Origin of the sequence: Ramlibacter albus, assembly GCF_014297445.1 — a bacterium.
GTDB classification, from domain to species: domain Bacteria; phylum Pseudomonadota; class Gammaproteobacteria; order Burkholderiales; family Burkholderiaceae_C; genus Ramlibacter; species Ramlibacter albus.
In genome coordinates, this window is sequence record NZ_JACORU010000010.1 from 110,071 (window position 1) to 166,694 (window position 56,624).

Sequence of the window (56,624 nt, forward strand, 5' to 3'; positions counted from 1 at the left end):
TGCCTTCGAGCAGCGCCTGCGCGCGCGTGCCGTCGTCGGATTTCGCGGCCGGCTTGGCGGCCTCGGGCTTCGCGGGCTCGGCCTTGGCGACGGGCTTGGGAGCTTCGGGTTTGGGTTCGGGCCTGGCCGGCTCCGCTTTCGCGACGGCCTTGGGCGCTTCGGCTTTGGGCTCGGCCGGTGCCGGCGCAGCTTGCGCGGGTGCCGCGGCAGCCACCGGCATCGAAGCCGATGTGATGGGCCCCGCGGCCGCCGCGGCAGGTGCTTGCGCGGGCGCGGGCGCCGGCACCGCGAGCGGCTTGGCTTTCGCGCGGTCGGGGATCTCGATGGGGATGTCGACGGGGATCGGCCGCGGCTGCGTGTCGAACACCAGCGGGAAGCCGATGATGCCCACCAGCACCAGCACGGCGGCGCCGATCAAGCGATGGCGCGCGCGCCTGCGCAGGGCTTCGATGCTTTCGGCGGGGGGAGCGGCGGCCAGCGGCTCGTCGCCACCCTTGCGGAACTTGAACAACGCCATGTCGTTACGCTGCGAGATGCTTGCTTTGGAGGCGCGGTACGCCGTCCTTCAAGACGCCGCCGACCGTGTAGAACGATCCGAATACCACGATTCTATCAGTGGGGTCGCAGGCGGCCGTCGCCGCGCGCAATGCGTCCTCGGGGCTCGCATGGGTGCTCACCGGCACGGGCTTCTTAGCCTGCCCGCTCGAAGCTTCCCAGCGTGCGCGCAGGTCCTGCGCACTCGCGGCGCGCGCGGTGGGCAGGTCGGTGAAGTACCAGCGGTCCACCAGCGGGCCGATCTTGGCGAACATCGGCGCGAGGTCCTTGTCCGCCATCGCACCGAACACCGCGTGCGTGGTGGGGTAGAACCCCATCGCGTCGAGGTTGGCCGCGAGTGCCGCCACCGAATGCGGGTTGTGCGCGACGTCCAGCACCAGCGTGGGCTGGCCCGGGATGATCTGGAAGCGGCCGGGCAATTCCACCATCGCGAGGCCGTTGCGCACGGCCTGGGCGGTGACCGGCAGCTTGCTGCGCAGCGCCTCGAAAGCCGCGAGCACGCCCGAGGCGTTGATCAACTGGTTCGCGCCGCGCAGCGCGGGATACGCCAGGCCCGAGTAGCGCCGCCCGCGGCCTGCCCAGTTCCACTGCTGCTTGTCGCCGGAGAAGTTGAAATCGCGGCCCATCAGCCACAGGTCGGCGCCGATGTTGGCCGCATGGTCGCCGACGCTGCGCGGAGGGACCGGGTCGCTCACGATGGCGGGCGTGTTCGCTCGCATGATGCCGGCCTTCTCGCGGCCGATGCTCTCGCGGTCGGGCCCGAGGAACTCCATGTGGTCCAGGTCGATGCTGGTGATGATCGCGCAGTCGGTGTCGATGATGTTGACCGCGTCGAGCCGGCCGCCCAGCCCCACTTCGAGGATGGCGACATCGAGTTTCGATTCAGCCATCAGCCCCAGGATCGCCAGCGTGGTGAACTCGAAATACGTGAGCGACACGCCCTCGCGCGCCGCCTCGACGCGCGCGAACTGCGGCACGAGCTGCGCCTCGGTCACGATCTCGCCGCCGACGCGGCAGCGCTCCTCGAAGTGCACGAGGTGCGGCGACGTGTACACGCCCGGCCGCCAGCCGGCCTGCAGCGCGATCGCCTCCAGCATGGCGCAGGTCGAGCCCTTCCCGTTCGTGCCCGCGACGGTGATCACCGGGCAATCGAAGCGCAGGCCCATGCGCCCTGCAACCGCGCGCACGCGGTCCAGGCCCAGCTCGATGGTCTTGGGGTGCAGGCGTTCGCAGTGCGCCAGCCAGTCTTGCAGCGAATCCATGGCCCGCATTGTCCCACCCGTATGATTCACGGATGTCCATCACGCTCTTTGGCATCACGAACTGCGACACCGTGAAGAAGGCGCGCGCCTGGCTCGCGCAGGAAGGTGTCGACTACACCTTCCACGACTTCAAGAAGCAGGGCGTGCCGCAGGACGCGCTGGACCGCTGGATCTCGCAGGTGGGCTGGGAGAAGCTCGTGAACCGCCAGGGCACCACGTGGCGCAAGCTCGATCCCGCCATGCAGGCCCGCGTGAAGGACGCGGCGAGCGCCCGCGCGCTGATGCTGGAGCAGCCCAGCGTGATCAAGCGGCCCGTCGTGCAATGGGACGCGCGCCAGACCACGGTCGGTTTCGACGCCGATGCGTGGAGCGGCCTTTCGCGCTAGCCCAGCTGTTTTTACGCAAGCTTTACCCACTATTCCCGCTCGGGAAGGGAAGCGCTGCCTAAAATTTCACCACCAGTCGAAACTTGAGAGCCCAGTCATGAAAAAGTGCATGTTGTTCCTCGCACTCGGCCTCGTGGGCGCCGGCGCACTCGCGCAGGAGACCGGCCGCGTCATCTCCTCCACACCCGTCATCCAGCAGGTGGCCGTGCCCCGCCAGGTCTGCAACCAGCAGCAGGTGGTCACGCAGCAGCCGCAGTCGTCCGGTGGCGGCGCCGTCGTCGGCGCCATCGTGGGCGGCCTGCTCGGCCACACCATCGGCCACGGTTTCGGCCGCGCGGCCGCCACCGGCGTCGGTGTCGTTGCAGGTGCCGCCGTTGGCGACTCCGTGGAAAACCGTGGCAACGCGCCCGTCGCGTCCGTGCAGCAGGCCTGCACCACGCAGACCTTCTACGAGAACCGCACGCTCGGCTACAACGTCACGTACGAGTACAACGGCAAGCAGTACACGGTGCAGATGCCCTACGACCCGGGCCCGAGCGTGAACCTGCAGGTCACCCCGGTCGGTGCGGGTGGTGCGGGTGGTGCGCAACCAATGCGTCCTCAGCCGCAGTCCATGGGTGGCGCGACGACAACGTATGTTTCGCCGGCGGTGATCGACCAGTCCGTCACTGTGCTGCCCGCCGTCGCGCCGGTGGTCTACGCCGCGCCCTACTACTACCGCCCGTACCCGTACTACTACCCCGTGGGCGTGTCCCTCAACTTCGGCTACTGGGGCGGCCACCGCTACCACGGCCACCGCCACTGGCGCTGATCAAAGCGGCGCCTGCAGCACTGCGCCCTTGAAGAGCACCGGCCCTGTGGGGCCGGTTTCGCTTGGGACGCCGCCCTTGGGCTCCAGGCTGATCGCGAGCGCGGGGGACGTCTGCAGCTGGTTCTCCACGGCGGCCAGCTTGACGACAGGCTCGGCGCCCAGCACGCCGATCGAACGGGGCGCGCTATCCCGTGGCAAAGCCCAGAGTTGCAGCGACTTGTCGGCCGCCTCGCGGTAGTCGCCCACGCGCTTGAGCGTGAGCGTGTTGTGCTTCGGGTCGAACAGCGCCAGCATCGACGCGCCCGCCTTGTCGTCGGCGAGCACGGCCACGTAGCGGATCTCCGGCTGCGCCTGCAGCTGCGCCGCGAGCTGCGTGTTCTGCTGCGCGAGCTGCCGGCCGCGCAGCTGCAGTTCGGCCAGCTCGCGGTCCTTGGCGGCGAGCTCGCGGTTCATGTTGACCGTGACCACCATGATCGCGAGCGCGATGGCGCTGCCGATCACGCCGGTGCCGCGCCAGAAGTTCAGCCCGCCCCACCAGGGCGAGCGTGCCGTTGCAGGCGGGGCAGCGGGCCGCTCGATCAGGTTCTCGATGCGCTTCCACACGTTCGGGCTGGGCGCTTGCGACAGCTGCAGCTCTGTGAGCGACGCGAAGCGCTCCTGCCACAGCAGCGCGGCCGCACGCACGGTCGCGCTCTGGCGGCCCATGGCCTCGAAGCGGCGGCGCGCGCCGCCGCGCAGCGTGCCGAGCGCATAGGCGGCCGCGATGCGGTCCAGCAGGTCGGGGTGGCGAGTCAGGTCCATCTTTCGCCCCCTCTCACGCGAAACGCGCCATGCAGCCACGCAGCTGGTCCAGGCCGCGGCGGATCCAGGTCTTGACCGTGCCCAGCGGCAGCTTCAGCTGCGTGGCGAGTTCGCTGTGGCTCAGGTCGCGCAGGTAGGCCAGCGACAGCACCTCGCGTTGCCGCGCCTCCAGCTTGCGCAGGCATTCATGCAGCGCCCATGCCGTTTCGCTGGCCTGGCTGGTGTCCAGCGGATCGGGCGAATCGCCGGCCACGGTCTCGCTGATCGCCTCGTCCAGCTCGTGCGTGGTGTCCGCGCGCTCGCTCGCGCGGCGGCGCAGGAAGTCCAGCGCACGGCTGCGCACGATCACGCCCATCCAGGCCAGTGGCGGGCTGATGCTGGAGCGGTAGTCGCCGGCGGCGCGCCAGACGGTGAGGTACGCCTCCTGCAGCACGTCCTCGGCCCATTCGCGGTTGCCGACCACGCGCAGGGCGAGGCCGAAGAGCCGGGACGAGCTCAGGTCGTACAGCTCGCGCAGCGCCACCTCGGCGTCGCGCTGGCGCGCCGGCTCGCCGTGGCGGGCGCCGATGCGCCCGAGCAGCGCGGCAAGGTGGGTGTCCTGGGGAAGGTCTTTTGCGGCCATCGCAGCGTGTACGCGGGGGCGAGCCCGCCGGATTCGTAAAATCGGGGAATGATGACCGAAAAAATCGAAGGCGCCGCCGTCACCACCCGCGCCAATGTGTATTTCGACGGCAAATGCGTCAGCCACACCCTGCAGCTGGCCGACGGCACGAAGAAGTCGGTGGGCGTGGTGCTGCCCGCCACCCTCACCTTCAACACGGGTGCGGCCGAGGTGATGGAGTGCGTCGCCGGCAGCTGCGAGTACAAGCTGGCCGGCTCCAGCGAGTGGAAGAAGTCCGCCGCCGGCGAGAAGTTCAGCATCCCCGCCAATTCCAGCTTCGAGATCAAGGTCACCGAGGCCTACCACTACATCTGCCATTTCGCCTAAGGCGCGCATGACCACCATCCTCGAGAACCTCCCCGCCGGCCAGAAAGTCGGCATCGCCTTCAGCGGCGGCCTGGACACGTCCGCCGCCCTGCACTGGATGCGCAAGAAGGGCGCCATCCCCTACGCCTACACCGCCAACCTGGGCCAGCCCGACGAGAGCGACTACGATGCCATCCCGAAGAAGGCGATGGAGTACGGCGCCGAGAAGGCACGCCTCGTGGACTGCCGCAAGCAGCTGGCGCACGAAGGCATCGCGGCCCTGCAGGCCGGCGCCTTCCACATCTCGACGGCAGGCCTGACGTACTTCAACACCACGCCGCTGGGCCGCGCGGTGACCGGCACGATGCTCGTGGCCGCGATGAAGGAGGACGACGTCCACATCTGGGGCGACGGCAGCACCTTCAAGGGCAACGACATCGAGCGCTTTTACCGCTACGGCCTGCTCACCAACCCGTCGCTCAAGATCTACAAGCCGTGGCTGGACCAGCAGTTCATCGACGAGCTGGGCGGCCGCGCGGAGATGTCTGCGTTCATGACCGCCAGTGGCTTCGCGTACAAGATGTCCGCCGAGAAGGCGTACAGCACCGACAGCAACATGCTGGGCGCGACGCACGAAGCGAAGGACCTGGAGTTCCTCAATGCCGGCCTGCGCATCGTCAACCCGATCATGGGCGTGGCCTTCTGGCGCGACGACGTCGCGGTGAAGGCCGAGGAAGTGCGCGTGCGTTTCGAAGAGGGCCAGCCCGTCGCGTTGAACGGCAAGACCTTCGACGACCCGGTCGAGCTGATCCTCGAAGCCAACCGCATCGGCGGCCGCCACGGGCTGGGCATGAGCGACCAGATCGAGAACCGCATCATCGAGGCCAAGAGCCGCGGCATCTACGAGGCGCCTGGGCTCGCGCTGCTGTTCATTGCCTACGAGCGCCTCGTCACCGGCATCCACAACGAGGACACGATCGAGCAGTACCGCGACAACGGCCGCAAGCTCGGCCGCCTGCTCTACCAGGGCCGCTGGTTCGACCCGCAGGCCATCATGCTGCGCGAGACGGCGCAGCGCTGGGTGGCGCGCGCGGTGACGGGCGAGGTGACGCTGGAGCTGCGCCGCGGCAACGACTACTCGCTGCTGAACACCGAGTCGCCCAACCTCACCTACGCGCCGGAGCGGCTGTCGATGGAGAAGGTGGAGAACGCGCCCTTCACGCCGAAGGACCGCATCGGGCAGCTGACGATGCGCAACCTGGACATCACGGACACGCGCGAGAAGCTCGGCGTGTATTCGCGGGCCGGCTTGTTGAAGGGTGGCGGCGACGCACCGCTTCCTTCGCTGGAGTGACGAACAAAAAGGCCGCGATCTTCGCGGCCTTTTTTCATCAGGGCTTGCAGGACGTGTCGGTGACGATCGGGTCCTTGTTCTTCTTCGTGTCCTTCTTGTCGCTGCCCGACTGCTCGTCCTTCTTCTCCTTTTCCTTCTCCTTCGTCTCGGCCTGGGCCTTTTCTTCCTTGACCAGCAGCGACACGAACGTGGTGAGCGTGTTCTGCTGCTCGGTGACGACCTGCTCGACGATCGAAGGGGCGACGTTGGGTAGTGCTTCCTGGAGGCGAGCGGCGGTGGCGCTCGCGATTGGCGATGACGTTGGTGCGGGCGTGGGCGCTGGTGTCGGTGCTGGTGTCGGTGCTGGTGTTGGCGCTGGTGTCGGCGCAGGCGTCGGCGCAGGCGTCGGTGCGGGCGTTGGCGCAGGCGTTGGCGCAGGCGTTGGTGCGGGGGTTGGCGCAGGCGTCGGTGCGGGCGTGGGCGCGGGCGTCGGTGCGGGCGTCGGCGCGGGTGTTGGCGCAGGCGTCGGTGCGGGCGTTGGCGCAGGCGTTGGCGCAGGCGTTGGCGCAGGCGTCGGTGCGGGCGTTGGCGCAGGCGTTGGCGCAGGCGTCGGTGCGGGCGTCGGTGCGGGCGTTGGCGCAGGCGTTGGCGCAGGCGTCGGTGCGGGGGTTGGCGCAGGCGTTGGCGCAGGCGTTGGCGCAGGCGTTGGCGCAGGCGTCGGTGCTGGCGTTGGCGCAGGCGTTGGCGCAGGCGTTGGCGCAGGCGTCGGTGCAGGCGTCGGTGCAGGCGTTGGCGCAGGCGTTGGCGCAGGCGTTGGCGCAGGCGTTGGCGCAGGCGTTGGCGCAGGCGTTGGCGCAGGCGTTGGCGCAGGCGTCGGTGCAGGCGTCCCCGTCGGCGGGCTTGCAGCGATCGGCGCAGGCGACTGCGCCTGCAGCCGCAACGAAACCGGCGCGGGCGTCGGCGTCGTGCTCGCGGTGAAGCCTGTCACTGTCGGCAGCGGGCCAATGACCACGCCCGCCGAACTCCGGATGACGTCGAAGTTGTCGCCGGCCACGTAGTTCGCCCCGGCGATGTCGCTGCGCATCAGCACGGTGCCGCTGCCCAGCGTGACCGAACCGCTGGCCGAGACGATGTCGTACGAGGACGTGTTCGCCATCTCGAGCTTCACGGTGCCGGACGAAGTGTCCAGGTTGCCGACGATCGACAGCGTGCCGGCGACGCCCGCCGCCGGGCCCGGCGAGATGCTGCCGCGGTTGATGAGCGTGCTGCCGGCGCCGACGCTGATCGTGCCGTCGCCCGAGATGGCCGCGGTGGTGTCGAGCCCGCCGCTCGCCTGGAACACGGCGCCGGCGCCGACCTTCAGCGCACCCGCGATCGACGCACTGCCCGGCGTCACCGACAGCGTGCCCGCGGTCACGTTGATCGTGCCGGTGTTGTTGAAGGTCATGCCGGAGGCAATGGCATGCGCGCCCGCGGCCGACGCATTGACGGTACCCGCGTTGTTGAAGGTGGACGTGCCCGTCCAGTGGTCGAACGGGACCGTGCTCGACGTCGACAGGTTCAGCACCCCGGTGGCCGCGTTGGTGAAGGTGTTCGTCCCGCCCGTGAACGCACCCATCGAGAACCGGTCGGACCCGGCGATCGTCAGTGTTCCCTCGTTCACCCACGTGCGGCCGCCGGTGATGCCGATGGTTCCCGCCGTGCCGGTGTTGATCGCGGTGATCCCCCGCGTCGTGAACGTGCCGGCGCCGAGGATCGTGCCGGTGCCGCCCACGCTGAACGGCCCGGTGGCGATGATGTCGCCGCCCGCGAATGTGCCACCGCCGGCCAGCGAAAGGTTGGTGCCGATCGTGAGCGCGCCCGACCCGGCCGCGACGAGCGTGCCGCCGAGCACCTGCACTTCGGCCCCGCTCGATCCGATGCCCAGGCCGCCGCCGACGTTGAGCGTGCCGCCAGACACGGCGAGCGTGCCAGCGCCGGTGATGTCGCTGCCCGCGCCGAGGTTGCGCGCGCCGCCGGTGAAGCGCAGCGTCGCGCCGCTGCCCACGCCGTAGGTGCCGCTGTCGGTGCCGCCCGAGCCGATGGCGAGCGTGCCGCCGCTCACGGCCACCGACCCCGTGTTGTTGAACGTGAGGCCGCCGGCGATGGCATGGATGCCTGCCGCGGTGGCGTTGATCGTGCCCGCGTTCGCGACGGTGGCCGTGCCGGTCCAGAAGTCGATGACGGGGTTGGCGGCGCTCGCGAGGTTGAGGACACCCGTCGCCGCGTTGGTGAAGCTGCTGGTGCCGCCGGTGAACGCGCCCATCGACAGCCTGTCGCTGCCGCCGACGGTGAGCGTGCCCTCGTTGATCCAGCTGCGGCCGCCGGTGATGCCGAGCGTGCCCGTAATGCCCGTGTTGACGCTCGTCGTGCCTTGCGTGCGCAGCACGCCGGTGCCGAGGATCGTGCTGCTGCTCGTGACCGTCAGGGGCGAAGCAAGCGTGAGGTCGGCCGAGCCCGCAAGCGTGCCGCCGGCGAGCTGCAACGTCGGCGTGGCGAGCGTCATTGCGCTGTTCACGGCGAGCGTGCTCGCACCCGGGACCTGCAGCGTCCCGGCGCCCGTGAAGGCCGCGCCCGCGTTCTGGTTGCGCGTGCTGCTGCCCAGGCTGAGCACGGTGCCGGCCGTGAGCGCGTAGGTCCCCGTGTCGGCGCCGCTCGCGCGCAGGTCCAGCGTGCCGGCCTGCACGTTCACCGTGCCGCTGTTGTCGAACGTCATGCCGCTGGCGATCGAATGCGTGCCTGTCCCAGTCGCGTTCAGCGTGCCCGCGTTCGTGAAGGTGGCGGTGCCGGTCCAGACATCGATGGGCGTGCCCGTTGCCGACGACAGGTTGATCACGCCGCCGGCGGCATTCGCCAGCGAATTGGAGCCGCCGGTGAATGCGCCCAGCGAGATGCGGTCGCTCGCGCCGATGGTCAGCGTGCCTTCGTTCAGCCATGTGCGCCCGCCGGTGACGCCCAGCGTCCCCGAAGCGCCCGTGTTGATGCTCGTCGTGCTCTTCGTGTTGAACACGCCGCTGCCCGCGATCGTGCTGCTGCTCGTCACGTTCACCGGGCCGGTGGCGGTGATGTTGCCGCCCGCCAGCGTGCCGCCCGCGAGCGTGAGGCTCGACGCGATGGTCAGGCCGCCGGCCGCCGCCGCGTTGAGCGTGCCGGCAGTCAGCAGCACCTGCGCGCCGGTACCGGCGATGTCCAGCAGGTTGCCCACGTTCAGCGTCGCGCCGGCCACGCCCAGCGTGCCCGTGCCGGTGATGTTGGTGCCCGCGCCGAGCGTGCGCGTGCCGCCGGTGAAGCGCAGCATCGTTGCGGCCGCCACCGAGAACGTGCCCGTATCGCTGCCACCGCCGGCCACGTCGAGCGTGCCGGCCTGCACGTTCACGGCGCCGCTGTTGTTGAAGGCCAGCCCGCCCGCGATCGCGTGGCTGCCTGCCGCCGTCGCGTTGATCGTGCCCGCGTTGCTGACCGTCGCGATGCCCGTCCAGAAGTCGATCGCCGTGCCGCTGCCGCTCGACAGGTTCAGCACGCCCGTGGCCGCGTTCGTGAAGGTGTTGGTGCCGCCGGTGAACGCACCCATCGAGAGCCGGTCGTTCGCGCCGAGCGTGAGCGTGCCCTGGTTGGTCCACGTGCGCCCGCCCGTCACACCGAGCGTGCCCGCCGCGCCGGTGTTGACGCTGGTCGTGCCCTGTGTCGTGAGCACGCCGGTGCCGAGGATCGTGCTGCTGCTCGTCACGTTCAACGGCGACGCAACCGTCAGGTCCGCGCTGCCGGCAAGCGTGCCGCCCGCCAGCTGCAGCGTCGGCGTGGCGAGCGTCATCGCGCTGTTCACCGCGAGCGTGCCGCCGCCGGCGACCCGCAGCGTGCCCGTTCCCGTGAAGGCTGCCCCGGCGTTCTGGTTGCGCGTGGTCCCGAGGCTGAGCACCGTGCCGCCGCTGATGGCGTACGTGCCGGTATCGGCACCACCCGCGCCCAGGTCCAGCGTGCCGGCCTGCACGTTGACCGTGCCGCCGTTGTTGAAGGTCAGGCCGCTGGCGATGGTGTGGGTGCCGGTGGCCGTGGCGTTGAGCGTGCCGGAATTCGTGAAGGTGGCCAGGCCGGTCCAGAAGTCCAGGGGTGTGGCCGTGGCCGACGACAGGTTGATCACGCCCGTGGCCGCATTGGCCAGCGTGTTCGTGCCGCCGGTGAATGCGCCCATCGAGATGCGGTCGCTGCCAGCGAGCGTGAGGGTGCCTTCGTTCACCCAGCTGCGGCCGCCCGTGACGCCGAGCGTTCCCGAAGCGCCGGTGTTGATGGTGACGGTGCCCTGCGTCGTCAGCACCCCGGTGCCCGCGATGGCGCTGCTGGAGGTCACGTTCATCGGCGCGGTTACCGTCAGCCCCGAGGCACCGGCCAGCGTGCCGCCCGACAGCACGAGCGAGGGTGCGGCCAGCGTGAGCGGGCTGTTGACGGACAGCGTGCCGCCGCTGCCGACCTGCAGCGTGCCCGCCCCTGCGAACGCCGCGCCTGCATTGGCGTTGCGCGTCGTGCCGATGCTCAGCACCGCGCCACTGCCGACCGACACCGTGCCCGTGTCCGCGCCCGTCGAACGCAGGTCGAGCAGGCCGGCCTGCACGTTCAGCGTGCCGCTGTTGTCGAAGGTGATGCCGCTCGCCATCAGGTGCGTGCCCGTCGCGGTCGCATTGATGGTGCCGCCGTTGCCGAGCGATGCGGTACCGGTCCAGTAGTCGAGCACCGTGCTCGCGCTGCTGCCGAGGTTGATCACGCCCGTCGCGGCATTGGTCAGCGTGTTGGTTCCGCCCGAGAACGCGCCGAAGGAGAGCCGGTCGCTGCCGGTGATGGCGAGCGTGCCCTGGTTCACCCATGTGACGCCGCCGGTGACGCCGAGCGTGCCGTTGCCGGGCGTAGCCAGTGTCACGCCGCCCTGCGTCGTCACGGTGCCGGGCCCGGCAATGCTGCTGCTCGCCGTCACGTTGATCGCGCGCGCCACGGTCAGCCCCGAGCCGCCGGCAAGCGTGCCGCCCGCGAGGTCGAGGCTGCCCGCGCCGCCGACGGTCACCGCCACCGCCGGTGTCACGCGGCCCGTGACCTGCAGCGTGCCGGCGCCCGCGACCGACACACCCGTGTCGAAGCTGCGGTCGCCCGCCAGCCGCAGCACCGTGCCCGCGGCGATGTCGAGCGTGCCCTTGTCGGTGCCGCTGCCCCGCAGGTCGAAAGTGCCTGCCTGCACGCTCACTACGCCGTCGTTGTTGAACGCCAGGCTCGGCGCGCTCGTGTGCGAGCCGGTCACGGTGGCGTTGATCGTGCCCGAGTTGTTCAGCGTCGCGACGCCGGTCCAGTAATCGAGCACGGTGCTGCTGGCGCTGGCGAGGTTGAGCACGCCGCCGGCCGCGTTGCTGAAGGTGTTGGTGCCGCCGGAGAAGGCGCCGAACGAAAGCCGGTCGGTCCCGCCGACGGTGAAGTTGCCTTCGTTGGCGAGCGTGACGCCGCCCGTGATCCCGAGCGTGCCGGTGGTCCCGGTGTTGACCGTGGTCGTGCCGCGCGTCGTCACCGTGCCCGGGCCCACGATGCTGCTGCTGGCCGTGACGTTCAACGGCGTGGCGATGGCGAGGCCGGCGCCGCCGACGAGGCTGCCGCCGGCGAGGTCGATCGTCGTGCCGGAGAGGGTCACCGCGCTGGTGGGCGTCAGCTTGCCGGCCACTTGCGTGGTGCCGGCACCGGCGAAGGACACGCCGGAGCCGAGGCTGCGTGCGCCGCCGAAGCGCAGCGTCGCGCCGGCGCTGACGGTGTACGGGCCCGAGTCGGTGCCGTCGCCGCGCAGGTCCAGCGTGCCCGCCTGCACGTTGACGGTGCCGCTGTTGTTGAAGGTCAGCGACGGGGCCGCGGTGTGCGAGCCCGTGACCGTGGCATTGATCGTGCCGTTGTTCACGAAGGTCGCGGTGCCGGTCCAGTAGTCGAGCACGGTGCTGCTGCCGCTGGCAAGGTTGATCGTGCCGCTCGGTGCGTTGGTGAGCGTGTTGGTGCCGCCGGTGAAGGCGCCGAACGAGATGCGGTCGTTCGCGCCCACCGTCAGGGTGCCCGTGTTGGTCCAGCTGCGCCCGCCGGTCACGCCGAGCGTGCCCGTGCTGCCGGTGTTGATGCTCGTCGTGCCGTTGGTGGTGAACTGGCCCGTGCCGGCGATCGCGCTCGATGCCGCAACGTTGAAGCCGTTGCTCACGACGACGCCACCGGCGCCAGCGAGCGTGCCCCCTGCTCCGCTGACGGTGCCGAGGTTCAGCGTCCCCACATTGAACGTCGAGTCCACCGTGGCCGTGCCGCCCACGATGGAGACCGTGCGCGTCGTGGCGTTGAGCGTTCCCCCGTTGGCGTTCAGCGAAACCCCGTTGCCGAGGTTGACGATGCCGCCGCCGCCGCTCGGGCTGGTGAACGTGACGTTCAGCTGCCCCGCGGTGGACGTGATGTTGGCGTTGACGTTGATGTCGCTGTGCGCGCTGAGCGTCAGGGTGGCGTCGGTCCCGGCGGTCTTCGCGATGGCGCTGCTGATGAGGATCACGCCCGCGTCGCTGCCGGCGCCGGTGGTGTCGAGTATGACGTTGGTGCCCGAATTCAGCTGCGACGCGATCAGGCTCGCACCGACCTTGGAGTTGCTGCCGTTGGGCGTGAAGGTGCTCCCGCCTCCGTTGTTGGAGAGCGTGGTGCCCGCGACGACTTCGATGTTGTACGGGTCCACCAGCCATTGCCCGCCGCGGCCCGCGGGTGCCGTCGCGTCGAGGCGGATGCCTGCGATGTCGAGGAACAGCCCGGAAGTTTCGATGAAGCCGCCATTGCCGCCGTGCGCGCCGCCGCGCGCTGAGAGCTGGCCGTGGATGCGCGCTTCGCCCCCTGACTTCGCGATGATCGTGCCGCCGTTGCCTGATGCGCTCGCATCTGCCGCGACGACGGCTTCGCTGGTGATCGTCAGCGCATTGTTTGCTTTCAGCACGACACGGCCGCCTTCGAGCGTGGCGGTCTGCGCCTGGATCATGCCGCTGTGCCTGAGCGTGCCGGCAAAGATGCCCACCGCATCGCCCTTGAGCGTGCCCAGGTTCACCGCGGTGTCCGCCGGCGCCTGCACCTCCATCACGATGCCTTCGAGCCCGCGGCCCGTGATCTCCACCTTCTGCCCGGCCGCGAGGACCGTCGCGCCGCCTTGCGACTGCACCACCGCCTGCGCACCGGTCTCGACGTTCGGCGCGATCAGCACGACGTCGCCGCCACGCGCAACCACGCTGCCGTTGACATTCACCGCACCCGCATCGCCGTCATTCGCAAACCGAAGCCGCCCTTTGCGCGCATCCGCTTCGCTCATTTGCAGCGTCGACGCCGTGAAGCCGGCGGTGTCCACCACCGCGCCCGCGCCCACCGTGATGCCGGTCGGGTTGACCAGCACGAGCCGGCCGTTGGAGCCCAGCGTGCCGAAGATCTGCGAGGGGTTGTTGCCCACCACGCGGTTGATCGACGTGCTCGCCGCGTTGGGCTGCTGGAAGTACGTGCCCTGCCCGGCAGGGATGGAGAAACTTTGCCAGTTGATGGCCGAGTGGTTGGCGCCGGCCGCGTTCTGCGTCGTGACGAGCAGGTTGTTGCCCTGCTTGTTGAAGGTGGCCTGCCCCGCGATCACCTGCGGGCCGGCCGGCTGCGCCTGCGCCCCGCCGAACGCGGCGCACAGCGCCATGGCCAGCACCGCGGGAGGGCAGGCGGGAGACGAAGAAGGCCGCTGGTTGCCGTGACGCATGACGCACCCCCTGGCCGCGGCACGGCGTCAGCCGCGCCCGGCCTCACGGCGCGATTGTTCTGCGAACCGGCCGACGAAACAAGGGCCGCTTGCGCGGCCCCGGTTTGCCTGCCTTACGGCTTGCAGGAGGTGTCGGTGACGATCGGGTCCTTGTTCTTCTTCTCGTCCTTCTTCTTGTCGCCGGACTGCTCCTCCTTCTTCTCGATTTCCTTGTCCTTCGTCTCGGCCTGGGCCTTTTCCTCCTTGACCAGCAGCGACACGAACGTGGTCAGCGTGTTCTGCTGTTCGGTGACGACCTGCTCGACGATGGCCGGTGCGACGTTCGGCAACGCCTCCTGCAACCGCGCGGCCGTGGCGCTGGCTTGCGGCGACGGTGTCGGTGCCGGTGTTGGCGCAGGCGTCGGTGCTGGCGTCGGTGCTGGCGTCGGTGCTGGCGTCGGTGCTGGCGTCGGTGCAGGCGTCGGCGCAGGCGTCGGTGCAGGCGTTGGCGCTGGTGTCGGCGCAGGCGTCGGCGCAGGCGTCGGTGCAGGCGTTGGCGCTGGTGTTGGTGCAGGCGTTGGCGCTGGTGTCGGCGCAGGCGTCGGTGCTGGCGTCGGTGCTGGCGTCGGCGCAGGTGTTGGAGCCGGCGTCGGGGCAGGCGTCGGGGCAGGCGTCGGCGCAGGTGTCGGCGCAGGTGTCGGCGCAGGTGTCGGCGCAGGTGTTGGAGCAGGCGTCGGAGCTGGCGTGGGCGGCGGCGTCGGGGCCGGAGTCGGCGCAGGCGTCGGAGCCGGCGTGGGCGCAGGCGTCGGTGCCGGTGTCGGTGCAGGAGTCGGTGCCGGCGTGGGAGCCGGAGTCGGTGCAGGCGTCGGTGCGGGCGTCGGCGGCGGTGTTGGTGCCGGCGTCGGCGCAGGCGTCGGGGCCGGCGTCGAAGCCGGAGCCGCCGTCGGCGCGGGCGCTTGCGCCGTCAGCCGCAGGTACTTCGCCGGCGGGCTCGTCGCCGAAGATACGACGGACGAGTTGTAGCCCGTCACCGTGGGCGCAGTGCCCTGGATGTCGCCGATCGAGCTCTCCACGACATCGAAGTTCGTGCCGGCCGCAAAGCCCGACGTCGCCTGCGGGATCGCGCTCGCATTGACGACGGTGCCGCCGCCCAGCGTAACCCGCCCATAGGCCCAGACCTTGTCGTAGCTGGAAGACGTGCGCTGCTCGAGCACGAGCGTGCCGTTCGAGGTGTCGAACCAGCTGTACACGTTGACCTGCGCCGTCGCGCCGGCGCCGCCGGGTGCCATGGTGCCCAGGTTCACCAGCGAGCCGTGGTTGGCGGTGCTGTAGTACGAGTCGTAGAAGCCGCCGCTGCCGCTCCACGTCACGCCCGGGCCGATGGTGAGGGTTTGCTGTGTGCCGCTCGAATTGAAGTACATCCAGCCGCCGCCGGTCTGGACGGTGGCTGTCCCGGGCGTGCTGATCGCCTGCGACGTCGACCCGAGGAACTCGAGCGAATTGCTGCCGGTATCGAAGGTCACGCCATTGGCCAGTGCGAGACCGTTCTTCACGTACCCGAAGCTGGAGCCGGAGAGCGTGAGGTTGGTGCCGATGGTGACGCCGTCGAAAGTCCCGCTGGAGTTCGAAAGCGTCTGGCCCGACGGCGACGTCAGCGTGCCGTTGCGGATCGTGCCATTGGCCAGGCCGCTCAGCCCGCCGGGGCCCAGGGCGCCCGTGCTGCCGATGTCGAGCGTGCCGCCTGCGAGGTCCAGCGTACCCGCCACGTTGACCGTGCTGCCGGCGACGCGGCTGTAGCCGGCGCCGAAGAGCGAGGCGGTGAACGTGCCGCCCAGGTTCGTCGTGCCAGCGTTCAATGCGATGGCACCCGAGTTCACCACCGTGCCGGCGGAGGCGATCGTCAGCGTGCCGCCGTCGTTGGCCAGTGTCCCGGCCGAGGCATTCGCGAAGCTGTTGGGCGCGAGGTAGAGGTTGCCGCCCGACGACTTCATCGTGCCGTTGTTGGTGAACGCGCCGTAGTACACGTTCAGCGTGTTGTTCGCGACGTTCGCGTCGATGACGCCGTTGTTGACGACGTTGGCGACGTAGTAGTTGTAGAAGCTGCCGTAGCCGCGGTAGGTGACGCCGCCACCCAGCGTGAACGTGCTGGCCGTGCCGCTCCAGTTGGTGTTGAGGCTGCCGCCCGCCGTCTGCAGCGTGGCCGTGCCCGTGCCGCCCGCGACGCCGATCGACTGCGTGGCGCTGTAGAAGTACAGGCTCGAGTTGCCGAGGTTGAACGTCGCGCCGTTGGCCAGGTTCAGGCCGTTGTAGATGTCGTAGTAATAGCCCCCGGCTGTCGCGAGGGAGCCGCTGATGGTGACGGCATCGAAGGTGCCGTAGCCGGTGAGCGGGGTGCCGTCGCCGCTGTAGATCGTGCCGTTCTTGATGCGGCCGCTGCCGAAGCTCGTGAGGCCGCCCACGCTGAACGGGCCCCCGGAGCCGATGTCGAGGGAGCCGCCTGCAAGGTCGAGCGTGCCGGTCAGGCTGACGGTACTGCCGGCCGCGCGGCTGTAGCCGGCGCCGAACAGGGAGGTCGTGAACGTGCCGCCAAGGTTCGTCGTGCCGGCGTTGAGCGCGATCGCGCCCGAATTGACCACGCTGCCGGCGGACGCGATGGTCAGCGTCCCGCCGTTGTTGGCGAGCGTGCCGGTCGAGGAATTCGTGAAGCTGTTCGGCGCCAGGTACAGGTTGCCGCCCGACGACTTCATCGTGCCGTTGTTGGTGAACGCGCCGTAGTACACGTTGAACGTGTTGCCCGCCACGTTCGCGTCGATGGTGCCGTTGTTGACGACGTTGGTGACGTAGTAGTTGTAGAAGCTGCCGTACCCCCGGTACGTGACGCCGCCGCCGACCGTGAAGGTGCTGGCCGTGCCGCTCCAGTTGGTGTTGAGGCTGCCGCCGGCCGTCTGCAGCGTGGCCGTGCCCGTGCCGCCCGCCACGCCGATCGATTGCGTGGTGCCGTTGAAATACAGCGAGGAGCTGTTCAGGTTGAGGGTTGCGCCGTTGGCGAGCGTGAGGCCGCCGTAGATGTCGTAGTAGTAGCCCCCGGTCGTCGACAGCGAGCCGCCGATGGTGACGCTCTCCAGCGTGGCGTAGCCGGTGAGCGGCGTGCCGTCGCCGCTGTAGATCGTGCCGTTCTTGATGCGGCCGCTGCCGGAACTCGACAGGCCGCCCGAGCTGAACGGCCCGCCCGAGCCGATGTCCAGCGAGCCGCCCGCGAGGTCCAGCGTGCCCGTCAGGTTGACCGTCGTACCCGCCGCGCGCGAGTAGCCGGTGCCGAAGAGCGAGGTGGTGAACGTGCCGCCCAGGTTGGTGGTGCCGGCGTTCAATGCGATGGCGCCCGAGTTCACGACCGTGCCCGCGGAGGCGATCGTCAGCGTGCCGCCGTTGTTGGCGAGCGTGCCGGTCGCAGTATTCGTGAGGCTGTTGGGCGACAGGTAGAGGTTGCCGCCCGACGACTTCATCGTGCCGTTGTTCGTGAACGCGCCGTAGTACACGTTCAGCGTGTTGCCCGCCACGTCCGCGTCGATGACGCCGTTGTTGACGACGTTGGTGACGTAGTAGTTGTAGAAGCTGCCGTACCCCCGGTACGTGACGCCGCCGCCGACCGTGAAGGTGCTGGCCGTGCCGCTCCAGTTGGTGTTCAGGCTGCCGCCGGCCGTCTGCAGCGTCGCGGTGCCCGCCGTCGCACCGGCAGCCACGCCGATCGACTGCGACGTGCCGTAGAAGTAGAGCGACGAGCTGGTCAGGTTGAGCGTGGCGCCGTTGGCGAGCGTGAGGCCGCCATACACGTCGTAGTAGTAGCCCGGCGCGGTCGCCAGGGAGCCGCTGACCGTGATGCCCTCCAGCGTGGTGTAGCCCGTGAGGGGCGTGCCGTCGCTGCTGGAGATCGTGCCGTTCTTGATGCGCCCGCTGCCGGAGCTCGTGAGGCCGCCCGCGCCGAGCAGGCCGGACGAGCCGATGTCCAGCGACCCGCCCGCGAGGTCCAGCGTGCCGTACAGGTACATCTGCCCGCCGGTGCGGGAGATGCTGCCCAACGAGGTCGTCGTCATCGTCCCGTTGAGGTTCACCGCGCCGCCGCTTTGCACCAGCGTGCCGGCGTTCGTCCAGGTGGTGAAGCTGCCCGAGCCCAGGGCCAGCGTGCCGCCGCTCGCGCCCATGGTGCCGTTGTTGGTGAAGGTGTTGGGCGAGATGAGGAACGTGGTGCCCGCGGTGTTCGCGTCGATCACGCCGTTGTTGATGATCGTGCCGCCCGTGCCGCCGTACAGCGAACCGTAGCCCCGGGTCGTGAGGCCGCCGTACATCGTCAGCGTGGCGCCGCCATAGGTGTACAGGTAGCCCCCCGCCATCACGAGCGAGCTGGGGCCCGGGCTGCCCATCATCTGGGCGCCGCTTCCGGTCGGGAAGTTCAGGCCGCTGCCGCTGTTGAGCGTCAGCGTCGAGCCGGTGAGCATGCCCATGCCGCCGGTCACCGTCGCATACGAGTTCGCCGCCAGCGCCACGCTGCCGGAGATCGCCACGGTGTCCAGCTGCATGTTCGAGCCCGTGAGCGGCACGCCGCCCGTGCTGCTGATCGCCGCGTTGCGGATCGTCGCGCCGCTTTGCACCGTGGAGAGGCCGCCGGTGCCGAACCGCCCGCCGTTGCCGATGTCCAGGTTGCCGAACGCCATGTCCAGCGTGCCGTACAGGTTCATCAGCCCGCCGGTGCGGGAGATGCTGCCCAGCGAACCGTTCGTCATCGAGCCGCTCAGGTTCACCGCGCCCGCGCTTTGCACCAGCGTGCCTGCGTTGCTCCAGCTGGTGAAGGTGCCCGAGCCGAGGGACAGCGTGCCGCCGCTCGCCCCCATCGTGCCGTTGTTGGTGAACGTGTTCGGCACGATCGTGAGCGCCAGCAGGCTGGAGTTCGCGTCGATCACGCCGTTGTTGATGATCGTGCCGCCGGTGGCGCCGTACAGGGAACCGTAACCCTTGGTCGTCATGCCGCCGAACAGCGTCAGCGTCGCGCCGCCATACGTGTAAAGGTAGCCGCCCGCCATCACGAGCGTGCTGGGGCCGGGGCTGCCCATCTGCTGCGCACCGCTGGCGCCGGGGAAGTTCAGACCGCTGCCGCTGTTGAGCGTCAGCGTCGAGCCGGTGAGCATGCCCATGCCGCCGGTCACCGTCGCATACGAGTTCGCCGAAAACGCCACGCTGCCGGAGATCGCCACGGTGTCCAGCTGCATGTTCGAGCCGTTCAGCGCCACCCCGCCGGTGCTGCTGATCGCCGCGTTGCGGATCGTCGCGCCGCTTTGCACCGAGGTCAGCCCGCCCGTGCCGAAACGCCCGCCGTTGCCGATGTCCAGGTTGCCGAACGCCATGTCCAGCGTGCCGCCCAGGTTCATGGTGCCGGCGGACCGCGAGATCGAGCCGAGCGAGGCGTTCGTCATCGAGCCGTTGAGGTCGATCCTGCCGCCGGACTGAAGGATCGTGCCGGCATTGCTCCAGCTGGTGAAGGTGCCGGAGCCGATGGTCAGCGTGCCGCCGCTCGCACCCATCGTGCCGTTGTTCGTGAACGTGTTCGGCTGGATCGATAGCGTCAGCAGGCTGGAGCTCGCGTCGACCACGCCGCTGTTGACCACGGCGCCGCCGGTGGCCCCATAGATCGAGCCGTAACCCCGGAAAGTGACGCCGGTGCCGATCGTTGCCGTGGCGCCGTTGTACGTGTAGAGGTAGCCCGCGTTGCTCTGGATCGTCGCCGTGCCCGCGGTGGAGATGGTTTGCGCGCCGCCGGCCGTCTGGAAGTTCAGGCCGCCACCGCTGTTGATCGTGAGCGTTGCGCCCGACGCCATCCCCATCCCGCTGGAAATGGTGGCATAGGAGCCCGTGCCGAACGCGACGTTGCCGCTGATCGTGACGCCGTCCAGGCGCATGTCGGTACCGCTCAAGGTGCCGTTGGTGAGCGTGCCGTTCTTGATCGTGGCGCTGCTCGCACTGGTGAGGCCGCCCGTGCCGAAGCGGCCGGTGCTGGACAGGTCCAGGGTGCCGCCGAGCATGTCGAGCGTGGCCGTGCCCAGGTTGCTCAGCGTGAACGAACCCCCGCTGCGCGCGATGCTGCCCAGCGTGGTGTTCGTGATGGAGCCGTTGAGCGTGACCGTGCCACCGCTCTGCACGAACGTGCCGTTGTTGCTCCATGACATCGTGCCGGAGGTCATGACCAGTGAGCCGGCGCTGGCGCCCCAGGTGCCGTTGTTGATGAACGTGCCGGTGTTCAGGCTCAGCTGGGTGCTGGCGGTGGACGCGTCGATGACGCCGTTGTTCACCAACGTGCCGCTCGTGCCGCCAATGGAGCCGGAGCCGCGAACCGTCATGCCGCTGGCCAGTTGCACGACCGCGCCCGAGCCGACGGTCAGCGACCCGCCATTGAGCTGGATCGTTGCCGTGCCGCTGGCGGGCCCGATGGTGTTCGTGGTGGAGCTCGCGGTGACGAGCCCGCCCGAGAGCGTGAGGGTCACGCCGCTGGCGAACTTCAGGCCACCTGCCACCGTGCCGCTGCCGGTCAGGGTGACGTTGGTGCCGAGCATCACGTTGTTCAGGATGCTGGAGAAGCTCGCGCTGCCCTGCGGGATGTTCAGCGTGAGGCCGCCGCCGCCGCCGAGGATGGTGTTGGCGATGGCGACGCTCGGCGCGTTCAGCGTGAGCGTGCGCGCCGGCGTGTTGGAGTACGAGATGCCGCCGCCGGTGGACAGCAGGCTGACGGCGCTGGTCGCAGCGAGCGTCACGTCGGCGTTCGTCAGCACCGTGTTCAGCGCGGTGTACGTGATGGTGCTTGTGACGGCACCGAAGTTCGCCGAGGACGACAGGTCGGTCGCAGTGGTGATGTCGTCGCCCGTCGTCGCATCGCCATTCAGGTTGGGAATAGCCGGTGCAGTCGCGGTCGCCAGCCCCACGCGGATGGTGGTGGGGTCCAGCAGCAGCGTGCCGCGCCGACCGCGCCGCGACGACAGGTCCGCCGTCCCGCGGAAGTAGAGAACGTTCTTGCCCGACGTCTCGCCGAAGCCGCCGTCGCCGCCCTGCTCGCCGCCACGTGCCGAGAGATGCCCGTCGAAATTCGTGGACTCGTCGGCCCAGACAATCACGCGGCCGCCGTCGCCGTACGCGCGCGCATCGGCGCCGAGTACGACGCCGGGCGCCACTTCGGTCACCTGCGCGTTCGGCACATCGGGGTTCTTGCCCTGGTAGTCGCCACCGACGAGGATCGTGCCGCCGCCGGCATCGCCCGAGACATCCACCTTCGCGCCCGTATCCAGCACGACCTTGCGCGCGAGGATCTCGACGCGGCCACCCTTCGCGTCGGGAGCCGCCGGCGCATCCACCGGCAAAGCGACGGATTGCGCACTGACGACGCCCTGCACCTGCGCGAGTTCGCCCGCCTGGATCGTGATGCTGCCGCCCGGCCGCCCCTGCGCGCCTTCGGCCGTGATCACCGCCCCCGGCGTCACGACGGCCTGCTTCTGCGCACGCAGCACGACGCGGCCGCCCTCGAGCGTGGCCGTCTGCGCCTGGATCAGCCCGCTGTGCCTGAGCGTGCCGGCAAAGATGCCTACCGCGTCGCCCTTGAGCGTGCCCAGGTTCACTGCGGTGTCCGCCGGCGCCTGCACCTCCATCACGATGCCTTCGAGCCCGCGGCCCGTGATCTCCACCTTCTGCCCGGCCGCGAGGACCGTCGCGCCGCCTTGCGACTGCACCACCGCCTGCGCACCGGTCTCGACGTTCGGCGCGATCAGCACGACGTCGCCGCCACGTGCGACGACGTTGCCGTTGACGTTCACCGAACCCGCGTTGCCGTCATTCGCAAACCGCAGCCGCCCGTTGCGCGCGTCCGCCTCGCTCATCTGCAGCGTCGAGGCCGTGAAGCCGGCGGTGTCCACCACCGCGCCCGCACCCACCGTGATGCCGGTCGGGTTGACCAGCACGAGCCGGCCGTTGGAGCCCAGCGTGCCGAAGATCTGCGAGGGGTTGTTGCCCACCACGCGGTTGATCGACGTGCTCGCCGCGTTGGGCTGCTGGAAGTACGTGCCCTGCCCGGCAGGGATGGAGAAGCTTTGCCAGTTGATGGCCGAGTGGTTGGCGCCGGCCGCGTTCTGCGTCGTGACGAGCAGGTTGTTGCCCTGCTTGTTGAACGTGGCCTGCCCCGCGATCACCTGCGGGCCGGCGGGCTGCGCCTGCGCCCCGCCGAACGCGGCACACAGCGCCATCGCCAGGACTGCGGGCGGGCAGGCCGGCGCTGGAGTTGTGGACTTTCTATTGCGTTGGCGCATGTCGGTTCCCCAAGAGCGGCCATTGTTGTTTGCAGCGACGCAGCATTGTGCAGCGCCCGACCAACGGGCCCTATGACGGACGTCACACCGTTTCTGCCGCATTTCCGGAAAAGGGAGGGCCTGCGCCCTAGTTCGCTTGCCTGTGGTGCGCGGGCCACGCAAGGGCAGGTCAGGCCACGGTCAGCCGATTTGCGTTGGCCGTGCACGAGGCGCATCATGGCCGCAACAGCAGCAAGGAGGCACCTCATGGCCTACAGCACTTTGCCCGTCCTGCCCGCGATCGGCTCCATCCCGATCTGCAGCCCCGAGCGCGGCCAGCCCGACGTGACGCTCGACTCGGCGGCGCTGCTCGTCATGACGGACCTCAAGCGCGTGGCCGCCGCGGTGACGTCGCCGCAGGAGACCATGGATGCGGCCCACGCCTTCATGATCCAGCGCGGCGTGCGCATGCTGCTGGCCGTGGACGGCAAGGGCAGCCTGGCCGGCATCGTCACCACCAACGACATCCTCGGCGAGAAGCCCATTGCCGTCGCGCACGAGCTGGGGGTCAAGCACAACCAGCTGACGGTGGCGGACATCATGACGCCCGCCGATCGCCTCGATGCCTTCGACATGCAGGCCGTGCGCGGCGCGCGCGTGGGCCAGGTCGTGGCCAGCCTGCAGCAGGCGCGGCGCCATCACGCGCTCGTCGTGCAGGTGTCGGCCGAGGGCGTGCGCGAGGTGCGCGGGCTCTTCTCGCTCACCCAGATCGCGCGGCAGCTGGGCATGCCGCTGACGCTGCCGACCGCCGCCAACTCGTTCGCGGAGATCGAGGCGGCGCTGGCCTAGTCGCCGCCGCCGCCGCCGCAGCCGCCCCCGCATCCGCCGCCGTCACCGCCGCCATCGCCGCCACCGTCGGACGATGACGAAGACGACGCTTCGCCGCCGAAGCCATCGCCGTCGCCGCTGAAGCCGCCTTCGCTGCCGAAGTCCGTGCCGCAATGGACGATGGCATTGCCGGCCGCGACGGCGCGGCAGTCGGGCACGTAGTTGAAGCCGTTCTCGATGGCCAGCTTGCCGTCGAGCGCGAACAGCAGCGGCAAGCGGGTGGGCAGGCGCGGGTTGATCGCCTCGTCCCTGCAGCACCAGTACCAGGCCCGCCGCAACCCGTCGTTGTGCGTGGCCTGGCTGCCCAGCGCCTCCGACGGCGTGTGGTGCAGGAAGCGCCCGAGCACCAGCAGGCACCAGTTGCGGTAGCCCTGCGTGTGCAGGATGAACTCGTGCCACATCGCATCGACCACGCGCGAGGGCATGGCGACGAACTTGCCGCCCGCGTGGTTGCAGGCGAGGAAGAACTGCCGCAGGCCGCGCTCGACGAGGTCGGCGTCCTTCTGCGACAGGTGCGGGTAGGTGTCGCGCAGCTTGCGCTTGAGGAACTGCGGCAGCGGCGCTTCGCGGATCAGGCGCTCGCGTTTCCAGCGGGCCCACAAGGCGACCGCGACGACCACGACGAGCGAGAGCACGGCGAGGAAGACGGGGTTGCGGGGGAAAGGCCACTTGCCGGCCCAGACGCCGAAGAGCAGCACCGCCCACGCAGCCGCGACGAGCCACTTCACCCAGCCGGCATGCCGCAGTGCGTAACGCAGTCCCCGGTTCACGGGGACGAGATTACACGACCACCGGCTCCGGTTCCAGCCGGATGCCGAAGCGCTCGTAAACGCTGGTCTGGATCGCCCGCGCCAGCGTGACGACCTCGCCGCCGGTGGCGCCGCCGCGGTTCACCAGCACCAGCGCCTGTTTCTCGTACACGCCGGCCTTGCCCACCGACTTGCCCTTCCAGCCGCACGCGTCGATCAGCCAGCCGGCGGCCAGCTTCACGGTGCCGTCGGGCATGGGGTAGTGCACGATGCCGGGGTCGCGCGCGATGATGTCCTGGCACTGCTCCGGCGTGACGGTGGGGTTCTTGAAGAAGCTGCCCGCGTTGCCGATCACGCGCGGGTCCGGCAGCTTGGCGCTGCGGATCGCGACGACCCAGTCGTAGACCTGGCGCGCGGTGGGGTGCTCGATGCCGGTCTCGGTCATCTTGCGCTGGATGTCGAGGTAGCCCAGCACCGGCTTCCACGGCTTGGGCAGCTTCAGCCGCACCCGCAGGATCAGCGCGCGGCCCGCGAGCCCGAAGTCGTTGTCCTTGGCGGCCGCGTGCTTGAAGACGGAGTCGCGGTAGCCGAACGCGCACTGCCGTGCATCCAGCGTGAACACGCGGCCGGTCTGCAGGTCGATGGCGTCCAGCGAGTCGAACACGTCCTGCAGCTCGACCCCATAGGCGCCGATGTTCTGCACGGGCGAGGCACCGACCGTGCCGGGGATCAGCGCGAGGTTCTCCACGCCACCGAAGCCCTGCTCCAGCGTCCATGTGACGAACTCGTGCCAGTTCTCGCCGGCGCCGGCCTCGACCACGGCGGCCTTGGCGTCGTCGGACACGACGCGCTTGCCCATGATCTCGACCTTGAGCACCACGGCCTTGTTCACGTCCCCCGTCAGCACGATGTTGCTGCCGCCGCCGAGCACGAACTTCGGCTCGGGGCCCAGCTTCGGGTCCGCCAGCACGGCCGTCACGTCGGCCTCGCCCTTGACGCGCACGAGCGTGCGCGCCTTGGCGACGATGCCGAAGGTGTTGTGGGGCGCCAGCGAGACGTTCTGCTCAGCGATCATGGGACAATTGTGGCCCAAAGGAGGCGCGGGCCGGTGAGCCCCGAAGTCAGCCAATGCCGTCATTTGATACCGTCTGCGAACCCAACATGGTCGAAGTGAAGAACGCCGTGGAGAACGCCGCCAAGGAGATCGGCACGCGTTTCGACTTCAAGGGCACTTCGGCCGCCATCGAGGTCAAGGAGAAGGAAATCACGCTTTACGGCGACGCCGATTTCCAGCTGCAGCAGGTGATGGACATCCTGGTGGGCAAGCTCGCCAAGCGCAGCGTCGACGTGCGCTTCCTCGACGCGGGCGACGTGCAGAAGGTCGGCGGCGACAAGGTCAAGCAGGTCGTGAAGGTGCGCAGCGGGATCGAGAGCGATGCGGCCAAGAAGATCCAGAAGCTCATCAAGGAGAGCAAGCTGAAGGTGCAGGCCTCCATCCAGGGCGACGCGGTGCGCGTCACCGGCGCCAAGCGGGACGACCTGCAGGCCGCGATGGCGATCGTGCGCAAGGAGATGGCGGACCTGCCGCTTTCCTTCTCCAACTTCCGGGACTGACCATGAAAGCCCACCTCGCGCTGGCGGCCCTGCTCCTTTGCAGTGGCGCCGGTGCGAGCTCCGTCGCGCTGCAAGGCACGCTCGGCACCAAGGCGCTGCTGATCGTCGACGGCACCACGCCCAAGCTGGTGGGCCCCGGCGAGTCGCACCAGGGGGTGAAGCTGATCTCCACCAGCAGCGACACGGCCGTCGTGGAGATCGAGGGCAAGCGCCACACCTTGCGCGTGGGCGACGCCCCCGCGAGCTGGGGCGGCGGGGGTGGCGCGGCCCGCGGCAACAAGATCGTGCTGCCGGTGGACCGCGGCGGGCATTTCATGGCGCAGGGCGCCATCAACGGCAAGGCCACCAAGTTCATGGTGGACACCGGCGCCACGTCGGTCGGCATCGGCGCGCCGGAGGCCGACCGGCTGGGCATCAACTACAAGGATGGCCGCGTCGTGCAGATGAACACGGCCAACGGCACGGCGCCCGCGTACGTGATCAAGCTGTCCTCGGTGCGCATCGGCGACGTGGAGGTCTACGACATCGAGGCCCTCGTGTCGCAGCAGCCGATGCCGTACGTGCTGCTGGGCAACTCCTTCCTGAACCGGTTCCAGATGCAGCGCACGAACGACCAGATGGTGCTGGAGCGCCGTTACTAAATGGCCCCCACGCTCCCCGCTTCGCGAGGTTCGCTGCCCCCCGAGGGGGCTTCAGCCGCCTTGGGGCGGCCCGGCGGCAGCTGATGGCCGCTGCCGCCCCCGCTGAAAAGCAAACCTCCTTCGGCCCGCTGAAGTCACCGGTCTTCCGGATCCTGTGGCTCACGTGGCTGGCCGCCAACACCACGATGTGGATGAACGACGTGGCGGCCGCATGGCTGATGACGTCGCTCGGCCCGTCGCCGCTGTGGGTGGCGCTGGTGCAGACCGCGTCGACGCTGCCGGTATTCGTGCTGGGCCTGCCCAGCGGCGCATGGGCGGACATCCTGGACCGCAAGCGCTATTTCATGATGACGCAGTTCTGGGTGGCCGGCGTGGCCGTCGTGCTGTGCGTCGTGATCATGGCGGGTTGGATCACCGCGCCGCTGCTGCTCGCCCTGACGTTTGCGAACGGCATCGGACTCGCGCTGCGCTGGCCGGTGTTCGCGGCGATCATCCCGGAGATCGTGCCGCGGCACCACTTGCCGCAGGCGCTGGCGCTCAACGGCGTGGCCATGAATGCCTCGCGCATCGTCGGGCCGCTGGTGGCGGGCGCCGTGATCGCGAGCGTCGGCAGTGCCTGGGTGTTCGTGCTCAACGCGGTGCTCTCGGTCATTGCCGGCGTGATCGTGATGCAGTGGCGGCGCGAGCACCACGAAAGCCCCTTGGGCCGCGAACGCCTCACCAGCGCGATGCGCGTAGGGCTGCAGTACGTGTGGCAGTCCAGCCGCATGCGCGCGATCCTCGTGCGCATCTCGCTGTTCTTCCTGCACTCGACCGCACTGATGGCGCTGCTGCCGCTGGTGGCCAGGAGCATGCCCGGCGGGCAGGCCGGCACCTTCACCGTGCTGCTGGCGTCGATGGGCGTGGGCGCCATCATCGCGGCGATCACCATGCCGTACATCCGCCAGTCGCTGCCCTTGCAGCCGCGCGTGCTGCTGGGCACGGCCATCCAGTCGGTCTGCGCCATCGTCGTGGCGTTCGCGCCGAACATCTACGTGGCCGCGCCGGCAATGGCGCTGTCCGGCGCGGCGTGGATCACGGTGGCGAACTCGCTCACGGTCGCCGCGCAGATGGCGCTGCCCGACTGGGTGCGCGCCCGTGGCATGTCGATCTACCAGATGGCGCTGATGGGCTCCACCGCGGCCGGCGCGGCGCTGTGGGGGCAGATCGCGACGTGGACCAACATCCACGAGAGCCTGGGCATCTCCGCGGTGTCGTCGGTGGTGCTGATGGCGCTCGCGCAGCGCGTGGTGGTGGACCGCGGCATGCTGGAGGACATCACGCCTTCGCGGGTGTTCAAGGTGCCCGAGATGCAGGCGCCGCCACGCGAGGGGCGCATCCAGGTCACCATCGAATACCGCATCGACCCGGCACGCGCCGGGGAATTCGTGGCGCTGATGCAGCAGAGCCGCCGCAGCCGCATGCGGCAGGGCGCGCTGGACTGGCAGCTGCTGCACGACCTGTACGAGCCCTCGCGTTATGTGGAGCAGATCGTCGACGAGTCGTGGACGGAGCACCTGCGCCGCTTCGACCGTGTGAGCGCGGAGGACGTGAAGATCCGCGATGCGAAGCTGGCCTTCCACATCGGCGAGGAGCCGCCGGTGGTGACGCGCTTCCTGGTCGAGCGCGAATAGCTACGCGCGGCCCTTCGGCATGGGCACCATCACCGGTTGCCCCGGGGCCGTGCACCCCATGTCGCAGCACTTGCCCGGCTGCCGGTGCTGCGTGATCGGGCGCTTCGGGTCCTCGGCGACACCGCGCTCCAGCAGGCGTTCCACCAGCTCAACCTTGTTGCCCACCGGGTAGTTGCGCCAGATCTCCTGCTTCATCGCGGCAGGCGAGCCGCCGCCGTGCAGGCTGATCATGCTGTACCAGCCGCCCTGGTAGCCGGCCGTCAGGTCCTCGATGAAGCGCGCAGTCTGGATGCGCTGCTCGTAAGGCACGTTCGGGTTGGCGCGCAGCACTTCGGAGAGGCGTGCCCCGGTCTCGGGGTTGTGGTCCTCGTCCGGCCCCGGAAGCGTCACGACCAGCCCGCCGCTCACGTAGTGCGCGATGCGATGCATGTCGTAGATCTGCGTGGCCAGCAGCAGCTTGCCGATGTTGGAGAACACCGCATCCGGCATGAACGTGTGGCTGTGCTCGTCCGCCTTGCCGTACACGCTGGCCGCGACGCCGCACGCATAGAAGCCTTCGGTGATCTTGATCAGCTCCACCATCTGCTCGCGCAGGTGCGTCTCGCGCCCGGGGTCGAAGCCGTTCGCCTCGCACATCAGGGCACCGGCACCGATCAGCAGGTCACCGAAGCCCGCGCGCGCGCCGATGCAGGTGTGGCGGTGGTGCGTGGCGTAGCTGTAGGTGAGGTGGTGGCTGTGCTCCCACTCGCCGGCGTAGAACACGTTCTCCCAAGGCACGAACACCTTGTCGAACAAACAGGTGCCGGTGCTCTGGCCGTACTTGCGCGAGAACAGCGCATCGCCGTGCTCCAGCTTCTCGCCGGGCCGGCCGGCGGGGCGCGCGACGATCGTGAGGCCGGGCGCGTCGACCGGCACGGCGCAGCAGACCGCGAAGTCGGCATCCGCCTCGTCCATGTTGCGGCAGGGCATGACCAGCAGCTCGTGCACGTACGGCGCGCTCGTCACGATCGCCTTCGCGCCGGAAATGACGATGCCCTTCGCGTTGCGCTCCACGACGTGCACGTAGCTGTCGATGTTGGCCTGCTCGTGCGGGCGCTTGCTGCGGTCGCCCTTTGCGTCCGTCATCGCGACGCCGAGCGTCAGGTCCTGGTCCTGCACGCGGTGCAGGTAGTCGAGGAAGCGGGCCGTGTGTTCGCGCGTGCCCTTCGCGTCGTCGATGCGCGCGCAGACCTGCCCGAGCGCGTTGAGCGCGTCGTGCGTGAGGTAGCGTTGCGCGCAGCCCGTCTCCTGGCACACGAGCCGCACCGCCTCCAGTTTGTTGAGCAGGTCGCCCGCCGACGTGTCGATGTGCGTGAGGCGGTTGACGCGCTTGCCGCTGGTTTGTTGTACCGCGGTCATCAGCGGCGCGTACTCGTCCTTCAGCGCGTAGTCGTAGGTGAGCGCAATCGCATTGATGCCGGGCCGGAAGGCGGGCTCGTCGGCCACCGACTCGACCTTTCGGCCGTCCACAAAGACATTCGGCTTATACCGGTGCAGCGATTCGCGGAACTCCTCGCCGGACATCAGCAGCGAGGTGGCGGCGGGAGCGTTCATGCCTGTCTCCTTTGATGGAGACGCAGTCTACGCTTTCGCCTTGCTCCCCAGCTTCGACTCCTTGCCTTGCAGCAGCCGCCCGATGTTCTCGCGGTGCCGCCACGCGAGCAGCAGCGCCATCACGAACAGCGCACCCGCCACGACGGTTTCGGCGTACCACTTCGGGCCGCTCGCGATGACGTAGAACACCGGCGCGAACACCGCCGACACCAGCGAGGCGAGCGACGAGTAGCGGAAGAAGAAGGCGATGATGATCCACGTCACGCCGGTGGCCACGCCCAGCAGCCAGTCGATGCCGAACACCACGCCGATGAACGTGGCCACGCCCTTGCCACCCTTGAAGCGGAAGTACACAGGGTAGAGGTGCCCCAGGAAAGCGGCGAGCGCCACCATGGCCAGCGTGCGTTCGCCCAGCCCGAACGAGGGGCCGTACAGCTTGACGAGCAGCACCGGCACGAAGCCCTTGAGCGCATCGAGCAGCAGCGTGACGACGGCCGCAGCCTTGCTGCCGGAGCGCAGCACGTTGGTGGCGCCGGGGTTCTTGCTGCCGAAGGTGCGCGGGTCGGCCAGGCCCATGGCCTTGCTCACGATGACCGCGAAGGCGAGCGAGCCCACCAGGTAGGCCGCGAGCACTGCGAGGAAGGGGTAGAACGCTTGCACGGGCGCTATTCTGCCAGCGCGCAGTTCACGGGCTTGGCGCCGAGCAGCTGCACGCAAACCTGCGGCTCGATGCCGACGAGGTAGCCGCGGCGTCCGCCGTTGATGGCGATCTTCGGCAGCGCGAGGATCGTCTCCTCGACGTACACGGGCATCTGCTTGCGTGTGCCGAAGGGCGAAGTGCCGCCCACGAGGTAGCCGCTGTGGCGGTTGGCCACTTCGGGCTTGCAGGGCTGCACGGACTTGGCGCCGATCTGGCGCGCGAGGTTCTTGGTCGAGACGGTGCGGTTGCCGTGCATCAGCACGACGAGGGGCCTCGCCTTCTCGTCTTCCATGATCAAGGTCTTGACCACGGTGAACGGGTCGAAGCCCAGCACCTCGGCGCTGTGCTGCGCGCCGCCATGTTCGAGGTACTCGTACGGGTGCTCGGTGTAGGCGACGCCCGCCGCCTTGAGCATCGCCGTGGCGGGGGTTTCGCTGACGTGGTCCTTCTTCGCCATCAGTGGGCGGGGTCGCGCATGTCCCAGCGGAGCTTGTCGATTTCGGCGAGGACATCCGCGGAGAGACCCGTTCCCCACGCGTCGATGTCCTCTTCGAGCTGCGCCAGCGAGGTCACGCCGATGATCGTGCTCGCCACCTGCCACTTGGTGTAGCAGAAGGCCAGCGCCATCTGCGTGGGCGTCATGCCCAGCTTGCGCGCGAGGTTGTTGTAGTGCTTCGCAACTGAGAGCGCATCGGCACGACCCCATCGCCCGTCGCGGACCGACTGGAACTGGCCGAGGCGCGTGCGGCGGTCGGTCTTCGGCCCGTCGAGGCCGGTCACGTCGTACTTGCCGGTGAGCAGCCCGAAGGCCAGCGGCGAATAAGCGAGCAGCGACACGCCGAGCCGATGCATCGTCTCGTCCAGGCCGTTCTCCACGTGGCCGCGGCTGACGAGGCAGTACGGGTTCTGCACCGTCACCACGCGCGGCAAGCCGTGCTGTTCCGCGATCCGCACGAATTCGTGCAATCCGTACGGCGTCTCGTTCGACAGGCCGATCCAGCGGATCTTGCCCTCCTTCACGAGCCGGCCCATCGCCTCGAGCTGCTCGAGGATGGGCGTGGAGTCCGGCTTGTCCTTCGCCGGGTCGAAGTAAAGCGCGCCGAACATCGGCACATTGCGCTCGGGCCAGTGGATCTGGTACAGGTCGATCGCGTCCGTCTTCAGCCGGCGCAGCGACCCTTCGCAGGACGCGATGATGTCCGCGCCCGTCATGCCGCTGCCGGAGCGCACCCACGGCATGCCGCGCGAGGGGCCGGCGACCTTGGTCGCCAGCACGATCTTCTGGCGCATGCCGGGCCGCGCCGTGAGCCAGTTGCCGATGATGGTTTCGGTGGCGCCGAACGTCTCCTTGCGGGCCGGCACCGAGTACATCTCGGCCGTGTCGATGAAATTGATGCCGCGCGCGATGGCGCGGTCGAGGATGGCATGGGCGTCGGGTTCGGCGACCTGCTCGCCGAAGGTCATGGTGCCCAGGCAGATGGGCGTGACCTGCAGGTCGGAGCGGCCGAGCTGGATGTTTCGCATCTGGCTGACAGGCTGTTCGCGTGGTTGAGGGCAGCATCTTAGCCATGCCGGAAGGCCCTTCCATCGTCATCCTCCGGGAACAGGCCGCGAAGTTCGCCGGGCAGCGCATCGAACGGGTCGAGGGCAACACGACGATCGAAAAGGAAAGGCTGCTCGGGCACAAGGTGGAGCAGCTGCGCAGCTGGGGCAAGCATTTCCTCATCGAGCTGGACGTCGACTTCTCGCTGCGCGTGCACTTCATGCTGTTCGGCAGCTACCGCATCGACGAGCGCAAGTCGTGGGCGGTGCCGCGTCTGTCCCTGGCCTTTGCGAACGGCGAGCTCAATCTCTACGCCTGCTCGGTGCGCTTCGTCGAGGTGCCGCTGGACCTGCTGTACGACTGGTCCGCGGACGTGATGTCGGATGCGTGGGACCCGAAGCAGGCCTTGAAGCGCTTGCGTGCGCGGCCCGACATGCTCGCCTGCGACGCGCTGCTCGACCAGGACATCTTCGCCGGCGTCGGCAACATCATCAAGAACGAGGTGCTGTTCCGCATCCGGGTGCATCCCTGTTCCACCGTCGGCGCGATGCCGGCCGCGAAGCTGCGCGAGCTGGTGAAGCAGGCGCGCCAATACAGCTTCGACTTCTACGAGTGGAAAAAGCAGTTCGTGCTGAAGAAGCACTGGCTGGCGCACACCAAGCGCACGTGCCCGAGGTGCAAGATCCCACTGAAGAAGGCGCACCTGGGCCTGACCAACCGCCGCAGCTTCTTCTGCGAGAACTGCCAGGTCCGCTACTAGGCGGCGAGGCGGCGCCGCAGGGCGCGCAACGAGCCGAGGATGAACCCGCCCACGCTGCCCTCGTCGTGCTGCACCTTGCGGGCCTTCGCCTCCACCTGCTGGTGCCTGAGCAGCTGCGGCTGCGCCTTCTGCCGCTGGTACTGCGCCATCGCCGCTTCCACGTGCGACTGCAGCGTGGGCAGCTTCACGGGCTTGTTCAGGAAGCGGAAGATGCGCGCCTGGTTGATCAGCTCGATGACCACTTCGGAGTCGGACGCCGACGTCATCGCCACCGTCACGATCTCGGGATGCTCCTGCTTGAGCAGCTTGAAGAAGGTGGTGTGGCTTTGCGCCTGCGTCTCGATGTCGGCGACGAGCACCGCCACCTTCTCGTCGCGAAGGCTTTGCAACGCGCCGGCCAGGTCGGTGGCGTGCAGCACGCGGTACGAGCGGCCGAGCACGTCGCGCGCGGCGAGGTACACCTCGCGATCTTCGTCAAGCACCAGGATCGCTTCTTCGGGCCGCGCGTCGGTAGCCGCGGGCGGTGGCGCATGCTCCAGCGTCTGGCCGATGACGGCGGCTTCGGCCAGCAGGTCGCGCAGCTCGTTGGTGTTCCACGGCTTGCTCGCGAAGCGGTAGACCTCGCCCTCGTTGACGGAACCGACGATCGCGGCGAGGTCCGAATAGCCGGTGAGCAGGATGCGCACGGTGTTGGGCGACGCGACGCGCGCCTTCGAGAGCAGCTCGGTGCCCGTCATCGTGGGCATGCGCTGGTCGCTGACGATCACGTGGAAGTGGTGCTGCTGCATCATCTGCAGCGCGATCGCGCCTTCCGTCGTGACATGCACGTCGTACTGTTGGCGGAAGAGCAGCTTGAGCGCCGACAGGATGCGCTCCTCGTCGTCGACGAACAGCACGCGCGGCTTGTCGGCGGCGGTGGCGGTGCCGACTTGCGTGGCGCCCGCAGGTCTGCGCACGGAAGTGAAGTCGATCTTGCGAAGCGTGCGCGTGGGCGCCTCGCTCGCCGCGATCGCTTGCGTCGCCGCAAAGGGTGCCACGCCGCCGATCTGCACGGTCGTTTCGTAGCCCGGGTTCCACGCCTCGCCCGCGAACGCGCACTCCAGCGCCCGAGCGAAGTCGTTCGCGCTGTCGAACCGGTCGTTCGGGTGGCGGGCCAATGCCATCTTCATCACCGCGTCGAACGCAACGTCGAGCGCCGGGTTGACCGTCGTCGGTGGTGCAAGCTCGCCATGCAGCACCGCGTGAACGAGCTGCGGCACCGTGTCGCCCGCGAACGGCTTGCGGCCGGTGAGCAGCTGGTACAGCAGCACCGCCGCGGAGAACACGTCCGAGCGCCGGTCCGTCGCAAGGCCCTGGATCTGCTCGGGCGACATGTAGCTGGGCGTGCCGAGCACGGTGCCCACTTGCGTGAGCCGCGACGACTCCAGCTGCGCGATGCCAAAATCGCACACCTTCAGGCGCTGGTCGTCGGTGATCATCACGTTCGACGGCTTGATGTCGCGATGCACGACGCCGAGGCCATGCGCGAAGTGCAGCGCCGCGAGCAATTGCGCCGCGATGGGGCGCACGTGCTGCGGGTCCATCGGCTCGCCGGCGCGCATCAGCTCCTGCAGGCCGCGGCCGGAGACCAGCTCCATCGCGATGTACGCGAGGTCGCCCTCTTCGCCGTAGTCGTAGACGGCCACGATGCCGGGATGTGTGAGCCGCCCCGCCGCCTGCGCCTCGCGCTTGAAGCGGGCGAGCATCGCCTCGGCCTCACTCGCCTCCAGCAGGCTGCGCGAAATCGTCTTGAGCGCGACGCGCCGCTCGATCACGGGGTCCATCGCGGCGTACACCACGCCCATGCCGCCGCGGCCGAGCTCGCGCTCCACGCGGTACTTCCCGATCTGGGTGACGGCTTCAGGCATGGGCCACCTCCTCGTTCGCGGCCTCTTGCTCGCGCATCACTTCGACGGGGAGCGAGATCGTGAACGTCGTGCCGACACCCACCTTCGAATCCACGCCGATGGTGCCGCCGTGCTCGCCGATGATCTTGTACGCGATCGACAGGCCCAGCCCCGTGCCCTCGCCGATCTTCTTGGTGGTGAAGAACGGGTCGAAGATCTTGGGCAGCACGTCCGGCGGGATGCCGCTGCCGTTGTCGGCCACCTGCACGACCGCGCGTGCGCCTTCGACGCGAGTGGTCAACGTGATCACGCCGTCCGCACCGGTCGCCTGCGCCGCATTGGTGATGAGGTTGAGGAACACCTGGTTGATCTGCGAGGGGGAGCCCGTGACGAAGGCCTCGCGGGCGTAGCGCTTCTCGATCTTCTTCATCTTCACCACGTTCTTCGCGATGACGAGCGTGCTTTCCAGCCCGTCGTTCAGGTTGAAGTGCGCCACCTTGCTGCGGTCCAGCCGGCTGAAGTTCTTGAGGTTGGTGACGATTTCGCTGATCTGTTCGATGCCGTAGATACCGTCCTTGATGACGCCCGCGAGTTCCTCCACCGTGTGGCCTTCCGAGGCAACCGTGCAAAGCTCCGCGACCCGCGCGTACTGCGCCGACACTTCGCCTTCGGGTGCGTCCCCGCTGGCCAGCAGGTCCAGCAGGTGACGCGTCTCCTCCGCGAGCCCCGCGCTCGCGGGCACCTGCTCGTCGAGCACCTGCAGCCCGTTGCGCACGTACGCGAGCGGCGTGTTGATCTCGTGCGCCACGCCCGCGATCATCTGGCCGAGCGAGGACATCTTCTCGGACTGGATCAGCGCCGCTTCGGACTCCTTCAGGTGGTCCAGCGCGTCCTTCAGTTCCATCGTGCGCTCCTCGACGCGGTGTTCGAGCATGTCGTTGGCCTGCGCGAGCTCCGCGTTCTTGTGCTGGATGAGACGGTAGCTGTGCACCAGCCGCCACGCGAACCAGCCGACCAGCGCCAGCAGCGATGCGGAGTAGGCAATGAGCAGGCTGCGGTAGAAATCGGTCGATTCGAGCACCTGCTTGCGCTGCGCCTCGACGGCACGCTCGGTGTCCGCGATGCGCTGCTTGGTGGGCAGGGCGGCGATTTCGCCGAGCAGCTGGTCCTCCACGGCCTTGATCCGCTGCACGCCGTGGAACTTCTCGATCAGTTGCTGCACCGGCCCGGCGACGTGCGCGGGATATTGCGGCAGAAGCGCGGACAGGTCGCCGAGGTTGGACTCGATGCGCTTGAGCGCGCCGCCTTCGGTGAGCAGGTTGTACTTGAGCGTCTCGGTCAGCAGCTCGTTGATGCGCACGCCCAGCTCCGAGAGGCGCTCCACGCCGTCGCCGCGCGCCGCCTTGCCCTGCATCGCCTCGCGTTGCTGGACGCGCAGCAGCGCCAGCAGGTCGGCGCTCTCGTCGGTGACGAAGAGCAGCGATTCGCGCAGCACGCGGTTCTGTTCGGCGAAGCGGCGGGCGAGCTCTGCCTTCTGCGCGAATACCTTGCGTGCTTCGTCGAATTTCCCGGCGGCCTCGTTGCCGGCGGCTTGCGAAACGCGAGGCGCCAGCTGCTGGCCCGCCTGCACCACGCGCTCCGCCGGCGACTGCCCCGTCGCGTACTTGCGGTCGATGCCCGTCTTGGCCCGCAGCGCGTCGACCGTCCATTCGGCGTCGAGCGCTTCCAGCTCGCGCAGGTCCGCGACCACGCGGTTCTGCAGCGCGAAGTCCGCACCCTGCGTTCGCGAATAGAGGAACCACAGCGCCCCCACCAGGACGACGGCCCCGGCGGCAATGGCGGACGTACGCAGCAGCTTCATGGCGAGGCCCATCCTTTGACGGGTGGGTCGCGCAGCCCCGGAATTTCTTACACGCGAAGGAAGATGCGGGCCCGCTCGCCCTGCGGCTTGCGGCCTGTGTTGATGAAGTCCACCAGCTCGGTCGCGACACCTTCGACGTCGAATCCGCGCGTGCGCATGCGCACGGGGATGTCGCTGCCGCGGATCACGGAGCGCACGTAGCCATGGATGAAGGTCTGCTCGATCACGAGCGTGCTCCCCAGTTCGTAGAACGCCGCCATCCCGCGGATGTACTCCGCCTTGTCCACGTCGGCGAACGAAAACGGCAGCAGGCCGCCCGACATCAGTGCCGCGTTGGCGGCAAGCCGCGATGCACGCTTGTTGCCGTTGGCGAACACCTGCACGTAGGGGATGCGCGTCATGAGGTACAGCGCGGCCTCGACAGGATGCAGCGCGCGCGCCTGTTCGATGATCCGATCCAATGCTTGCCTGGCGAAACCCGTGCCGGGACGAAACGGTGGCAGGTACGCCGAGGAGCCAAGGTTCACCTCTTCGTATTCCCGGGGCTTGCCGCGCTGGTGTTCCGGCAGGAAGTGGTCCGAGTCCGCCACGTCCGGCAAGCCGTGGTCGTGCGTCAGGAGCGCATGCATGGCGCACACGTTCTGCGCGCTGAGTTCGCGGTGCTTCCAGAGGTACTCGACGGCCGTCTTGTGATCGAGCACGAGCACGGCGTCGGCCGTCGGCTTCTCGTTGTTCTTCTGGCCGTATTCGATCAGCGCTTGCGTATCGAGCGCCGAATAGCTGCTGCCTTCGAGCAGCGAGGAGCCCCACGAGAAATCGACGAGGAAGTTCGTGAGGAAGCGCTTGTCGACCTTGTTGGCGATGGCCTGGATCGCCTCGCAGCGCTGCGCCTTGTCGGGGGCGATGTTCGGCTCCGGCTGCAGCAGTTCTTCCTTGAAGACCGCGAGGGGCCGCAGGTGCGGCGGCGTGGCGAACCATGCGTCGATGTCGGCGCGAGTCAGCGGCGAGGCAGAAACGTAGCGCGTCGAACGGCCCGCGCCCGTGACGCGAACGACACCGCTCCTCACGAGACCAGCCAGGCGGCGATTCAATGTGGAGCGGCTGACCTGCGGCGAGCGGCGTGCGAGTTCGTCGGCCGCCAGGCCCGCCGGCCCCGCGCCGGCCAGCAACTCGGCCAAGTCTGACGAGAAAGAATCCATGGAAGTCCTTGAATTTTAAGGACTTTTCCTTTTCTTGTCACGGATGCAGCACGATCGGCGTTTGCTCGTCAGCGCCCCCTACACTCTCACCTCATGAAAGTTCTCGCCTTCGACATCTTCGGTACCGTGGTGGACTGGCACGGCAGCATCGCGCGCGAGATGGCGCAACTCCATCCGCAGGTGGACGGCGACGCCTTCGCGCTCGCATGGCGCGCGGGCTACAAGCCCGCAATGGCGCGCGTGATGTCGGGCGAGCTGGGGTGGACGCTCATCGACGACCTGCACCGCATGATCCTTGACACGATCCTGCCGCAGTTCGGGCTCGCGCACCTGGGCGAGGAGGAGCGCAGGCACCTCAACAAGGTGTGGCACCGCCTCGACCCCTGGCCCGACAGCGTGGAAGGCCTCACGCGGCTGAAGAAGAAGTTCACCATCACCACGCTGTCCAACGGCAACATCGGGCTGCTGACGAACATGGCCAAGCGCGCGGGGCTGCCGTGGGACTGCGTGCTGTCGGCCGAAGTGTTCCGCGCGTACAAGCCGGACCCGGCGACCTACCTCGGCGTCGCGAAGGTGTTCGACTTGAAACCCGAAGAGGTGATGCTGGTCGCCGCGCATCACGACGACCTCGCGGGCGCGCGCAAGTGCGGCCTCAAGACAGCCTATGTCGAAAGGCCGCTCGAATCCGGCGCGAAGAACCCGAAAGACGTCTCGCCGCGCCCGGAGAACGACTACCACTGCGCCAGCCTCGTGGCGGTAGCTGAGGCATTGGGCTGCTGAGACCTACCCGCGTGTCCTCCGGCGGCTGACAGACCGCCTGCGGCCGGGCTGGTGCAATGGGCTCAACTGCACAACAGGAGCCCCCCATGACCCAGCACGCGCTCATCCGCGGCGACGTCTGCTTCCGGGCCGGCGACGGCATGATGCTCGAGATCCCCGACGGCCCCGTCGACATCGAGCTGGCCGACGACAGCGCCACGCTCAGCTGGACGGACGACGACGGCAACGCCGGCTCGGCCGCGATCACCCTCGACGAATACAACCGCTACAAGCGCGAAGGCAAGATCCGCCTGCGCCCCGAATGAAGGCGACGACGATGAACATGAAGACGAAACTTGCACGCGACGAAGACCGCATCGACCCCATGGACGACTACGCCCGCTGTGCGTGGGCGCGCTACTTCAACACCAGCGAGCAGCGCCTGAAGGAGGCGGTCGCCGCGGTCGGCAACGAGGCCGGGCGCGTGCGCGACCACCTCGCCGGCAAACACGTCTCGGAACGCCCCTCCGCCGGGTAAGCCAGCCGCCAGCTCATCAGTTCACAATAGCCGGGTAGCCACCCGACTATCGTGAACAGCAGGATCTTCCGCAGCAGGCACTTCCGCGGCCTCGTCACCGGCGCCGCCGTGATGGTGGCCGTGCACGTGGTCGGCACGATCGGCTACCACGCCATCGGCGCGCCCGCGGCCACGTGGGTGGACAGCTTCTACATGACGTTCATCACCGTGGCCACCATCGGCTACAGCGAGGTGGTGGACCTCACCCACAGCCCGTGGGGGCGGCTCTTCACCGTCGGCATCGCATTGGTGGGCATCGTGACGATGACCTACCTCTTCTCCACCTTCCTCGCGCTGCTCATCGAGAGCGACATCAACAATGCCTTCAGGAGGCGCCGCATGGAACGCGAAATCTCCGGCCTGCAGGGCCACTACATCGTGTGCGGCATCGGCCGCGTCGGCAGCAACGTCGCGCAGGAGCTGGTGAAGACGCAGCGGCGCTTCGCCGTGATCGAGAGCAACACGATCGCGATCAACGACTGGCTGGACCGCCACCCGGGCACGCTTTACGTGAGCGGGGACGCCGCCGAAGACGATGCCCTGCGCCGCGCGGGCGTGGAGAATGCGGCGGGCGTCTTCGCCGTCACGGGCGACGACAGCCACAACCTCATGATCGCCCTGTCCGTGAAGCTGCTCAACCCGAAGTGCCGCGTGGTCGCGCGCCTGCACGACGTGCGCAACGCGGCCAAGGCCCGCAAGGCCGGCGCGGACGAGATCGTGTCGCCGGACTTCACGGGCGGCATGCGCATCGCCTCGGCCATGGTGCGGCCGCACGTGGTGAACTTCATGGACCAGATGCTGCGCGCGGACGAGGGGCTGCGCGTCGAAGAGGTGGTGGTGCCGCCCGGCGCCGGCGCCCGCAGGATCGGCGAGCTCGCGCCCCGCAGCGCCGACTACCTCGTCATGGCCGCGCACGACGACGGCTCGTGGGTCTTCAACCCGCAGGACGACCACGTGATGCGCCCGGGCGCGGCGCTCGTCGTGATGACGCATCCCTCAGGCCGCGCGCGGCTGGAGCAGCTGTTGAACAAGGCGGGGGCTTGACCTGGGCGTGGGTTGCCATCGTCTTCTGGGCCGCCCTTGCGCAGACCGTGCGCAACGCGGCGCAGCGCTCGCTGGTCGCGCAGGCGGGCACGCTGGGGGCGACGCTTGCCCGGTTCCTCTACGGCCTGCCGTTCGCGGCCGCGTGGGTGATCTTCCTCCACACGCTGCCGGCGACCCGGGCGGCGGTCCCGCCGTTCGGCAGCGGCTACTTCTTCTGGCTGGTGATCGGCGCGAGCGGGCAACTGGCCGCCACGGCCTTCATGCTCGCCGCGATGAAGCAGCGCAACTTCGTCGTGGGCGTGGCGTATTCCAAGACCGACGCGCTGCAGGTCGCCGTGTTCGCCACGCTGTTCCTGCACGAGCTGCCGGGGTGGGTGACGCTGCTCGCGATCGCGCTCGCCACCGCGGGGGTGGTGATGCTGTCGCTGCCCAGCAAGCCCGGCGCGCTGACCAGCGACCCGCGCTCGTGGACAGGCCCGGCTGCGTGGTATGGGCTCGCGTCCGGCGCGGGGTTCGCGTTTTCGGCGGTGGGGTATCGCGGCGCCGCGCTCGAGTTGCCGGGCGTCTCGCCCTGGCTCACCGGCGCGTGGGGCGTGCTGCTCGCGCAGGCGCTGCAGACGGTGGCGCTGGGCGGCTGGCTGGCGATCATGTCCCCGGAGTCGCTCCGTGCCACGGCAAGCGCATGGCGCGTTTCCGTTGCCGCGGGATGCGCGGGCGCGCTCGCTTCCATCGGCTGGTTCACGGCCTTCGCCCTCACCTCCGCCGCCAACGTGCGCACGCTGGGCATGGTGGAGGTCGTCTTCAGCTACCTCGTCTCGCGCAAGTTGATGCGCGAGCAGCTCACGCGCGCGGAGACGGCCGGCCTGCTCCTCGTCGGTGCAGGCATCGGCGCGCTCTGCCTGCAGCTGTGAGCCGCGTCAGCGGTTCAGCAGCAGGTTGGCGATGAGGCCGGTGGCCAGCGCCACCAGCAGGTAGTCGCCCGTGTCGGCCTGCACCCAGCCGTAGCCGGCCGGGGGCGAATACAGGTTGTACGAACGCCAGTCGTTGACCACGTAATAGCGGCTGCGCCAGTCATAGGGCAGCCGGTCGCCGCGGCTCCAGTAGCGCGGGGCCGAGTAGGTGTACGCCGGCTGGCTGTAGGTGTAGGCGGGCTGCGAGTACGAGTAGTAGTTGCGCTGCGCGTACGCCGGCTGGCTGTACGTGACGGCCGGCGGGGTGTACTGGCGGTGGTTGCGCTGCTGCCAGCTGCCGCGCCGGTCGCTGTCGCGGTGGTCCCAGTTGCGGTCGCCGTCGTGGTCGCCGTCGCGCGCGAACGCGCCGGCGCAGCCGATGGCCAGCGTGGCGGCGAGGACGCCGCAGGTGAACCTGGATGCTTTCATGGTACTGCTCTCCCTTGCATGGATGACGCCATGGTGCGCCTGCCCCGTGTCCGCTAGGTGAAGGCCGCACGGCGAGCTGTGGTCTTGTGTAACGCGAAGCTCTCCTACAGCCCGGGGTGGCGCGGCCGCCGAAAAATGGTCACACTGGCTTGCAGGAAACCACGGAGAGCGAACGTGCAAGAGACGGAATTCAGCACGCTGCTATACCGCTACTTCTTCTTCGGCTGGCTGTTCAAGGACGCCAGCCGCGGCAACCTGTTCGAGCGCGCGGCCGCGTGGCGACACAACCGCGAGCAGGCGCGCTGGCTGCCCACCTACATGCGACGATGGTTCTGGTGCGGCGCGGTGCTCTACGGCATCGGCGGCGCGCTGGAATGGATGCTGCAGGCCCCGGGCATGTCCGCCATCTTCTACGTGCCGGGGGCGATGAGTGTGCCCGTCAACGCCGTGATCGGCGTTGCGTGGCTCGGGCTGAAGCTGATGCCCGGGCCGCTGTGACCTTTCACGAGCCGAGGATCGCGCGGTAGCGGTCCGGCCGGTGGTTGATCGCGAGCACGAGGTTGAGCACCACGACGGCGAGGATCGAGCAAGCCATGCGCGTCGCGTCCGTGGCCCACAAACCGCCTCCGACCACAATCAGCGCGTCGAGCCCCATCTGCACGAGCCCCGGCTTCCAGCCGAAGCGCTCCTGGAGGTAAAGCGCCAGCACGTTCAGGCCGCCCAGGCTCGCGTGGTGGCGGAACAGCACAAGGATGCCCATGCCCACCAGCAGCCCGCCGAGCACCGCGCCCGCGAGCGGATTCACGGTGCCGAGCGACAGGCCTTGCGGCAGCAGCCAGATGAACAGCGACGTCATGCCGACGGCGAGCAGCGTCTTCACGGTGAACTCGCGGCCCATGCGCAGGCACGCGAGCAGGTAGAACGGTGCGTTGGCGACGAGCAGCGCGAGCGCAAGCTCCCAGCCGGTGGTGTAGTGCAACAGCAGCGCGAGCCCCATCGTGCCGCCGGGCAGCAGGCCTGCCGCCTTGAACAGCACCACGCCCAGTGCGGCCACGAGCGAGCCGGTGACGAGCGCCTGCAGGTCCTCGTACGCGCGGTGGCGCACGGGGATGGGCGTGTCGGGAATGGAAGCGGGGCGCATCGTCCGCGCGACGATAGCGCCCCTTGCTGCGTCAGGCCTTGACCTGCGTCAGCGTTGGCGCGCGAGGCGCAGCTCGTTGGCGCCCTGCTCCGCGCCGCTGCCGGGCACGGTCTCGCCGGTGCGGTCGCGCACTTCGTCGAGACGCGCCGCGAGCTGCTCGTCGATGTCGTCGCCGATGCCGAGGTACACGCCCTTGGTGAGCGTGATGTTGGCGGATTCGAAGGCGCCGGCACCGGCGCACAGCACGGTTCGCGTGGGGGCGTTCTCGGCAGCCAGCACCAGCATCGCCGGCACGACGGCTTCGGGGCCGAACGCTTCGAGCATGTCGGGCGGGAAGAGGTCCTGCGTCATGCGCGTGGCCGCCGTCGGTGCGAGTGCGTTCACATGGATGTTGTGCTTCTGGCCTTCGATGGCCAGCGTCTGCATCAGGCCCACGAGCGCGAGCTTGGCCGCACCGTAGTTCGCCTGGCCGAAGTTGCCGTACAGGCCCGTGGACGAGGTCGTCATCACGATGCGGCCGTACTTCTGCTGCGTCATCACCGGCCACACCGCCTTGCAGCAGTGCACCGCGCCCATCAGGTGCACGTCGAGCACAAGGCGGAAATCCGCCAGTTCCATCTTGGCGAAGCTCTTGTCGCGCAGGATGCCCGCGTTGTTGACCAGCACGTCGACGCGGCCCCAGGTGTCCATGGCCTGCTTGACCATGCCTTGCACCGCTTCGAAGTCGGTGACGGAGGCGCCGTTGGCGATGGCTTCGCCGCCTGCGGCGCGGATTTCATCGACCACCTTCTGCGCGGCGGACACCGAGCCGCCGACGCCGTGCACGTCGCCGCCGAGGTCGTTGACTACCACTTTCGCGCCGCGCTTGGCGAGCGCCAGTGCGTGCTGCCGGCCGAGGCCGCCGCCCGCGCCGGTGACGATGGCGACGCGGCCCTTGAAATCGAGTCCCATACTGCTGTTCTCCGTCAAACAGCGGGGGACTTTAGCAGGCACGCCCGGGCAGATTGCGGGTTGATGCAAAAAAGGCGACAATCGTCGCTAAAAATGCAGCAATCCGCTTCAGCGCTTCTGTTCCCCGAGTATCGCCGCCGCGTTCTCGGCTTGCTGCTGTTGCGGCCGGAACTGGCGCTGCACGGCCGGGAGATCGCGCGGCGGACGGGGTTGCCGGCAGGGACGATCACGCGAGAGTTGACGAAGCTCGCGGACGCCGGTCTGCTCAATCGGGAGCGTCGGGGTAACCAGCAGGTCTATTCCGCGAACACCGGCTCCTCCATCCACAGCGAGCTGGCTTCGATCCTGCGCAAGACCTCGGGCCTCACCGAGGTCTTGCAGGATGCTCTCCTGCCGATCCTGGATCGACTTCAACTCGCCTTTGTCTTCGGCTCGGTGGCACAGGGCCGCGAAACCGCGGGCAGCGATGTCGATGTCATGATCGTCGGCGACATCGACTTCCGGTCTGTCGTCGCCGCGTTGCATCCCGCGGAAGAAGTGATCGGCAGGCCGATCAATGTGCAGGTGCTGTCCGTCCAGGAGTTCAGGACGAAACGTCGCACGGCTTTCATGAAGGACGTGCTTTCGAAACCCAAGCTGTACCTCCTTGGGAATGACGATGAGCTTGAAGAACTTGTTGGGGATCAGCCTTGAGGCGGTGGAGACAGACAGGGAGCAGATCGGCAAGCTGCTCGAAGCCGCGCGGCGCAACATTCGCGATGCGCAGCTCGAGGAGTTGAGCGCGGAAAACCGGTTCGATGCCTCCTACAAGGCCATCATGCAAGTCGCGATGGTGGCTCTGCTCGCGAACGGCTACAGGACGCTCACGAGCAAGCCGGGCCATCACCAGACTGCAATCCAGACGCTTCCCCTGACCATTGGCGTGCCGAAAGAGGATGTGATCGTGCTGGACGCGTTGCGCAAGCAGCGCAACTTGGCTGATTATTCGGGCGACCTTATCTCGGACGAGGCTGTGCAAGAGTGCCTCGCCAGTGCTCAGGTCTTGATGTCACATGTGACGAAGTGGCTCGGCAAGCATCGGCCAGAACTTACTTGAACTGGCCACACAGCGCCGCCCATTCTAGTGATTGCGAATTGAGCTGCACAAACCAAGTCCCCAATCAAAGCAGCCCCTGATCCCGCAGCCTCCGCTCAACTCGCACGAATGAATTTTGGGAAGCTACCCGAGTTGACTTCCAATCAAAATACGGCTGAGGAGAGAATGCAAGCCATGTCGCGTCCAGATACTCGCGAAATTTTGACGCGCGACGGTACCGCGCGAGAAGGCGATCGTCGTTCACTTCGGCCGCAAGTTCGGACCGAATTTCATCGTCGAGCAAATGAGTATCGAAGACAACTGCGTCTAGGTACCCAAAGTCACTGCACCACTTTTTGAGGTGATACGCCCCGACTGAAGTGATTCGGAACGCTTCGGGAAGCTGCCGTTCTTTCAACTCCTCGCCCGTGTCAAGCAATCTTCGCTCGGTGGTTTCGATAAGCCTTCGCCGCGTCAGCTTTTGGACGTGCGACGTGATCTGATCAATATGAAAGCCGGCTGATTGCATTTGCTGAGTTAGCGTGGTCACAGATATGAAACCGTCAGCCTGCAGCGTTTCAGCGCCTTCCCAGGAAAGATAGCCGAGCAACATCAATGATAAAAAGTGCTCGCGTCGATCTCGGAAAAACACAGAAAACACGTTAGTCGCAACAGAAGAATCCTCTTGGTAGTGCGAGTATTCCGAAAGTAGCGAGGCCTTGGCAAATTCATGCAAAGGCACGTCATAGTAGCCTTGGTCCGAAATCAGCTTGACGATCCTCTCTGATTCGACGTTAGGACTTCCCAAATACTTTGAGATAAGCTCAACCGCCAACCTGACGTTGCCACCGCTCACATTGACGATGAATTCATAAAGCTCTCGATTTCGAGCAAGTGATCGCAACAAGGCGGAAATCAGCTTAGCCAAGCTGTCGATATGCAACGTAATCCCGCTAAAACTCGGAATAGGGATCCTTCCTTCTGCCATCTGCAGGGCAAACTTCAGACGTAGCTCAATCGCATCCTCGAGTTTCGGCGGAGGAATAACAAAAATCTTGGTGGGATATGCTGAAAGTGTCCCGCTTCGCTTCGAAGCATGAAAAGTCTGGGGTCTCAGCGCAATGAACACCAGCGCATTCCAGCTACTCGCCAGCTCCTGCGCGATCAGGAACGCTTCTTGTTGAATATCGAAGCTGCGCTGGTCCGCATTGTCAATAACGATGATTGCTTGACGCTTCTTTACGCGGGAAATATGAGCGAGTGAAAGCCGCAGATGGGTCTCAGTGTTCTCGGAAAGTCGCCGCAGCAACGCAACGCGCTCCTGGGTGAACTGTGCGGGGTTTGTTTCTTTGAGAATCGAGGCAAAGCCCTCATCAAAATCCTTCAGCTCGCGTTGGTAAATCACGTCCATCAGGGACATACCAAACAGATTCATGCCAAGCCCATCTCGCAATGTGTCGCGCACGGTCTCGAGAAAGGCATCCTTAGGGGTCCTGCTCAAAGTTGCTTGGTTGCCAAGATCAAAGTAGATGGAAATCGCGTTTGTAAATTCTTCCCTACCGCTAACTTGCATGAGATGTTTCAGGAAAGTTGTCTTTCCCACGCCTACATCGCCAACAAGAACCACAGGACGCTTTGCCAACGCTTCTTGAAGTACTTGCTCCGAAAATGGCTCAGCACCTCTTTTTCCACCTTTCTTCGGATTAACTGGTTCGATTCGACTGCCGAGTTCAGATCGCGAGAACAACGCCGCATATCGAGCTGCTGCCAAATTTTTCCCGACTAAGGAATACTGGGTAAGTGGTCCGCTCTCGCAGTAGCACTGCTCTAGGAATTCCTTTTCCACTTCGGCGGTACGGCCCAGGTCTTCGATAACCAATTGGGCGGCATTCTTCAATGATTCCTGGAAGCTGCTCGCGTACTTGTGTTCGAAGTAATTCAGACACAGGGCAGACAATTTCGACGGAAGCGTAGAGGGGATTGCTTCGCCGAGTTGATCTTCCAAACGGCGTTCCTCAATTCCGAATTTGCTCAGAGTTTCGTAAATCGCGTTGAATCCCAGGACAATCTCCTCGTAGCCGTCAAATACCAGGGCTTCTCCTTTTAGAGGAGACTTCCCGTTTAGGTTGGACGCGAGAAAAATGATGAATTGGGGACCATTCGCTACAACAACGGGTCCTACTCCTCGACTTGCTCCGTATTGCTGTACTTGTCGGATGGCGGCGTCAGCAGCTGCATCAAATGCCATCAATGATTCAAGTTTGACCTTAGTCTTGGCTCGTCGCGGTGGGATCTTAAAAGGGTCCTTCGCGTGCTTCGCTTCGACGATCAACTGGCGCGGCAATCCACACTCGTAGTCTGTTCGGCCACTCTCTTCATACACTTCGACCCGGATTTCCGTGCGCTCCCAGCCAAGACAGTCTTCGAGAACGCGATCTATGAAGGAGAATCGCGTTTGGGCCTCATTGCTTAATTCGCCAAGCGGTGAGAATTCCTCTACTAGTTTTTGTAGATTCTTGAGCGCTACCGAGTATTCGATCATGTTGACCCCCAGCTCCATGATGGCAGAGTGGAGTCCGGGCGAAAAGGTAGGTGTCGAATCTGCTCCCCCAGTTGGATGGGATTTATCAGGCGCAGCAGTGTTGCTCAGGGCCCGTGCGCGGTGGGCTGCGGCGGCGATCGCACGGCCCGTCTGCAATGGGAGCATTGCGCCTGAGGCTACGAGAGCGCCTCAGGCGTTTGTCGACTTAGCCCACCCGCACGCAGGCTTGGCATCAAGATTGATCGAGCGGTTTTTTGGGCATGCCGGCACGGCTCATTCCCCGGCCACCAGCACCCGCAGCGCCCGCGGCCGCACCCGATACACCAGCGGCGTCTCCATCTTCGCCACCTCCCCGTCGGTCGACACGCGCATGCGCGTCTCACGCGAATGGATCTCGAACTCGGTGCCCTCGACGACATCGAAGTCGCGCGCCTGCTCCAGCCGGTGGAACAGCGCGCTGAGCGCCATCACGAACAACCGGAAGCGGCCCGGCTGCTGCGCGATGTAGAGCGAGAGCTTGCCGGCGTCCAGCACGGCGCGCTCACCGATCGCGAAGCCCTCCATGGTGTACACGTTGTTGCCCACGAACACGAATGGCGTGTGCCGCACGATGCGCTGCTCTTGCGCCTGCACGTGCACCGCCAGCATCGGGTAACGCCGCGCCGCGTGCACGATCGCGCTGGCCAGGGCGCGCCACTTGCCCTTGCCGAGGCGGCGCCGCTGCGCCTCGCGGTCGAGGACGATGTCGGGGTAGAGGCCGAGTCCCGAATTGTTGATGAACGTGCGGCCGTTCACTTCGCCGACGTCCACCGCCTTCGCGTGCCCGCGCACGATCACGCCGGTGGCTTCGCGCAGGTCGAGCGGGATGCCGAGGTCCTTCGCGAAGTGGTTCAGCGTGCCCATCGGCAGCACGCCTTGCGCGATGCCCGTCCCCGCGAGCACGGACGCCACCGCACTCTGCGTCCCATCGCCGCCGCCGGCCGCGACGAAATCGACGCCCTGTGCCACCGCCCGTTTCGCTCCCGCGACGACCTCTTCCCCGCTCTCGGCGAGCGCCAGGTCGACGTCGATGCCGGCTGAGCCCAGCTGCTCGAGCACATCGCGTGCGAGCGCCTCGCAGTCGCCCTTGCCGGCGCCGGCATTGACGACGAGGGCACCCTTCATGCCACCCAGCGGGCGCGGGCCCGCTCGCACAATGCAAGCCACACCAGGCCTTCGCACATGCCGGCGACGACGTCGGAGGGGTAGTGCGCGCCGAGGTAGACACGCGACAGGCACGTCACGAGCACGGCGGCGGCCGGCCAGGCGACCAGCCATGCTCGCCCATGCAGCGCAGGCGCGGTGCGCAGCACGATCGCAACGCAACCCCACCACACCGTGGACGCCACCGCGTGCCCGCTCGGGAAACTGAAGGTGGCCAGGTGCACCAGCGCGCTGTCTGCGGCGGGGCGCTGCCTCGCCAGCAGCAGCTTGACGCCGACGTTCAGCAGCATCGCACCCTGCACGCTCGCCACGAGCCACAGGGCCAGGCGCCACCGCCGGCGGTGCAGCACGAGTGCGACGGCTGCGATTGCAAGCATGATGTCGATGCCGACGGTGCTGTGCACTTCCGAGATGGCCAGCATGAAGAGCGTGAGGCCCTCCGTGCGGTGCTCCGTCATCCAGCGCAAAACCGCGGGATCGACTTGCATGGTGACAGGGCCACCGGCCAGCAGGTCGGCGAGCAGCAGTGCAAAGAGCACTGCTGCGGCGATCACCGGCAGGCGCGTTGTCATGCGGGGATTCTTTTCCCGCACTAGGCAGCGAGCCGCACCGGGATGCGGCGCGGGCCGAAGTTGCCCGCCTTCGCATCGAACCGGCCCGCAACGACGTGCCCGCACTCGCCGCACGCGCCCTCGGCAGTCAGGTGATACCCATCGATGCGGTACCAGTCCCGCTCGATCAGCGACGCATGGCACGACGGGCAGAAGGTGGTGTCGCCTTCCTTATTGTGCACGTTACCCGTATAGACGTAGTTCAGCCCCTCGCCCATCGCGACCTCGCGCGCGCGCACGAGCGTGGCAGCCGGCGTGGCCGGGATGTCGCGCATCTTGAAGTCGGGGTGGAACGCGGTGAAGTGGATCGGCACGTCGGGCCCGAGCTCGCGATAGCACCATTGCGACAGCTGCTTGATCTCCTCGGCGCTGTCGTTCAACCCCGGGATCAGCAGCGTGGTGATCTCCAGCCAGCAATCCGTCTCGTGCTGGATGAACGCCAGCGTGTCCAGCACCGGCTTCAGGTGCGCGCCCGTCTGGCGAAAATAGAACTCTTCGGTGAACGCCTTGAGGTCGACGTTGGCCGCGTCCATCTTGGCGTAGAACTCGCGCGCCGCATCGAGGTGGATGTAGCCCGCGGTCACGGCCACCGACTTCACGCCCGCCTCACGGCACGCATCGGCCGTGTCCATCGCGTACTCCGCGAAGATCACGGGGTCGTTGTACGTGAAAGCCACGCTCTTGCTGCCGCACGCCTGCGCGGCCTTGGCGATCATCTCGGGCGAGGCCTGGTCCATCAGCCGGTCCATGTCCTTCGCCTTGCTGATGTCCCAGTTCTGGCAGAACTTGCACGCGAGGTTGCAGCCGGCGGTGCCGAACGACAGGATGCTGCTGCCCGGATAGAAATGGTTCAGCGGCTTCTTCTCGACCGGGTCGATGCAGAAGCCCGAAGAACGGCCGTACGTGGTGAGCACGATCTGCTCGCCCTCGCGCTGGCGCACGAAGCAGTGGCCGCGCTGGCCCTCGTGCAGCTTGCAGTCGCGCGGGCACAGGTCGCACTGGATGCGGCCGTCCGGCAGCGCGTGCCACCACTTGCCGGGATGGTTCATTCGTCTTCCGACCACTTGCGCACGGTGTAACGCTCGATGCGCATGCCGTCGTCCCAGTACGTGGCCGGCAGGCCGGCCTTCTGCTTGAGGTGCGCGAGGAACTGGCGCGGGTGGGCGAGCTGCTCCCACACCTGCGGCAGGAAGGTGGCGCGGCGCGCGCCGCGGTGCAGGATGACGCCGTCGATGCCGGGGCGCAGCTGCTGCAGCGCGTCCTCCTCGCTGCGCACGTGCACTGGTTCGGGCGGGGAGAGCAGCGAGACCTCGACGGAGATCGAGTCGAGCTCCTCGGCGGTCACCGGCGAGAAGCGCGTGTCGTGCAGCGCCGCGGCCACCGCGTTGTGCTTCACGTCGTCGATCAGCGGCCGGTGCGCCTGAAGCGCGCCGATGCAACCGCGCAAATTGCCCTGCTGCTTGAGCGTGACGAAGGTGGCGCCCGGTTCGCGCAGCCACGGGCCGCGAGCGATGACCACGTGCGGCTTGCCGAGCGCCGTGCGGATCGCCGCACGCGCAAGGAGAAGCAGCGTCTTGCCGGCGTCTTCGGGCAGGTCGGCGCCCACGGACGAAGGCTTCTCGTCGAACGCAAGCGACGCGTAGCCGACCACGCGCCCGCGATCACCGGCCGTATCACCCGAATTGCACTGCGCCACCAGCCGCGATTGCAGCCCATGCCGCGGCGCGGCGAGCAGCAGTCCGTTGACCGGCGTCGCGCCGCAGGCCTGCTCGTGGTTGATCGTCGTCTCGCCCCTGAGCATGCGGCTCACGGTATCGGTATCGATCGCCTTCGCCATGTCGTACGGGTGGTAGTGCGACAGGTCGGAACTGATCACGATGACCGTTTCCGGCCCGCCCCACACCTGCTCCAGCACCTGCGCGACCTCCTCGCGCGTGGCATCACCCACGGCGAACGGCAGCAGCGCGAAGTCGCCCAGCACCTGCTGCAGGAAGGGCAGTTGCACCTCGAGCGAGTGCTCGTGCGCGTGAGCGCGCGGGCTCATCACCACCTGCGGCAGTTGCGAAACGGCGCGCATGCCCTCGACATCGAGCGGCACGTTGCCCAGCGGCGTTTCGAAAGCGGTGGCACCGGGAAGCGCGAGCCCGCGCACCGGCACGCGATGCACCGGCCCGAGCAGCACCACGCGGCGGATCGTGCCGCGTCCGGGAGCGAGTTGCGCAAACGCGGCCGCGGCGGTGGAGCCGGAGTAGACGTAACCCGCATGCGGAACGATCAGCGCCTTGGGCCAGCCGTTGGCGGCAGCGGCCGCAGGCGCCTCGTCGAGCATCGCCTGCACCGTGCGCACGAGCGCACCGCGCTCGCCCGGGTAGAACATCCCGGCGACGGCCTGGGGGCGGACCTGGGTGCTCGCTTCCATCGCGTGGGTTCCTTGCGCCAAGATACTGCTGCTAGCCGCCGGGCTCAACTCCGCCCGGGCAGGTGGCGGAACATGATCCGCCCCTTGGTCAGGTCGTAGGGTGAGAGCTCGAGCGTCACGCTGTCGCCCGCGATGATGCGGATGTGGTTCTTGCGCATCTTGCCGCCGCTGTACGCGACGAGCTCGTGCCCGTTGTCCAGCACCACGCGGTAGCGCGAGTCGGGCAGCACTTCGGCCACGCGGCCGCGCATTTCGATGAGTTCTTCCTTGGCCAAAATCGTTTTCCTTCTGGCAATGAAGCGTCCCGGCCGCAGGTGCCGGCCGGGACGCGCACTTTGGGGGAATGTGATTCTAGGTGGCGCCCCCCCGCGTGCGCTTTCAAGGGGTCTGTCCCGATGCGGCGCCCCCGCGCTCGCCGCAGGATGGAACACATCGCAGTCCTGGAGTGTGAGATGCCGATCAGCAGAAGAAAGTTCACCGCGCTTGCGGGCGCGGCGCTGCCCTCCTTCGGCGCGCTCGCGCAGCAAGCCGCCTTCCCGAGCCGGCCGGTGCGCGTGGTGCCCTTCGGCACGGCGGGCGGGCCCATCGACACGCTGGCGCGCGTGTACGGCGAGAAGCTTTCCGCGCGCTGGGGCCAGCCGATCGTGGTGGAGCCCAAGCCGGGCGCGAGCGGCATCATCGCCGCCGACTTCGTGGCGAAGGCCGCGCCCGACGGCCACACGGTACTGATGACCTTGCCGCTCACGCACGTCAACAACGCGATCCTGCAGCCCAAGCTGCCCTACGACCCGGTGCGCGATTTCCAGCCGCTCTCGATGCTGGCAACCGGCGGGCCGATGCTGGTCGCGCGCGCGAACGCGCCCTACTCGACGCTCGCCGAGTTCATCGACTTCGCGAAGAAGAAAGGCCGCATGACGTACGGCACGTGGGGCAACGGCTCCACCGCGCATCTCTTCGGCGAGCTGCTCAAGCGCCAGACCGGCACGGAGCTCGTTCACGTCGCGTACAAGGCCGAAGCTGCCGCGCACAACGACCTGTTCGGCGAGGCGCTCGACTTCGCGTGGGCCAACCCGTCCACGGCGCGCAGCCACACGCAAGGCGGCAAGATGAAGGTGATCGGCATCACCGGCACGAGCCGCGTGCAGACGATGCCCGGCGTGCCCACGTTCAAGGAGCAGGGCTTCAACGGCTTCGACATCGACAGCTGGATCGGCGTGTACGCGCCGGCCAAGACGCCGCAGAACGTGGTGGACGCGTGGGTCACCGCGCTGCGCGAGGTCACGGCGATGCCGGACGTGTCCGCGCGGCTCACCGCGTTCGGCTTCGAGCCGCTGGGCAACACGCCGGTGCAGTTCGTCGAGCGCTACCGGCAGGACTACCCGCGCATGGCGGAGCTGATCAAGGCCGCGGGGGTGACCCTGGAATGAGCGTCGATACCGGCACTGCCTACGGGCGCCCTGCTCCGACCTCTCGCAACGAACTCGCCGAGGTCGGCCCCGGCACGCCGATGGGCGAGCTGCTGCGCCGCTACTGGCACCCCATCGGCCTGGCGAAGGACGCGAACGCCACGCCGAAGCAGGTGCGGGTGCTCGGCGAAGACCTCGTCCTGTTTCGCGACGGCCAGGGCCGGCCCGGCCTGGTCTACCCGCACTGCGCGCACCGCGGCACTTCGCTGTACTACGGCAAGACGGAGGAGCGCGGCATCCGCTGCTGCTACCACGGCTGGCTGTTCGACGTGCAGGGGCACTGCCTCGAGCAACCTTGCGAGCCGGAGATGGGCCGCGCGCGCGACAAGGTGCGGCAACCCTGGTACCCCGTGCAGGAGCTGTACGGGCTCGTGTGGGCGTACATGGGGCCGCCCGGGAAGAAGCCGGTGCTGCCGCGCTACGAGTGCCTCGAAGTGCTCGAAGACGGCGAGTTCCTCGAAGCCGACGACGCCAGCATCGGCGGCGGCGGGCCGCCCGTCATCCCGTGCAACTGGCTGCAGCACTACGAGAACCTGGTCGACCCCTTCCACGTCGTCATCCTGCATTCGTCCTTCAGCGGCAACCAGTTCGTGCCGGAGATGGCGGTGATGCCGCAGGTGGAGTGGGACACGACGGAGATCTCGGTGCGCACGAAGTCGCTGCGCAACCTGCCGGACGGCCGCAAGTTCCGCCGCATCAGCGAGGCGGGGCTGCCGACATTGCGCGTCATCCCGAGCCCGCGCGTGGGCCGCTTCGGGCCGGTGGAGTCGATCGGCTGGGTGCTGCCCATCGACGACCACAGCTTCCGCATCTACGTCGTGGGCCGCGTGCGCGAGAAAGGCGAGCTGCACCGGATGCGCTCACGCCCGGACGGCAAGCGGCTATGGGAAGAGCTGGACGAAGCCGATCACCAGAAGTACCCGGGCGACTACGAAGCGATGGTGAGCCAGGGGCCCATCGCGCATCACTCGGAGGAGCACCTCGCCACCAGCGACCGCGGCGTGGTGATGGTGCGCCGGCTGCTGCAGGCGCAGCTCGAAGCGGTGAAGGAAGGCCGCGACCCGGCGGGCGTGTCCTTCGACGAAAACACGCCGCCGGTGAAGTTCAGCTCGGGGAACTGGATCGAGGCCTGATCAGCCGAACAGGCCGCTGATCACGTCCACGACGATCGCCGTCTGCGGCGACAGCAGGACGATGTCGTTGCCGATGCGCACGTAGCGGTAGCCGGGCGCCGGGATGGGCGGCAGCTGTACCAGCACCGGCTGCGGCACCGCGTAGTACGTGACGCCCACGGGCGCGCGCTGGCCGACGACGATGTTCTTCGCGTGCCCCGGGGGCATGCAGCCGTTGTTCTTCTTGGCCAGGCCGGGCGGGCAGCGCTTGCCGCCGTAGTTGGTGACGTAGTAGTTGCGCACCACCACGCGCTGCTGGTCGGTGAAGTAGCGGCCCACGTGCTCTTCATGGCGCCACCGGGCCTTCTCGGCCTTGCGCTGCTCCTTGGCCGCGTGCTTCTGCGCCTTCTCCTGCTCCTTGAAGGCGTGCTTCTGAGCCTTTTCCTGCTCCTTGTGGGCATGTTTGGCCGCTTTCTCGGCTTCCTTCTGCTCGTGCTTTTCCGCCTTGTCTTCACCCTTGCCGTGGCCCTGGCCATGGTCCTTGGCGAATGCCGGTGCGCCCGCGAGGGCGAAGGCGGCGGCGATGGCGAGGATGAGGCGTTGCGTGTGCATGGTGGCGCTCCGTTTCAGTGTGACAGCTGAACAACGTGCAGTTTGCTCGGCACGCGGACACAGCCTTGTAGGAACGCGCCGAATCCGCGCTGGACGGCGCGGTTTCGGCACCGGGCGGCGCTCAGCCGCGGCCGAGCAGGATGTTGGCGATGACGCCGGCCGCGTTGAGCAGCACCACGTCGTTGTTCACCTGCACGTAGTGGTAGCCCGGCTGCGGCGGCGGCAGCGTCACCAGCACCGGCTGCGGCACCGGGTAGTAGACGATCTCGCTCGGCAGTCGCTGGCCGACGACCAGCTGCTGGTGCATCTTCTTCGCCTGGCCCGGGGGCAGGCAGCCGTTGTTCTTCTTCGCCAGGCCCGGCGGGCAGCCGGGGCCGGCGTCGTAGTAGGACATGACGACGTCGTCATTGCCGTGCTTGCCGTGACCGTGACCGTGGCCGTGGCCACCCTTGTCGGCGAACGCGCCGCCGGCGGCGACGGCGGCCGCAACCGCGACCGCGATGGTGGTGATCTTCTTCATGCAAGCACTCTCGCCCGACAGTCGCGGGCGAGGTGTAGGAAGAAAGCGCGATTCAGACGGCGACGAGCGCGGGCGCGGCGGCCACTGCGGACGCGTTGAGCTGCAGGCGATCGGCCGAGATGTATTGCTGGCGGAAGGTCTCGAACGGCACGGTGTCCGCCGCCTCGACCGCCTTCTGCTCGGCGATCGACTGCTGCGCCAGCGCCTCGAGGCGCGATTGCACGGAGCCGGGGTAAGGAAGCTTCAGCAGCTTGGCCTTGGTCTGCTGCGACTGGGCCAGCACGAACTGCGTGAACGAGTTGTCGTGGTCGCGCGCCAGCGCGGCGAGCACGCGAGCGGACGGCAGCATGTCGGGGTCGCCCAGCAGCACCTCGGCAGCGCGCACCGCGTCGCTGTAGTCGGTGGTGGCATGCACGGCGTCCAGCTGCGCGGCGATCGGGCGACAGGACTGCAGGATCTCCGCGCCCCATTGCGTGAGCGCGACTTCGCGGCCGTCGCGCTCGAGCTTCAGGCCCGGCTCGCGGCCGTACGCCGCCGTCTTGTGCTGGTTGCGGCCCAGCGCCGCGATTTCCGCGGGTGTGTCGGGCGGGCTGTCGGACGTGAGGCAGTGCAGCAGGAACACGTCGAGGAAGCGCATCGTCTGCGCCTTGATGCCGACCGGCACGAAGGGGTCGAGGTCCATCAGGCGCACCTCGACGTACTCCACGCCGCGCTCGCGCAGTGCATGCAGCGGGCGCTCGCCGGGCCGGATGACGCGCTTGGGCCGGATGGTGCCGTAGAACTCGTTCTCGATCTGCAGCAGCGTGGTGGCCAGCTGGTTGTACTCGCCGCCGGGGTTCATGATGCCGACCTGCTCGTACGCGGGGTAAGGCCGCGTGAGCGCATCGTGCAGCGACGCCGCATAGCCTTCGAGGCTGTTGTAGCTCACGGCCAGGCTCGCCTGCGCTTCGCTCTGGTAGCCCAGGCGGCCCATGCGCAGCGACGTGCCATGCGGCATGTAGACGGTGTGCGGCGTGAGCGACTGCAGTTCGTGCTTGCGGCCGGTGACGAAGCTCGAACACGCCGCCGGCGAAGCGCCGAACAGGTACAGCAGCAGGAAGGACTCGCGGCGGAAGTTGCGGATCAGCGCGAAGTACTGTTCGTCCGTCACGCCCGGCAGCGACCAGTTGTAGTGGATGCCGCTGATGGTCTGCATGCGGCGCCCGTACCGGTGCGCCAGGCCCATGCGGTAGACGCTCTTGGCGCGGCCCACGTTGGAGCTGCCATAGCGGCCGATCGGGATGTTCTCGTCGGCCGGCAGGTGGCACGGCATGCTGCTCACCCACATCAGCTCGTCGCCGAGCGCGCGGTACGTGAACTGGTGGACCTGCGTGAGCTCCTCCAGGCACTGCTCCACGCTGGCGTGCACGCCGGTGATCAGCTCCAGCTGCGCTTCGCTGTAGTCGGTGGTGATGTTCGGGTGCGTGAGGGCCGCGCCCAGCGCGGCGGGGTGCGGCGTCATGGCCAGCTCGCCGTCGGCGGTGGCGCGCAGGCTTTCCTTCTCGATGCCGCGTCGGATGCCCTTGAGGCGCTCGGGCGCCAGTAGCGTTGGGGTCATGGTTGTCTCGCGGCTCTTGTTCTCGTGTATCTCGGGCGGAAGTTAGCACCTTTGTGCAATTCCTGCTCGCGGCAGGGGTTGGGATTTTGCGGTAGGTCAGGTGCTAGGTGCGCGCCCCTAGTCCATTAGGTCGCGGGTTCTAGGGCTCGTTCAGACAATCGGCTCATCCAGCCTGAAAGGAAAACTCATGAACACCGAGCACATCACCCAGTTCGCGCACCAGGTCGTCGACGGCTTCGACACCACCGCCCACACCGTCATCGGCGCGTGGAAGGACGGCGGCGAGCGCCTCGGCGCGA

General features: G+C 67.9%; 47 protein-coding genes (2 of these 47 only partly in view). 20 read left to right on the forward strand and 27 right to left on the reverse strand.

What is annotated here, in order from left to right:
• Positions 1-517: the 5' portion of an SPOR domain-containing protein gene (locus H8R02_RS22935; protein ID WP_187083826.1), read on the reverse strand. It extends 266 nt beyond the left edge of the window; the window shows 517 of its 783 coding nt (coding positions 1-517); it begins with the start codon at positions 515-517; its stop codon lies beyond the left edge, outside the window.
• A gap of 4 nt (positions 518-521) precedes the next feature.
• Positions 522-1,826 carry a bifunctional tetrahydrofolate synthase/dihydrofolate synthase gene (gene folC / locus H8R02_RS22940; protein ID WP_187083827.1) on the reverse strand — a complete coding sequence of 435 codons (1,305 nt, stop codon included), beginning with the start codon at positions 1,824-1,826 and terminating at the stop codon, positions 522-524.
• A gap of 23 nt (positions 1,827-1,849) precedes the next feature.
• Between folC and H8R02_RS22945 the strand changes: the two genes are divergently transcribed.
• Positions 1,850-2,203, forward strand: a complete 354-nt coding sequence (locus tag H8R02_RS22945; protein ID WP_187083828.1) for an ArsC family reductase — start codon at positions 1,850-1,852, stop codon at positions 2,201-2,203.
• Between the two features lie 109 nt (positions 2,204-2,312).
• Entirely contained in the window at positions 2,313-3,014 is a 702-nt protein-coding gene (locus H8R02_RS22950) for a glycine zipper 2TM domain-containing protein (protein WP_255429506.1), read from the forward strand.
• On the opposite strand, the gene H8R02_RS22955 is transcribed toward H8R02_RS22950, so the two are convergent.
• On the reverse strand, positions 3,015-3,815 hold the full coding sequence (locus H8R02_RS22955) for an anti-sigma factor (RefSeq protein ID WP_187083830.1): 801 nt from the start codon (positions 3,813-3,815) through the stop codon (positions 3,015-3,017).
• Between the two features lie 13 nt (positions 3,816-3,828).
• Entirely contained in the window at positions 3,829-4,437 is a 609-nt protein-coding gene (locus H8R02_RS22960) for an RNA polymerase sigma factor (protein WP_187083831.1), read from the reverse strand.
• A gap of 48 nt (positions 4,438-4,485) precedes the next feature.
• On the opposite strand from H8R02_RS22960, the gene ppnP reads away from it, so the two are divergent.
• Both ppnP and argG read left to right on the forward strand, forming a co-directional pair.
• Positions 4,486-4,803, forward strand: a complete 318-nt coding sequence (gene ppnP / locus H8R02_RS22965; protein ID WP_187083832.1) for a pyrimidine/purine nucleoside phosphorylase — start codon at positions 4,486-4,488, stop codon at positions 4,801-4,803.
• Positions 4,804-4,810: 7 nt separating this feature from the next.
• The gene (gene argG, locus H8R02_RS22970) at positions 4,811-6,136 is read left to right on the forward strand and encodes an argininosuccinate synthase (protein WP_187083833.1); all 1,326 of its coding nucleotides are present in this window, start codon (positions 4,811-4,813) and stop codon (positions 6,134-6,136) included.
• Positions 6,137-6,173: 37 nt separating this feature from the next.
• On the opposite strand, the gene H8R02_RS22975 is transcribed toward argG, so the two are convergent.
• Together H8R02_RS22975 and H8R02_RS22980 are read right to left on the reverse strand one after the other, a co-directional pair.
• Positions 6,174-13,916: a two-partner secretion domain-containing protein gene (locus tag H8R02_RS22975; RefSeq protein ID WP_187083834.1), complete on the reverse strand. Its 7,743-nt coding sequence runs from the start codon at positions 13,914-13,916 to the stop codon at positions 6,174-6,176.
• Between the two features lie 113 nt (positions 13,917-14,029).
• Positions 14,030-22,168 (reverse strand): two-partner secretion domain-containing protein, encoded by an 8,139-nt coding sequence (locus tag H8R02_RS22980; RefSeq protein WP_187083835.1) that lies wholly within the window; start codon positions 22,166-22,168, stop codon positions 14,030-14,032.
• A gap of 309 nt (positions 22,169-22,477) precedes the next feature.
• Here H8R02_RS22980 and H8R02_RS22985 point away from each other — a divergent pair, with 309 nt between their 5' ends.
• Positions 22,478-23,059 carry a CBS domain-containing protein gene (locus H8R02_RS22985; RefSeq protein ID WP_187083836.1) on the forward strand — a complete coding sequence of 194 codons (582 nt, stop codon included), beginning with the start codon at positions 22,478-22,480 and terminating at the stop codon, positions 23,057-23,059.
• On the opposite strand, the gene H8R02_RS22990 is transcribed toward H8R02_RS22985, so the two are convergent.
• Positions 23,056-23,868: a glycine-rich domain-containing protein gene (locus H8R02_RS22990; RefSeq protein ID WP_187083837.1), complete on the reverse strand. Its 813-nt coding sequence runs from the start codon at positions 23,866-23,868 to the stop codon at positions 23,056-23,058. The genes H8R02_RS22985 and H8R02_RS22990 overlap by 4 nt on opposite strands.
• A 10-nt stretch (positions 23,869-23,878) precedes the next feature.
• Positions 23,879-24,922 carry a UDP-N-acetylmuramate dehydrogenase gene (gene murB / locus H8R02_RS22995; protein WP_187083838.1) on the reverse strand — a complete coding sequence of 348 codons (1,044 nt, stop codon included), beginning with the start codon at positions 24,920-24,922 and terminating at the stop codon, positions 23,879-23,881.
• A 53-nt stretch (positions 24,923-24,975) separates the two neighbouring features.
• Between murB and H8R02_RS23000 the strand changes: the two genes are divergently transcribed.
• The 3 genes from H8R02_RS23000 to H8R02_RS23010 all read left to right on the forward strand — a co-directional run bounded on the left by H8R02_RS23000 (position 24,976) and on the right by H8R02_RS23010 (position 27,775).
• Positions 24,976-25,461: a YajQ family cyclic di-GMP-binding protein gene (locus H8R02_RS23000; protein WP_187083839.1), complete on the forward strand. Its 486-nt coding sequence runs from the start codon at positions 24,976-24,978 to the stop codon at positions 25,459-25,461.
• A gap of 2 nt (positions 25,462-25,463) precedes the next feature.
• Complete coding sequence (locus tag H8R02_RS23005; protein WP_187083840.1) at positions 25,464-26,102, forward strand: retropepsin-like aspartic protease family protein; 639 nt, start codon at positions 25,464-25,466, stop codon at positions 26,100-26,102.
• 83 nt (positions 26,103-26,185) lie between these two features.
• Positions 26,186-27,775 (forward strand): MFS transporter, encoded by a 1,590-nt coding sequence (locus H8R02_RS23010; protein WP_187083841.1) that lies wholly within the window; start codon positions 26,186-26,188, stop codon positions 27,773-27,775.
• Here the strand turns inward: H8R02_RS23010 and H8R02_RS23015 are convergent, their stop codons facing one another.
• Genes H8R02_RS23015 through H8R02_RS23030 form a run of 4 tightly spaced genes read right to left on the reverse strand, consistent with a single transcriptional unit; the run spans position 27,776 to position 31,592 of the window.
• Entirely contained in the window at positions 27,776-29,368 is a 1,593-nt protein-coding gene (locus tag H8R02_RS23015; protein ID WP_187083842.1) for a 4-hydroxyphenylacetate 3-hydroxylase family protein, read from the reverse strand.
• A 27-nt stretch (positions 29,369-29,395) separates the two neighbouring features.
• Positions 29,396-30,028 carry a glycerol-3-phosphate 1-O-acyltransferase PlsY gene (gene plsY, locus H8R02_RS30515; RefSeq protein WP_187083843.1) on the reverse strand — a complete coding sequence of 211 codons (633 nt, stop codon included), beginning with the start codon at positions 30,026-30,028 and terminating at the stop codon, positions 29,396-29,398.
• Between the two features lie 5 nt (positions 30,029-30,033).
• Positions 30,034-30,525, reverse strand: coding sequence for a Cys-tRNA(Pro) deacylase (gene ybaK / locus H8R02_RS30520; protein WP_187083844.1), 492 nt, complete (start codon positions 30,523-30,525; stop codon positions 30,034-30,036).
• On the reverse strand, positions 30,525-31,592 hold the full coding sequence (locus H8R02_RS23030; RefSeq protein WP_187083845.1) for an aldo/keto reductase: 1,068 nt from the start codon (positions 31,590-31,592) through the stop codon (positions 30,525-30,527). Before H8R02_RS23030 ends, ybaK begins: the two co-directional genes overlap by 1 nt.
• A 44-nt stretch (positions 31,593-31,636) precedes the next feature.
• On the opposite strand from H8R02_RS23030, the gene H8R02_RS23035 reads away from it, so the two are divergent.
• Positions 31,637-32,371, forward strand: a complete 735-nt coding sequence (locus H8R02_RS23035; RefSeq protein ID WP_187083846.1) for a DNA-formamidopyrimidine glycosylase family protein — start codon at positions 31,637-31,639, stop codon at positions 32,369-32,371.
• Here the strand turns inward: H8R02_RS23035 and H8R02_RS23040 are convergent.
• From H8R02_RS23040 to H8R02_RS23050, 3 genes are read right to left on the reverse strand one after another with little or no spacing between them, the layout of a single operon-like run.
• A complete protein-coding gene (locus H8R02_RS23040; protein WP_187083847.1) occupies positions 32,368-34,278 on the reverse strand; it encodes a protein kinase domain-containing protein in 1,911 nt (636 codons plus the stop codon). The two genes, H8R02_RS23035 and H8R02_RS23040, sit on opposite strands and share 4 nt — an antisense overlap.
• The gene (locus H8R02_RS23045) at positions 34,271-36,118 is read right to left on the reverse strand and encodes a DAHL domain-containing protein (protein WP_187083848.1); all 1,848 of its coding nucleotides are present in this window, start codon (positions 36,116-36,118) and stop codon (positions 34,271-34,273) included. The genes H8R02_RS23040 and H8R02_RS23045 overlap by 8 nt, the downstream gene beginning before the upstream one ends.
• A 47-nt stretch (positions 36,119-36,165) precedes the next feature.
• Positions 36,166-37,317: a Fic family protein gene (locus tag H8R02_RS23050; RefSeq protein ID WP_187083849.1), complete on the reverse strand. Its 1,152-nt coding sequence runs from the start codon at positions 37,315-37,317 to the stop codon at positions 36,166-36,168.
• 93 nt (positions 37,318-37,410) lie between these two features.
• On the opposite strand from H8R02_RS23050, the gene H8R02_RS23055 reads away from it, so the two are divergent.
• The 5 genes from H8R02_RS23055 to H8R02_RS23075 all read left to right on the forward strand — a co-directional run bounded on the left by H8R02_RS23055 (position 37,411) and on the right by H8R02_RS23075 (position 40,608).
• Positions 37,411-38,097 (forward strand): haloacid dehalogenase type II, encoded by a 687-nt coding sequence (locus H8R02_RS23055; RefSeq protein ID WP_187083850.1) that lies wholly within the window; start codon positions 37,411-37,413, stop codon positions 38,095-38,097.
• An 86-nt stretch (positions 38,098-38,183) separates the two neighbouring features.
• A complete protein-coding gene (locus tag H8R02_RS23060; protein ID WP_187083851.1) occupies positions 38,184-38,402 on the forward strand; it encodes a hypothetical protein in 219 nt (72 codons plus the stop codon).
• A 17-nt stretch (positions 38,403-38,419) separates the two neighbouring features.
• Positions 38,420-38,614: a DUF3606 domain-containing protein gene (locus tag H8R02_RS23065; protein WP_187083852.1), complete on the forward strand. Its 195-nt coding sequence runs from the start codon at positions 38,420-38,422 to the stop codon at positions 38,612-38,614.
• A gap of 51 nt (positions 38,615-38,665) precedes the next feature.
• Positions 38,666-39,697 (forward strand): potassium channel family protein, encoded by a 1,032-nt coding sequence (locus tag H8R02_RS23070; protein ID WP_354004967.1) that lies wholly within the window; start codon positions 38,666-38,668, stop codon positions 39,695-39,697.
• Complete coding sequence (locus H8R02_RS23075) at positions 39,694-40,608, forward strand: DMT family transporter (RefSeq protein WP_187083853.1); 915 nt, start codon at positions 39,694-39,696, stop codon at positions 40,606-40,608. The genes H8R02_RS23070 and H8R02_RS23075 overlap by 4 nt, the downstream gene beginning before the upstream one ends.
• Before the next feature lie 6 nt (positions 40,609-40,614).
• Here H8R02_RS23075 and H8R02_RS23080 read toward each other — a convergent pair whose 3' ends face one another.
• Positions 40,615-41,076, reverse strand: a complete 462-nt coding sequence (locus H8R02_RS23080) for an RcnB family protein (RefSeq protein ID WP_187083854.1) — start codon at positions 41,074-41,076, stop codon at positions 40,615-40,617.
• Between the two features lie 174 nt (positions 41,077-41,250).
• Between H8R02_RS23080 and H8R02_RS23085 the strand changes: the two genes are divergently transcribed.
• A complete protein-coding gene (locus H8R02_RS23085; protein WP_187083855.1) occupies positions 41,251-41,574 on the forward strand; it encodes a hypothetical protein in 324 nt (107 codons plus the stop codon).
• A gap of 4 nt (positions 41,575-41,578) precedes the next feature.
• Here H8R02_RS23085 and H8R02_RS23090 read toward each other — a convergent pair whose 3' ends face one another.
• Both H8R02_RS23090 and H8R02_RS23095 read right to left on the reverse strand, forming a co-directional pair.
• Positions 41,579-42,217: a YitT family protein gene (locus H8R02_RS23090; protein ID WP_187083856.1), complete on the reverse strand. Its 639-nt coding sequence runs from the start codon at positions 42,215-42,217 to the stop codon at positions 41,579-41,581.
• A gap of 48 nt (positions 42,218-42,265) precedes the next feature.
• Positions 42,266-43,168 (reverse strand): SDR family oxidoreductase, encoded by a 903-nt coding sequence (locus H8R02_RS23095; protein WP_187083857.1) that lies wholly within the window; start codon positions 43,166-43,168, stop codon positions 42,266-42,268.
• 93 nt (positions 43,169-43,261) lie between these two features.
• On the opposite strand from H8R02_RS23095, the gene H8R02_RS23100 reads away from it, so the two are divergent.
• A complete protein-coding gene (locus H8R02_RS23100; protein ID WP_187083858.1) occupies positions 43,262-43,861 on the forward strand; it encodes a nucleotidyltransferase domain-containing protein in 600 nt (199 codons plus the stop codon).
• Positions 43,827-44,264, forward strand: a complete 438-nt coding sequence (locus H8R02_RS23105; RefSeq protein ID WP_187083859.1) for a DNA-binding protein — start codon at positions 43,827-43,829, stop codon at positions 44,262-44,264. Before H8R02_RS23100 ends, H8R02_RS23105 begins: the two co-directional genes overlap by 35 nt.
• A gap of 64 nt (positions 44,265-44,328) precedes the next feature.
• Here H8R02_RS23105 and H8R02_RS23110 read toward each other — a convergent pair whose 3' ends face one another.
• The 6 genes from H8R02_RS23110 to infA all read right to left on the reverse strand — a co-directional run bounded on the left by H8R02_RS23110 (position 44,329) and on the right by infA (position 51,293).
• Positions 44,329-46,950, reverse strand: coding sequence for a hypothetical protein (locus tag H8R02_RS23110; protein ID WP_187083860.1), 2,622 nt, complete (start codon positions 46,948-46,950; stop codon positions 44,329-44,331).
• Positions 46,951-47,058: 108 nt separating this feature from the next.
• Positions 47,059-47,949, reverse strand: coding sequence for a diacylglycerol/lipid kinase family protein (locus H8R02_RS23115; protein WP_187083861.1), 891 nt, complete (start codon positions 47,947-47,949; stop codon positions 47,059-47,061).
• Positions 47,946-48,560 carry a phosphatase PAP2 family protein gene (locus H8R02_RS23120; RefSeq protein ID WP_187083862.1) on the reverse strand — a complete coding sequence of 205 codons (615 nt, stop codon included), beginning with the start codon at positions 48,558-48,560 and terminating at the stop codon, positions 47,946-47,948. Before H8R02_RS23120 ends, H8R02_RS23115 begins: the two co-directional genes overlap by 4 nt.
• Before the next feature lie 20 nt (positions 48,561-48,580).
• On the reverse strand, positions 48,581-49,648 hold the full coding sequence (gene amrS / locus H8R02_RS23125; RefSeq protein ID WP_187083863.1) for an AmmeMemoRadiSam system radical SAM enzyme: 1,068 nt from the start codon (positions 49,646-49,648) through the stop codon (positions 48,581-48,583).
• Entirely contained in the window at positions 49,645-51,018 is a 1,374-nt protein-coding gene (gene amrB / locus H8R02_RS23130) for an AmmeMemoRadiSam system protein B (protein WP_187083864.1), read from the reverse strand. The genes amrS and amrB overlap by 4 nt, the downstream gene beginning before the upstream one ends.
• Before the next feature lie 44 nt (positions 51,019-51,062).
• The gene (gene infA, locus H8R02_RS23135; protein ID WP_187083865.1) at positions 51,063-51,293 is read right to left on the reverse strand and encodes a translation initiation factor IF-1; all 231 of its coding nucleotides are present in this window, start codon (positions 51,291-51,293) and stop codon (positions 51,063-51,065) included.
• 177 nt (positions 51,294-51,470) lie between these two features.
• Here infA and H8R02_RS23140 point away from each other — a divergent pair, with 177 nt between their 5' ends.
• Together H8R02_RS23140 and H8R02_RS23145 are read left to right on the forward strand one after the other, a co-directional pair.
• On the forward strand, positions 51,471-52,445 hold the full coding sequence (locus H8R02_RS23140; RefSeq protein ID WP_187083866.1) for a Bug family tripartite tricarboxylate transporter substrate binding protein: 975 nt from the start codon (positions 51,471-51,473) through the stop codon (positions 52,443-52,445).
• Positions 52,442-53,617, forward strand: coding sequence for an aromatic ring-hydroxylating dioxygenase subunit alpha (locus H8R02_RS23145; RefSeq protein WP_187083867.1), 1,176 nt, complete (start codon positions 52,442-52,444; stop codon positions 53,615-53,617). The genes H8R02_RS23140 and H8R02_RS23145 overlap by 4 nt, the downstream gene beginning before the upstream one ends.
• On the opposite strand, the gene H8R02_RS23150 is transcribed toward H8R02_RS23145, so the two are convergent.
• The 3 genes from H8R02_RS23150 to gshA form a co-directional block, all read right to left on the reverse strand.
• Positions 53,618-54,208, reverse strand: a complete 591-nt coding sequence (locus tag H8R02_RS23150) for a hypothetical protein (RefSeq protein ID WP_187083868.1) — start codon at positions 54,206-54,208, stop codon at positions 53,618-53,620.
• Positions 54,209-54,329: 121 nt separating this feature from the next.
• Entirely contained in the window at positions 54,330-54,728 is a 399-nt protein-coding gene (locus H8R02_RS23155) for an RcnB family protein (RefSeq protein WP_187083869.1), read from the reverse strand.
• Between the two features lie 52 nt (positions 54,729-54,780).
• Positions 54,781-56,325 carry a glutamate--cysteine ligase gene (gene gshA, locus H8R02_RS23160; protein ID WP_187083870.1) on the reverse strand — a complete coding sequence of 515 codons (1,545 nt, stop codon included), beginning with the start codon at positions 56,323-56,325 and terminating at the stop codon, positions 54,781-54,783.
• A gap of 187 nt (positions 56,326-56,512) precedes the next feature.
• On the opposite strand from gshA, the gene H8R02_RS23165 reads away from it, so the two are divergent.
• Positions 56,513-56,624, forward strand: partial view of a hypothetical protein gene (locus H8R02_RS23165; protein ID WP_187083871.1) — the start only. Its footprint extends 221 nt past the window's final position; only the first 112 of its 333 coding nucleotides appear in the window; it begins with the start codon at positions 56,513-56,515; the stop codon falls past the right edge of the window.

Coding starts and splice junctions, on each gene's coding strand:
- H8R02_RS22955 (WP_187083830.1), bottom strand. CDS start 3,815: ATGGACCTGACTCGCCACCCCGACCTGCTGGACCGCATCGCGGCCGCC.
- H8R02_RS23030 (WP_187083845.1), bottom strand. CDS start 31,592: ATGCGAAACATCCAGCTCGGCCGCTCCGACCTGCAGGTCACGCCCATC.
- ppnP (WP_187083832.1), top strand. CDS start 4,486: ATGATGACCGAAAAAATCGAAGGCGCCGCCGTCACCACCCGCGCCAAT.
- folC (WP_187083827.1), bottom strand. CDS start 1,826: ATGCGGGCCATGGATTCGCTGCAAGACTGGCTGGCGCACTGCGAACGC.
- H8R02_RS22945 (WP_187083828.1), top strand. CDS start 1,850: ATGTCCATCACGCTCTTTGGCATCACGAACTGCGACACCGTGAAGAAG.
- H8R02_RS23015 (WP_187083842.1), bottom strand. CDS start 29,368: ATGAACGCTCCCGCCGCCACCTCGCTGCTGATGTCCGGCGAGGAGTTC.
- H8R02_RS23035 (WP_187083846.1), top strand. CDS start 31,637: ATGCCGGAAGGCCCTTCCATCGTCATCCTCCGGGAACAGGCCGCGAAG.
- H8R02_RS22985 (WP_187083836.1), top strand. CDS start 22,478: ATGGCCTACAGCACTTTGCCCGTCCTGCCCGCGATCGGCTCCATCCCG.
- H8R02_RS23000 (WP_187083839.1), top strand. CDS start 24,976: ATGCCGTCATTTGATACCGTCTGCGAACCCAACATGGTCGAAGTGAAG.
- H8R02_RS23120 (WP_187083862.1), bottom strand. CDS start 48,560: ATGACAACGCGCCTGCCGGTGATCGCCGCAGCAGTGCTCTTTGCACTG.
- H8R02_RS22975 (WP_187083834.1), bottom strand. CDS start 13,916: ATGCGTCACGGCAACCAGCGGCCTTCTTCGTCTCCCGCCTGCCCTCCC.
- amrS (WP_187083863.1), bottom strand. CDS start 49,648: ATGAACCATCCCGGCAAGTGGTGGCACGCGCTGCCGGACGGCCGCATC.
- H8R02_RS23010 (WP_187083841.1), top strand. CDS start 26,186: ATGGCCGCTGCCGCCCCCGCTGAAAAGCAAACCTCCTTCGGCCCGCTG.
- H8R02_RS23060 (WP_187083851.1), top strand. CDS start 38,184: ATGACCCAGCACGCGCTCATCCGCGGCGACGTCTGCTTCCGGGCCGGC.
- gshA (WP_187083870.1), bottom strand. CDS start 56,325: ATGACCCCAACGCTACTGGCGCCCGAGCGCCTCAAGGGCATCCGACGC.
- H8R02_RS23040 (WP_187083847.1), bottom strand. CDS start 34,278: ATGCCTGAAGCCGTCACCCAGATCGGGAAGTACCGCGTGGAGCGCGAG.
- H8R02_RS23055 (WP_187083850.1), top strand. CDS start 37,411: ATGAAAGTTCTCGCCTTCGACATCTTCGGTACCGTGGTGGACTGGCAC.
- argG (WP_187083833.1), top strand. CDS start 4,811: ATGACCACCATCCTCGAGAACCTCCCCGCCGGCCAGAAAGTCGGCATC.
- H8R02_RS23115 (WP_187083861.1), bottom strand. CDS start 47,949: ATGAAGGGTGCCCTCGTCGTCAATGCCGGCGCCGGCAAGGGCGACTGC.
- H8R02_RS23080 (WP_187083854.1), bottom strand. CDS start 41,076: ATGAAAGCATCCAGGTTCACCTGCGGCGTCCTCGCCGCCACGCTGGCC.
- H8R02_RS23140 (WP_187083866.1), top strand. CDS start 51,471: ATGCCGATCAGCAGAAGAAAGTTCACCGCGCTTGCGGGCGCGGCGCTG.
- H8R02_RS23095 (WP_187083857.1), bottom strand. CDS start 43,168: ATGGGACTCGATTTCAAGGGCCGCGTCGCCATCGTCACCGGCGCGGGC.
- ybaK (WP_187083844.1), bottom strand. CDS start 30,525: ATGGCGAAGAAGGACCACGTCAGCGAAACCCCCGCCACGGCGATGCTC.
- H8R02_RS23005 (WP_187083840.1), top strand. CDS start 25,464: ATGAAAGCCCACCTCGCGCTGGCGGCCCTGCTCCTTTGCAGTGGCGCC.
- H8R02_RS23100 (WP_187083858.1), top strand. CDS start 43,262: ATGCAGCAATCCGCTTCAGCGCTTCTGTTCCCCGAGTATCGCCGCCGC.
- H8R02_RS22960 (WP_187083831.1), bottom strand. CDS start 4,437: ATGGCCGCAAAAGACCTTCCCCAGGACACCCACCTTGCCGCGCTGCTC.
- H8R02_RS22980 (WP_187083835.1), bottom strand. CDS start 22,168: ATGGCGCTGTGTGCCGCGTTCGGCGGGGCGCAGGCGCAGCCCGCCGGC.
- amrB (WP_187083864.1), bottom strand. CDS start 51,018: ATGGAAGCGAGCACCCAGGTCCGCCCCCAGGCCGTCGCCGGGATGTTC.
- H8R02_RS23145 (WP_187083867.1), top strand. CDS start 52,442: ATGAGCGTCGATACCGGCACTGCCTACGGGCGCCCTGCTCCGACCTCT.
- H8R02_RS22950 (WP_255429506.1), top strand. CDS start 2,313: ATGTTGTTCCTCGCACTCGGCCTCGTGGGCGCCGGCGCACTCGCGCAG.
- H8R02_RS23050 (WP_187083849.1), bottom strand. CDS start 37,317: ATGGATTCTTTCTCGTCAGACTTGGCCGAGTTGCTGGCCGGCGCGGGG.
- H8R02_RS23065 (WP_187083852.1), top strand. CDS start 38,420: ATGAAGACGAAACTTGCACGCGACGAAGACCGCATCGACCCCATGGAC.
- H8R02_RS23155 (WP_187083869.1), bottom strand. CDS start 54,728: ATGAAGAAGATCACCACCATCGCGGTCGCGGTTGCGGCCGCCGTCGCC.
- H8R02_RS23090 (WP_187083856.1), bottom strand. CDS start 42,217: ATGCGCCCCGCTTCCATTCCCGACACGCCCATCCCCGTGCGCCACCGC.
- H8R02_RS23045 (WP_187083848.1), bottom strand. CDS start 36,118: ATGAAGCTGCTGCGTACGTCCGCCATTGCCGCCGGGGCCGTCGTCCTG.
- H8R02_RS23105 (WP_187083859.1), top strand. CDS start 43,827: ATGAGCTTGAAGAACTTGTTGGGGATCAGCCTTGAGGCGGTGGAGACA.
- H8R02_RS23110 (WP_187083860.1), bottom strand. CDS start 46,950: ATGCTCCCATTGCAGACGGGCCGTGCGATCGCCGCCGCAGCCCACCGC.
- murB (WP_187083838.1), bottom strand. CDS start 24,922: ATGATCGCTGAGCAGAACGTCTCGCTGGCGCCCCACAACACCTTCGGC.
- H8R02_RS23150 (WP_187083868.1), bottom strand. CDS start 54,208: ATGCACACGCAACGCCTCATCCTCGCCATCGCCGCCGCCTTCGCCCTC.